Below are 57,671 nucleotides of genomic sequence, written 5' to 3' on the forward strand. Positions count from 1 at the left end.
CCACACTTCCACATTAGGAGAATTTTTTTTACTTGGGAAGACCAAATCCTGGAAAGTGCTTGAACTTTTTCGTTCCCTTTAATTCCTAACGTTTCATGTTAGATTTTACGCATGGCTAGTGACAGAGATGACCTTATTTATCTCGAATCGGCCCTAGGGTACTCGTTTTGAGCGAAATAGCGTCATGTGGGTCCGTTAGGCTGGGAAATACCCGGGAAATGGGCGAGTAACGTCGCTGGAGTCCGTTAGAGCAGTGTCCCACAGATTAGAAAGAGCCGAATTACTCGGTGCTTCTGCTCATGAAAGAAGGGGAAGGGTACTCGTAGTAGAACTGAAGAGGGAATGGGTATGGGGTGGAACCCCATACCCATCCCTCCCCTTGCACTTAGCGTATGGGTTTACATGATAAAGAACCTTGTCAGTGGCGAGGTTTTTCTAATTTTTGGCGGGACAATTTGATTTGTCATTTGTTACAATAAATAGCGATAGTTTTATGACAGGGCCGTACAGAGGCTAGGGGTTGCTGCCTTCCTCTGGGGCGGAGAGGATGAACGGGTGTGAAGCGAAAAAACCATTGGGTACTTTTTGCCCTCCTTCTTCTGGCATTGATCAACTTGTCCCCCAGCAAGGAAACGGCGCTGGTCCGTTCCGAGGATCGCGGCGACGAGCCGCCGGCCAGTGTTCCGCAAACCGAGGTTCCGCAGGAAACGGGCCACATCCGAGTAGCGGTGCAAATGAACGAGTCCGATTTTCGCCAGCTTGAGCAAATGAACCGGACGTTTATGGACAGCCATAAGGTCCAGGTAGAGATGACGAACGTCGCATCGGAAGAAGCCCACGCTTCGTTTCAAAATTTGTTGAAGCTGGGCGAGTCGCCTGACGTTCTGCTGCTGGACAATGCTTGGGTGCGTCAATTCGCGGCGGACGGATATTTGCTGCCAACGGAAATCTACTATTCGGGGGTTTTGTCGGGAGAAGTATTAAGCGCATCCCTCGTTCCGAATGAATGGAACGGTTACGTGTGGGGAGTACCGGCGGATGCCGACCCTTATGTATATGTATTCTCCAATGCGGTGCTGAAAGATATGGGGGTGAAGACACCCCCGGATTCGCCGGACGCATGGAATGCTTTGCTTGCGCCCGGATCTGAAAAAAGACGGCTTCCCCAGCATTTGCTGGGTATGGACGGAAGCGACCCTTATGCTTCCCTGACACTGCTTTGGCAGCTTGGCGGTGGCGCCCGGGAGAACGTACAAGCTTCCCCTTTTACACTTAACGGCGAAATGCGAACCGTGCTAAAGCGGCTGGAGCAGCTTCGGCCTCTTTTGATATCGTCGAATTCGCCGCAGGCGGGTGATCAGGACATATGGAGCAAATTGCAGCGCGGCGAGCTTGCGATGATATTAACAACGGCTTCAGAGGCCGCAAATCATCGGCAAGCAGGAACAACCGCTATGTTTCCCAAGGAGCAGCGGGACCGGTTTACGACCTGGATCGCCGGGCGGAGTTTCGTGGTTTCTTCTCATTCCCAAAACGCAGATGCCGCAGGGGAGTGGATCGAAGCCATGACCTCCTCCGACAGTCAAAGACAATGGTTTGAAGCAACGGGGCATCTCCCGGTATCGCGTGCGATCTACGATGAGGCCGTGAAATACAAGCTGCCGGATTGGATCTCATCGTTTGCGGCATCGGGAGCGATGTCCGCAATGCCGGCCGGGAGCGGCCTTCCGGCCAAGCTGGAGGAGTTTTCCCGTCTCATGGAACATTATTTGAACGGCAAGGTGAGTGCAGGGGCTTTTGCGGACAAGCTTGGCCGGATCGGCCAATAATCAAAACGACAACTTCAGTTTGACGACTAAAATTCCCTGGGCAATCATCACCTCGGTGGCTTCTACAAATGGAACGATTTTTTTGGGATAAAAGCCAAGATCAAAATCGCGCTCGAGCTCGGCCCGGGTCGTGTCGGGCAGCTCCAAGCCGTTGAACAGCAACCGGTCAACGTGGAAAGTGATGGAGTTTTCCGGCTCATGCTCTACTGTGTAATGTCCTACCACTTTAAGCTTAAGCTGCTCCTGGCTGCCCTGCACGGTGATTTGGTTCTCAAGGAAGGTGAAGCTAATGTCTTTCAGCAGTTCATTTTTGCGATGCAGAAATTCGTTAAGCTCTTCCTGCCGGACCGTTAGGCTATAACCGCCTTTTTCAGCAGCCAGGCTGTCCTCGTATTGATTCAAAAAGTCGGGAAACTCGGACATCACCCCGGACAGCGTTGCGAAATATTTTCTCAGCTCAAAGAGTCCGACGTTTTCCCAATAGGCCATCAATTCCTCAATCATCGCTTTCAATTTTTCCGGATCCGCGCTAAGGCTGAGGGATTTGTCTACTTGCTGCTGCAGGGCAGTGACGCGCTCCCGTTGAAGCTGAAGTTCCGCCTTCATCTGCGCAAGATCGTCCGACACGGCTTCCAGCTCCTGTTTCGTATGCACCAAATCGGCATATTCGGATTTGTACCTGCCCAGAACGATGCGGTCGCGCTCCAAGATCAATTGATAATAATCCAGCACGGTAAAAAAATCTTTTAAACTGCCCACCGACAGCAAGGCCGCAAACAGATTCTCCCGCTCCCCCATATAATAAGCGCGGATGCGTGCTCCCGCCTGTTCCCGGCTGCTCCGGATTTGTTCGTTTTTCTCGGCCAGTTGACCGGCCAGTTGACGGATCGCCGTTTTCGTCTCTTGCTGCCGGGCTTCAACGCGGGCGATTTCTCTATCGATCTCCTTGATGGACAAGCTTTGTTCCAATATTTGCTGTTCCTCTTCCGTAAACGGCTCGGCCCATACCGGCGGCGGAAGGAGGGAAGCGAAGATGAAAAGCAGCAGCAAGATCAAGGAAGGATAATGTTTGTTCAAAAAAGATCCTCTCCCGTGAGTAGTTGTACTATATATATGTTACCAAGCGAGGAAATAGCAGGGATCATGAAAAAAGGCGGCTCGACCCGAGGTCGAACCGCCTTTTGCAATGCTTTTTTATTCGGATTATAGTGGCAAACCCATTTTGAAAACCGTCCAATAGCTGAAACCTGTAAAGGCGACGATCATATATCCCCAGAACAGCAGGATATACGTTCTTTCCGTAAACTTCAGGTAACCGAAAAGAACAAAAAAGGCCGTTTGCAGGAAAAACAGCAACGCCATTTCGGTCATACCGCCGGCAAAGGCCATGAGTCCAATGGCAAGGGTAAAGAAACCAAGAACACGGAACATGCGTGCCACGAAAAATCCCCCTTTCATATGTATCAACGAACGTCTCATTTCTCTAATTATTATACCCGTTAGCCCGGTAAGTGTAAACGAAAAGTCAACAATTAGCCTGGATTTGCATGGCAAGTATGATGAATATTATGGAAAACGCTTAACTTTTGCAATGTTTTTCTTCGCGTTTATTCATGAGGTATGGAGAACCCGGATTTTGGAAATACATTTTAGTATCAAATAGATTCTATGAACTCTATGAGAGGCATAGAAATGGAGTAAGAAGCTTTTTACTTATTCGCCTGCCGGTATGCCGGCGGAAAACGGATTAAGACTAGGATGTCGTTAGGAGGTTTTTATAGCATGACAGCAGTGAGACAAGACGCATGGAGTGCGGAAGATGATTTGATTTTGGCCGAGGTGACTCTTCGCCATATTCGAGAGGGCAGCACACAGCTTACCGCATTCGAGGAGGTTGGGGAACGGATCGGCAGAACGGCGGCCGCTTGCGGGTTCCGCTGGAACAGCTGCGTCCGTAAGAAATATGAAGCGGCGATCAGCATAGCTAAAGCCCAACGGCAAAAACGGAATTATATGAAAAAGCAAACATCACTCTCGGTGGGTTCCGGCATCGCTTCCCTCGCTTCGGTGGAGACGGAGGACGGTTACCGAAGTGAAGGCGTGACGGAAGAAACGATTTCCATCGACGCGGTCATCCGCTTTTTGCGTGGCTGGAAAAACACGGTGCAGGAATCGAACCGGCATGTAAAAGCGCTGGAAAAGGAATTGCGGGAAAAGGAAGAGGAAATGGCGGTGCTGAAAGAGGAGAACGAACGCCTCTCGGCGCAGGTCAATGAAGTGCAGACCGACTACAGAGCGGTTAATGATGACTACAAGGCTTTAATCCAAATCATGGACCGGGCCCGTCGCCTTGCCTTTCTGAACGAAGAGGATGAAGAAAGCAAATCGCGATTTAAGATGGACGCGAACGGGAATTTGGAGCGTATCGAGTAGGGAGCCGTAAAACGCAAAAATCCCGCCTGGGCGGGGCTCGAAAAACTTTGCTGTATGTGAATCGTTCGATCTTACGATAGTTTACGTTGAGGATACTTGAACTATGGCCGGTGTGTTAAAAGGCAGCCATGTGAAATGTTCTTACGATCGCTGTTGTTCGCGGATTTCTTGATTCTATAGATTCCAACGAGGAAGAAATCCGCTCGCAAAGGCGACCAAGCATATGCTTCCGATGCAGCTTTCTTACAGAAAGCTTTTAGTTTCTTCAGAATCATTTCACACTTTGCCTATGACACACTATCTTTAGTTCAAACCGTATTATTATACGTAAGATCAATGCTTCCGATTCAGGAAGTTGCTAGAAGTCCCGCCGTTATGGCGGGATTTTTGTGTTTTGGGGGAAGGGTTTGGTATAAAATGAAGAGGAGTAATTATAGAAGGTACGCGATAAGACGGCGAAAGGAAGTTAGTTGGGGTGAAGATAGATATTGTTGGGGCGGGGGCGCTTGGGTTGCTGTTTGGCGGGAAACTGGCTGCGGCGGGAGAACGGGTGCGGTTTTGGACAAGGACAGCCGAGCAGGCGGCGCTGCTACGAAAGGAAGGAATCGAGCTTACGGAGCCTGACGGGACGGTGCATATTATAGAAGGAAAACGGTTTGCGGCGGGTACGCTTGATCAGACTGCCGGAACAGATTGGGCGGAGGAACCGGATTGGCTGCTGTTGATGACGAAGCAGGGGCACATTACCGAAGCTTTATTGTCTGCTTGCGGCCGTCTTGCCGGAAAACATACCAACATCGTTTGTTTTCAAAATGGCGCAGGGCATTTGGAACGGATTCGGCAAATGATCCCGGGGCAGGCGCTGTATGCGGCGATCACCACGGAGGGAGCAAAGCGAGCGGACGGCCGCCGTATAACCCGGGCCGGTTTTGGTGAAACGCGTGTCGGGGTCGATCAAACGATGGATTTTCTCGAATTTTCGGGAGAAAGTTTGGCAAAAATGCTCCGAAAGGCAGGATTTGACGCCTTTTTGTCGAATGACATCGGGAGAGAATTGTTCAGGAAGCTGCTCATCAATGCGGTTATCAATCCGTTAACGGCGATTTGGCGGATTCCGAACGGCCAATTGCTGGAATCGGAGGCGCGGCAAACGGTGATGCGGCAGCTGTGTGATGAAGGAGAACGCATTTTTCAGGCAAACGGGATCGCGTACGACGCGGATATCTATGCGCAAATCCTGGGAGTTTGCCGCACTACCGCCGGCAACACCTCATCGATGCTGAAGGATGTCCTTTCGGGCAAGCCGACGGAAATCGATTTTATTAACGGCCGCCTGGTGGAAATGGCGCGAGCCAAGCAGGTTTCCGCCCCTGGACATGAACTGGTCTGGCAGCTGATCAGGGCGATGCAACCTGACATGCATATAAAAATATAGTTACTAACTTTTTGTGTGAGCTTTTCTTTTTCCAACATAAAGGAGGTGGGTTTTTGAGTGTTTTGGCCACTTTTCTTATCGTATTTGCCATGATTCCGGTCATTCCGTTTCTGCTTGTTTATTTCATCTATTACTATGGGGGGAAACGCGAGAAAAAAGCCGCCATTATGCTGGCGATGGACGTCACGACGCTGTTTCTGATCTTGGGGGCGGCCGCCTTGTTCAACAATGTGTTTCACTCCACGTTTGGCTTTTACTTGATCGTTCTTATTCTGCTCGTTGCCAGCGGATTGATCGGCGGGGCGCAGACACGCCTGAAAGGCAAGGTGGATGTGCGTCGGCTGCTGCGCGCGGTATGGCGCTTGGCGTTTGCGGGGACAGGGGTGGCTTACATTCTTTTATTTTTGATCAGTTTTATTACATATATTTTTACCGCCTAAACTATACTATACAAACCACAAATCACCAAATAACGAATAAAACAATGACACTCAAGGTTAATTGTTAAGAAAGAGCAATTGTCAATATGGGATAACGGACGATTTTGTTACATGAGCGGACCGTTTTTGGCGAAAAACGCGGAATTACCGAAATTTTATGTTGGATTTTTTTGACCGCTGGTTGTATAATCTAAAAACATATACCACAATATTTTAAGGGGGATATCGCTAGATGAAGAAGAGTAAGAGTCTACTCCTGCTTCTGACGCTCGTTCTCGCCGTAGGCACTTTGCTTTCCGCATGCGGATCAAACGGCGGCAGCAACGGTGCTGCTAACGGAGGCAACAATACGGCATCCAACAGCGGCGACAGCGGCGAAGAAAAATTGGCTGCGGATCAAACGCTGAAAATCAACCTGAGCGCGGAACCGCCTACATTCGATCCGGCTCAAGCCCAAGACAGCCAATCCAATACGGTGCTTAAGACGATGTATGAAGGTCTTACGCGTCAAGATGATTCCGGCCAATCCGTTCCGGGCGTAGCCGAAAAATGGGATATTGACGGAACGAAGTATACTTTCCATCTTCGCAAAGACGCAAAATGGAGCAACGGCGACCCTGTAACGGCAAACGATTTCGTGTTTGCGTGGGAGCGCGTGCTGAGCCCGAAAACATCTCCGGCTGCACCTTACGCTTATCAATTGTACTACTTGAAAAACGGTAAAGAATATAATGAGGGAAAAGTTACCGACTTCAGCCAAGTTGGCGTAAAAGCGGTTGACGATTACACCCTGGAAGTCGAATTGACGGCGCCAACGCCTTACTTCCTTGGCCTGACTTCTTTCTACACTTTTTATCCGGTTCACCAATCGGTCAAGGATGACCCGAAATGGGCGGTTGACCAAAGCAAAATGATCGTAAACGGTGCGTTTACGCTGACCAACTGGGTGAAAGGGCAAACGATTGAAGTTACGAAAAACGAAAACTATTGGGATAAGGACAACATTAAGCTCAGCAAAATCACCATGTCTTTGGTAAACAGCAGTACGACTGAGTTGGCTAGTTACCAAAACGGCGAGCTGGATCGCGCCGGGCATCCTAACGGCGAAATCCCAACCGACCAAATTCCGATTCTCAGAGATCAGTTGAAAGATGAACTTGAAATCAAAGGTATTGCAAGTACGTATTACTACGAATTTAACGTAACGGCCGAACCGTTCGATAATGTAAATATCCGTAAAGCCTTTGCTATGGCTATCGACCGTCAAGCGATCGTCGATAACGTAACCCTTGGCGGACAGCTTCCGGCGTTCGGTTACGTTCCTCCGGGCATCAAAGGCAAAACATTTGAAGTCGAATACCGCAACGAGCACAAAGACGACTATTTCACGGAAAACGTGGAAGAAGCGAAGAAACTGCTTGAGCAAGGCATGAAGGAAAAAGGTTATACGAAACTTCCTGAAATCACGTTGATTTACAACTCCAGCGATGCGCATAAGAAAGTAGCGCTTGCTGTAGCCGACATGTGGAAGAAAAATCTTGGTGTTGACGTGAAGACACAAAACCAAGAATGGGCCGTATTTATTGAAAATCGCCAAAACCTGAATTACCAAGTGGCTCGCGCTGGTTGGACCGCCGATTACAACGATCCGATGACGTTTTTGGATATGTGGGTAACTGACGGCGGCAACAACGACACCGGTTTCTCCAACGAGGAATACGATAAGCTGATTGCCGAAGCGAAAGCTACCGATGATGAGGCTAAACGTGATGAAGCTTTCGCAAAAGCCGAAAAAATCTTCATTCAAGACAACATGGTCGTGATGCCGCTTTACTACTACACGAACGTTGCGGCCGAGAAGCCATACCTGAAGGGCGTAGTCCTTGACTTTAGCGGTGCTGTAGACTATACCCGCGCGTACCTGCTCGAACATTAATCCGTAGAGGGCAGACCCATGCAAGAACGAAGCGAATAGCAACTTCGGGATATATATGTGGACTACTTCATATATATCCCGATTTTTTGTGTGCGGGGTTCTTCCAAGCATTTCGTTCTAATACAAATATATGTAATAGACAAGCTAGGTCTTTTCGCCTAAAATCGATATATGTCGAAATATAAAAAAAGGAGGTGTAAACGGGCATGATACGTTACGTAGCGAATAAGTTTTTTTACATGTTGGTTTCGCTGTTTATTCTAATCACTGCCACCTTTTTTCTCATGAAGGCCATTCCGGGTGATCCGCTCACTTCGGAGAAACAGGTGCCTCCCGCAATAAAGGAGCGCCTTTATGAACAGCTTGGACTCGACAAGCCCGTTTATGAGCAGTATTTAAAATATTTGGGGAACGTTGCGCACGGAGATTTGGGCATTTCCATGAAGATGATTAACCAGGATGTGTCCAAAATCATCGGGCAAACGTTTTCGGCGTCCTTGAAGCTGGGAGTCGTTGCGATTATCGTTGCCGTAATCGTTGGGGTGCTGCTTGGTATGCTGGCAGCGTTGTATCATCGCAAATTGATCGACAATGCGGCTATGGTGCTGGCGGTGTTAGGGATCGCGGTGCCGAGCTTTGTGGTTGCTTCTTTGCTGCAGTATGTATTTGCCTCCAAACTGCACTGGCTTCCTACAATGGGCTTTAAGGGTCCGCTGTATTACGTGCTTCCTGTAGCGGCGTTAACCGCGCAGCCGATCGCTTTTATCGCGCGCCTGACACGTTCAAGCATGCTGGAAGTACTGCATGCCGACTATATCAAGACGGCCAAAGCGAAAGGTTTGGGCTGGATGGCGATTTTGTTCCGCCACGTTATCCGCAACGGAATTATGCCGGTCATTACTTATCTTGGGCCAATGACGGCCGACATCGTAACCGGCTCGGTCGTCATCGAGCAAATCTTTGGGATTGGCGGGATCGGCAAACAGTTCGTGCAAGCGATCAGCACCCGTGACTATCCGCTGATTATGGGGATTACGATCTTTTATGGGGTATTGCTGATGGTGGCGCGTTTTATAACGGATATCGCTTACGTATTCGTAGATCCGCGAATCAAGCTAAGCGGAAGGAAGGAGGGCTAAAGGATGGATGCGAATTCCGTAAAAGTGATGCCGGCTCCGGCGGATCTGACTCCCGAGGATTTTCGGAAAATCGGAACGGACGAGAAAGAAGCCGAGGTCATTCAGCGCGAGAGTATTTCCGCATGGCGGGATGCCTGGTATCGTTTGCGCAGCAACAAGATGGCTATGACAGCGCTTGTCGTCCTTGTTATAATCTCGCTTGCCGCTATCGTCGCCCCATGGATCGTCGAAAAAATCAATGGTTTAAACTATTATTCCAACGATCTGATGAGCACCAACAAAGGACCGTCCGCTCAGCACTGGTTCGGGACCGACGACCTCGGACGCGATATGTTCGTCCGTACTTGGATGGGCGCGCGCATTTCTCTAATCGTAGGTTTGGCTGCTGCATGTATCGACTTGTTTATCGGTGTTATTTATGGCGGAATCATGGGCTTCTTTGGCGGCCGTGTTGATGAAATTATGAATAAGTTTTCCGAGATTTTGTACGCTATTCCGTACCTGCTGGTTACGATTTTGCTGCTGGTCGTGCTCGAGCCAAGCTTGGGAACGATCATATTGGCTTTAACGATCACGGGCTGGATCAACATGTCGTGGATTGTCCGCGGCGAGATTATGCAGCTCAAAAGCCGCGAGTTCGTGTTGGCTTCCCGTTCGATGGGCGCAGGCTCGGGACGTTTGCTGTTCCGCCATCTGCTGCCGAATGCGGTTGGACCGATCATCGTCACGGTGACGTTGTCCGTGCCAAAAGCGATTTTTGCCGAAGCGTTCTTAAGCTTCCTTGGTCTCGGTGTGCAGGCTCCGATCGCATCGCTTGGTTCGATGATAAATGATGCTTTGACAGGATGGCTGTACTACCCGTGGCGCATGCTGTTCCCGGCCATATTGATCAGCTTGATCATGCTGGCATTTAACATTTTCGGCGACGGCCTTCGTGACGCGCTGGATCCTAAACTGAAGAAATAGGAGGTGGAATGATGGAGCCGATTCTACAAGTCAAAGATTTGCATGTGTCCTTTCAAGTCAGAGGCGGAGAAGTCAAAGCCGTTCGCGGCATGAACTTTGAAGTGGGGAAAGGGGAAACGGTTGCGATAGTCGGTGAATCCGGCAGCGGTAAAAGCGTAACGGCCCAAACGATCATGCGTCTGATTCCGTCCCCTCCGTCAATCATTAAGCAAGGTGAAATTATTTTTCAAGGCGAAAACCTGTTGACCAAAAGCAATAAACAAATGGAAGCCATTCGCGGTAAAGATATCGGCATGATTTTCCAGGACCCGATGACCTCTTTGAATCCTACCATTAAAGTAGGGCGGCAAATTACCGAAGTGTTAATCAAACATCAGAAAATGTCAGCGGGCGAAGCGAAAGAACGTGCCATTGAAATGCTGAAGCTAGTCGGCATTAAAAATGCGGAAGCCCGCTTTAACCAATACCCTCACGAGTTTTCCGGGGGCATGCGGCAGCGCGCCATGATCGCTATTGCTCTTGCATGCCGTCCGGCGCTGCTGATCGCGGACGAACCGACGACAGCGCTTGACGTTACGATTCAGGCACAAATTATGGACGTCATGAAAGAGATGCAGGAACATCTCGGCACTTCCATCATTTTGATTACCCACGATCTTGGCGTCGTTGCCGGCATGTGCGATCGCGTCATCGTCATGTATGCCGGTGAGGTTGTAGAAACCGGAACGAAGTGGGAAATCTTTAAAAACCCGCAGCATCCTTACACGAAAGGTTTGCTGCGCTCGATGCCGCGGTTGGATCAGAAGAAAGGGGAGCCTCTTATTCCTATTATCGGCACTCCGCCCGATTTGATTAAACCGCCGGTTGGCTGTCCGTTTGCGGCACGCTGTGAACATGCGATGAAGATCTGCGAGCGTATCGATCCGGGTGCGACCGTATTCAGCGATACGCACATGGCCCGCTGCTGGGATCTTCATCCGATGGCCAAGGAGGGACAGTCGTCATGAGTATTGGGAAGACATTGATCGAAGTCGAAGGACTCAAAAAATATTTTAACGTCGGCGGCGGCAATGTGCTGAAAGCCGTCAACGACATCAGCTTCTCGATTGCCGAAGGCGAAACGCTGGGCCTCGTTGGCGAGTCGGGCTGCGGCAAATCGACCGCGGGACGCACGATCCTTCGCTTGTACGAGCCGACGGGCGGCAGCATTCGTTTTAACGGAACCGATATTACGAAACTGCATCCGCGGAAAATGAAGGCGATGCGTCGCGATATGCAGATGATTTTCCAAGATCCGTACGCCTCGTTGAATCCGCGGTTTACGGTTACGGATATCATCGGTGAAGCGCTGGACATCCACGGTATGGCCGGATCGCGGGCGGAACGCAAAAAACGCGTGGAAGAGCTGCTTGATATGGTCGGCTTGAATCCCGATCATGCGACGCGTTATCCGCATGAATTTTCCGGCGGACAACGGCAGCGGATCGGGATTGCCCGCGCGCTGGCGGTAAATCCGAAGTTCATTATCTGCGACGAACCGATATCGGCGCTCGACGTGTCCATTCAGGCGCAGGTGGTCAACCTGCTTAAAGAACTGCAGGACCGCCTCGGTTTAACGTATTTGTTTATCGCCCACGACCTGTCGATGGTTAAGCATATCAGCGATCGTGTAGCCGTAATGTATCTGGGCCGGATCGTTGAGCTAGCGGAAAGCGAAGAGCTTTACGCCAACCCGCAGCATCCGTATACCAAAACGCTGCTGTCCGCGATTCCGATTCCGGACCCGGAGATCGAAGCAAACAAGAAGCGGATTCATTTGGAGGATACGGGCAACGGTCCGATTACTTCCAAGGACGGTAAAACCGACGGCGGTTTGTTCGATTTGGACAACTCGGAGCTGGTTGAAGTGTCCAAAGGCCATTTTGTGGCGATGCCGAAAAAAGGCTAGGCTGTTTTGAGGTAAACTCCCTCTGCACGGTTAAACCGGCAGCGGGAGTTTTTTGCCGTTCGCGGCTTACGGAAAGTGAGAAATTTAACAAAAGTAAGGTTAGCTTTGACGGGTACGCGGAGTATCCGGTACAATCAAGGAAGGTTGGTATGGAAGAACAGGAGGACATTAACCTGATGAATATAGTACAAGAACTTCTGGCACCTGCCGGGCCGCTGGCGGAAGCGTATGCCCATCGTTTTGGAGCGGTCGCCGCTCTTTACGAATATGATCCGGCGCTGGATGATAGCTGGCACAGACGGCTAAAATGGCTGGATGAAACGGAGCATCAACGGATAAACCGGACGACCTTGGTAAACCGGCTGCGCGAATACAATCGCCTGCATAACCCGGATCCCGCGGTGGAGCAGGCGCTGGACCGGCTAACGCAGCCGGGGACCGCGGTCATCGTCGGCGGGCAGCAAAGCGGCTTGTTTACCGGGCCGCTGCTGGTGATTTACAAGGCGATCACGATTATTAAAGCGGCCCAAACCGCCGCCGCCAAACTGAATCGGGCGGTCGTGCCGGTATTTTGGATTGCCGGGGAGGATCACGATTGGGATGAAGTGAATCATACTTACATTTTGTCTTCGGACCTGCAGGTCAAGCGCATTCGCATCTTGCGCGATCCGGACAACCGTCTGCCGGTCAGCTTTAGCCAGGTTCAAAAAGAAGAATGGGAGCAGGCGGCGGATGAGCTGGAGCAACTGCTTCCGGGCAGCGAGTTTAAGTCCGGCTTGAAGGAGTTGTTCAAACGTTCCGCTGCGGAATCGGCGAGTCTGTCTGAATGTTTCGCCAAGCTGATGGGGGCCTGGTTTGGCAAATACGGCCTTGTGCTGCTGGATTCCGCCGATCGTGAGCTGCGCAAACTGGAGACCCCGGTGTTTGAAGCGATCATCCGGCAAAACGACGAACTGGAGTCGGCTTACTTCGAAAGCTTGCGCGATTTGGCTGGGCTTGGATATGAACCGCAAGCCGAAGTAAGCGAAGGCGGAGCCAATCTGTTTTACATACATGAGCAGGAGCGGCTGCTGTTGTTCAAGCGGGAAGGCGGCTTCGCCGACCGGAAAGGCAAGGTTTCCTTCACCCGGGATGAACTGTTGGCCGAGCTTCGCGAGCATCCGGAGCGTTTCAGCAACAATGTGCTGACCCGGCCGCTGATGCAGGACAGCCTTTTTCCGGTTCTCGGCGCCGTGCTGGGTGCGGGGGAAATCTCCTACTGGGCGTTAACCCGCAAAGCGTTCGGCAAGCTGGGCTTGCAAATGCCGCTGCTGTTGGCGCGGGAGTCTTTTACCGTGGTAGAGGGTACATTGCAGAAGCATATGGAAAAATACGGCCTTAGCTGGAACGACGTCAAAGACATCGAGGTCCTGCGGCAAAAACGTGAAGCATGGCTGGCGAATCAGGACGCGCTCCATATCGATGCCCGTTTCGATGAAATCAAGTCGGGCTTTGGCGAAATGTACGATCCGCTGATCGAACAGCTCGCCGCCATCCAAAACGGGCTGCTGAAATTAGGGACCGCCAATCGCGATAAAATTTACGATCAGATCGACTATTTGCGCGGCAAGGCAAAGGATGCCCTGGAAAAAAGCAATGAAGCGGGATTGCGCCATTTTGAGCGGATCGAGCTATCGCTGTTTCCATTGCGGAAGCCGCAGGAACGGGTTTATAACATATTTTATTATATGAACCGGTTTGGCGTGGAATGGATTGACACTCTGATGGATATTCCTTATGACATCACGGGAACGCATCGAATTATTTATTTATAAAGGAGGCAGAACAAAATGAGTTCAGCAGCGATGCAAAACAGCATTATTACGGACTTGAAGCTTGCCCCGGAGGGGCATCTCAAAATCGATTGGGTGGAGGCCCACATGCCGGTACTGAACCGGATTCGCAAACAGTTTGAAGCGGAACAGCCTTTTAAAGGATTGAAAGTGACGATCTCGCTGCACCTTGAAGCGAAAACCGCTTATTTGGCGAAAGTGGTGCAAGCCGGCGGAGCCGAAGTGACGATCACCGGAAGCAATCCGCTGTCGACCCAGGATGATGTTTGCGCGGCGCTTGTGGAAGACGGGGTTACGGTATTTGCCAAATACAACCCGGAACCGGCGGAGTACAAGGCTCTCTTGATCAAGGCGTTGGAAACGAAACCCGATCTGATCATCGACGACGGCGGTGATCTGGTGACGATCCTGCATTCCGAACGGCCGGACTTGCTGGAAAATGTCCGCGGCGGCGCCGAGGAAACGACGACCGGCATTTTGCGCCTGAAAGCGATGGATAAGGAAGGAAAGCTTAAATTCCCAATGGTTGCAGTAAACGATGCGTACTGCAAATATTTGTTCGACAACCGCTATGGTACCGGGCAATCGGTATGGGACGGCATCAACCGCACGACGAATTTGGTCGTCGCAGGCAAAACCGTCGTCGTCGTCGGCTACGGCTGGTGCGGCAAAGGCGTGGCGATGCGGGCTAAGGGGCTTGGCGCAAACGTCATCGTCACCGAAGTTGATGCGATCAAAGCCGTCGAAGCCTATATGGACGGGTTCCGTGTAATGCCGATGCGGGAAGCCGCCAAACTCGGCGATTTCTTTGTGACGGTAACCGGCAACCGTGACGTCATTCGCGGCGAGCATTATGATGTGATGAAAGACGGCGCGATTTTGTCGAATGCCGGCCATTTCGACGTAGAAGTGAACAAACCTGAACTGCAGGAACGTTCCGTCTCGGTGCGGACCGTACGCCGCAATATCGAGGAATATCAATTGAAGGACGGACGGAAAATGTATATCCTTGCCGAAGGCCGTCTCGTCAATCTTGCCGCTGGCGACGGACATCCGGCGGAAATCATGGACATGACGTTTGCGCTTCAGGCGTTGTCGCTGAAGTATGTCAATGACCGCTATAAAGAAATCGGCAGCACGGTCGTTAACGTGCCGTACGAACTTGATGAGCAAGTGGCCCGTTTCAAGCTGGAAAGCCTCGGCGTAGGCATCGACACGCTTTCCGCCGAGCAGCGCGCTTACCTCGACAGCTGGCAGGAGCATTAATCCGCCGGCTGCGGCGCGGCTGGGTCTTTCATTTTGGGCGAGCCGCCGGAGAGTGATCCTCCCGGCGGCTCGCTTTTTTGTATGCTTAAAGATACGGATATCGCTGTTTCAAGATGCCTGCCCCGGATGCTGATTGGATATTATCCAATAGAAAAGCTTGAATTGCGGGTAAATAGACGAGTTGATTGGAAAAAATCCAATAGATCAGCTTTGATCAGCTTGATTTTTCGATTTTCGGCTGATTCTATTGGAAAAAGTCCAATCTGGCCTCCTATGTTGGAAGTGAATTTCCAATTCAATTGGATATATCCAATGAGCCGCTAAACGCTTTGAACAGGCCTCTAAACAATCAGATAAGGTGCTGAACAATCGAACCAAGTCCCTTTTCCAAAAGGCTATGCGGAAAAGGGACTTCTGCTATTTCCCCCAAGACGGGTGTGGCCCGTAACGGTGAAAAGTTTGGAGTTGGAGAATCGGCAGCAACCGATAGCAACAGCGCTCGAAGCCCAACATTTTCACAGTTATGCCGATACCTCCGCCTCCCCCTTGATAAAAAATTTCCGCCCGTAAGCAGGATTTTTCCGCTAAATGCAGAATAGGTACTTAACATGTGGGGCAAAGTGGTGTAAAGTGGGGGAAAGAGGTAGGGAGTGAGACACCAATGTTTATGGGGGAATTCCAACATAGCATTGACGACAAAGGCCGGATTATTATCCCGGCTAAGTTTCGTGATCTCCTCGGAAGCGCTTTTGTTGTTACCCGCGGCTTGGACCAGTGTCTTTTCGTTTATCCGATGCAGGAATGGGAAGTGCTGGAGCAGAAGCTGAAAGCTTTGCCGCTCATGAAGTCGGACGCGCGTGCGTTTACCCGCTTTTTTTTCTCCGGAGCTACGGAATGCGAGTGGGATAAACAGGGAAGGGTAAACTTGCCAAGCAATTTAAGGCAGTATGCGAAGCTGGAGAAGGATTGCGTTGTTCTGGGCGTATCGAATCGGGTTGAGATTTGGAGCCGGGATACTTGGGAGCAATACTTCCAGCAGTCGGAGGATACGTTTAACGAAATCGCCGAGAAGCTGGTCGACTTCAATTTCGACCTGTAGAGGTGGTTAAAAAGTCGGCTTTTGATCACGGTAGAGGTAGTCAAAAAGCCGGTTTTCGAAGATGTAACCAGGTTTATTTAAAATCGAGTTCTAGTCTGGAGGGGCGTTAGTCGTGTTTCATCACATCACGGTGCTTAAAGAAGAAGCGACAGAAGGGCTGCGCATCAAGCCGGACGGCATTTACGTAGATTGTACGCTGGGAGGCGGCGGCCACAGCTCGGTCATTTTGTCCCGGCTTGGCGAAGGCGGTAGACTAATCGCTTTTGATCAGGACGACTGGGCGCTGGACAATGCCAAAGAACGTTTGGCCTCTTATGCGGACAAGTTAACTTTGGTGAAAAGCAATTTTCGCCATCTGGAACAAAAGCTGTTGGAGCAGGGCGGTCTTCCTCGGCAGAACGGGGTTCCGCAAGTGGACGGCGTGTTGTTTGATCTGGGCGTTTCGTCTCCACAGTTCGACGAGGGAGAACGCGGCTTCAGCTACAACGCCGATGCTCCGCTCGATATGCGCATGGATCAAACGGCGCGGCTCACGGCGCGGGATATCGTTAACGAATGGCCGGAGCGGGAAATTGCCCGCATTTTGTTCCAGTATGGAGAAGAGAAGTTCTCCAGACGCATCGCCAAGGTCATAGTGGAGAGGCGCGATCAGGAGCCGGTGGAAACGACCGGTCAACTGGTCGAACTGATCAAGGAAGGAATCCCGGCGGCGGCCCGGCGAACGGGCGGGCACCCCGCCAAACGCAGTTTTCAGGCGCTGCGGATCGCCGTAAACGACGAGCTAGGCGCGTTTGAAGAAGGACTGCATGCCGCGATTCGTTGTTTGGCGCCGGGCGGCAGAGTTTCGGTCATCACCTTTCATTCGTTGGAAGACCGCATCTGCAAGCAGATTTTTGCCGGTTATGTGGAGAAATGCACCTGTCCTCCCGACTTTCCGATGTGCGTGTGCGGGGGGAAGGGATCGCTGAAGCTAATAAACCGGAAACCGGTGGTTCCGTCGGAGAAGGAACTGGCCGAAAATTCGCGGGCGCGGTCGGCAAAATTGCGCGTGGCGGAGAAATTGCAAACCTTAGTGGAGGAATCGTAAATGGCTTATTCGCGGGGGAACTTGGCAGTAAAAGAAAAGTCAGCAGAACGTAAGTATCCGTCACAGCGCTATCGCGAAACGACGAAGGTCGTCACTCGCCGCTCAACGCTTCCGGTGCGCGAGAAACTGCTGTATATGATGACGATTATTTTTTGCGTGGCGGTGATGGCTGGTCTCTTATGGCAAAATGTTACACTTTACAGCATCAAGCGGCAAATGTTTAATTTGAATACGGATATTCAAGCGATGAGCGCCGAGATCGAGCAATTGTCGATCAAAAAAGAAAAGCTGGAGGAACAAGTTCCGGAGGAAGCGGCCAAACTTGGTTATGTTGAGCCGGAAGAAGAAGGGTTCCATGTCCAGGTTCCGCCGGGGGCATCATCGGTGGCAACTCCGGGTGACAGTGCGGAGACTGACGGCTCATCGGAAGAGACGGACCATGCGGACGGCCTGGCGGCAATCCGAAAATAATCCAACTTTAAAGAGGTTTGGCCATGACCAAAAGAATAAAATTGCGAACATTGCTGATAGGGGGATGCGTCACCCTCTTTTTTGCTGTATTGATAGGGAGAGTGTTTTGGCTGCAGATCGTCCAAGAGGATTTTTGGCAGAAGCGTGCCGAAGCGCTTTGGTCCACCAAAAAGGATCTGCCCGCCACCCGTGGAACGATCACGGACCGTAAAGGCGACGTATTGGCCATGGACGCTCCCGCCTATACGGTAGTGGTCAATCCTAGGATCATTCATGACAAAGGTTTAGAAAATGAAGTGGTCGAGGGGCTCAGCCGGATTCTCGGCAAAGACGGGCAGGAGATACGCGACCTCCTCAACGCGAAGATGAAAGACGGCAAATATTACGCCCAGCGGGAAGTGCGCAACGAAGGTTTGAAAATTGACCAGGAGCTCAGCGATCAAGTGGTAGCTTTCAGAAACAAGCTGCTGCAAGAGCATGAGAAATTGGAAGACACCGGCATTTATTTGATGAAGGAACAAAAACGCTATTATCCCCAAAAGAGCCTGGCCGCTCATATCTTGGGCTATACCGACCGCGACGGCAATGCGGTGTCCGGCCTGGAGGCTTATTACGACGAGAAGCTAAAGGGAGAAGACGGTTATATCGAGTATAAACGCGACGGCAGGGGGATTGAAATCCCGAAAGCCAGCGAAATTTACCAGCCGGCGAAAAACGGGCAGAACCTGCAGCTAACGATCGATGATACGATCCAGTATTATATCGAACAAGCGATGAAGGAAGCGTATGCTGAACTGCAGCCGATCAGCATGAGCGTCATCGCCGTCGATCCGAAAACGATGGAAATTCTCGGAATGGCAAACATGCCTACATACGACCCCAATGAATATTGGGCCGATGTCGATCAGAAAAACTTTTACAACCACGCGATCAAATCGGTGTACGAACCGGGATCGACGTTTAAAATCGTGACCTTGGCCGGAGCTGTTCAGGAAGGGGTTTTTAACCCGAATGCCACGTATATGTCGGGTAGTATTCGTGTTCCGGGGCGAACGATCCACGATTTAAAACGATCCGGCTGGGGGCCGATCAGTTACTTGGAGGGTGTGAAGCGTTCCAGTAACGTTGGTTTTGTCAAACTGGGTTATGAGATGCTGGGTCCCGAACGGCTGAAAAGCTACGTCGACAATTTCGGATTCGGGCAGAAGACGGGCATTGAGCTGCCGGGCGAAGCCAAAGGGATCGTTGATCCCGTGCAGCAGGCCGACTTCGCGGCGATGTCCTACGGGCACGGCAAGCTGCTCGTTACGCCGCTGCAGCAGATCGTTGCGGTGGCGGCGGTGGCGAACGGCGGCAAGCTGATGGAGCCGCATATCGTCAAATCCATCACTGATCCGCAAACCGGCAAAACGGAGGAGATCAAACCGAAAGTTATCCGCCAGGTGATCGCGCCGGAAACCGCAAAGGAAGTTGGCGGATATTTGGAGCAAGTCGTTTCCGACCATATAATTGGGACCGGCCGCCACGCTTACATCGAGGGTTACCGGATCGCCGGGAAAACGGGAACGGCTGTAAAAGTCGTGAACGGCGAATATAACTATTCCAAGCAGGTCGTTTCTTTTATCGGCTATGCGCCAGTGGATGATCCGAAGATCGCCGTCATCGTTTTGATTGACGAACCGAAGGATTCCGAGTTGGGCGGCGGAACGGCGGCGGCCCCGGTGTTCAAAAAAATCGTAAACCAAACGCTCCAGTATATGGGCGTGCCTAAAACGATTGATACCAACGCCGAGAAAACGAATCATGCCGAAAGCGGGCCGAAGGTTCCCGACCTTAAGGGAATGGGCGTGCAAAAAGCCAAAGACACTCTCGTTGCCGCAGGGATCTCCTATGCGACCTTGGGAAGCGGCACGGGAATTATCTCCCAATACCCCAAAGCGGGAAGCATCCTGAAAACGGGCCAATTCGTTTATTTGCTGACCGAAGAAGGGGCGAACATGAAAATTCCGAACTTGAATGGAGAATCGCTGCGGGATGCGATGGAGCTGCTATCGGTTCTTCAGGTGCCAGTCACCGCAAAGGGGGAAGGATACGTCGCCTCGCAAAAAGTGATCGAAGAGAACGGGGCGCGAAGAGTCGAATTGACGCTTGAGCCGCCGGTCACGGAGGAGGAAACAAAGGGGGAAGCGGCGGACGGCAGTGAGACGGCGGACGGTGAAGCGTCCGGCGAGTCAGTGGCTGGCGCGGACAAAAGCGGCGCTGACGGACAGTCCGGCAGCGGGGACCCAAGCGGTTAAGGTTTCGCCGGGGGCTTCGCTGCCGGCCTAAGTCCGGCTCGGAAATAAGGCAATTGGAGAGGTCTTGCGATGATCAAAAGAATTAGACTGCGAACATTGCTGATAGGGGGATGCGTCACCCTCTTTTTTGCTGTATGACGTCTCCGAGAACTCGCCATAGCTTGTTCTAACCCCTGGTTGTCCTGAATATCCTTGATATGAAAACATTCAAACGTCAGGATGGGATAGGGGGGCAACCAGTGAAAGTTTCCAAATTTACCGTCAGACGAAGACTGTTCTGGCTGTTGATGGTGTTGTGTTTGTTATTTGCGGCCCTTGCCGTGCGCCTTGCCTATGTGCAGATCGGAAAAGGCGCGGAGTTGTCGGCCAAAGCGGAGGACTCCTGGCGCCGGAACATCCCTTATTCGGCAAAACGGGGAGAAATCAGCGACCGGAACGGCAACGTGCTGGCTTACAATATCACGACGCCGACGGTCATGGCCATTCCGGTGCAAATCAAACATCCGGAGCAGACGGCCAAAAGCCTGGCGCCTCTGGTCGGCATGAGCGAGGACGAGATCTTGAAGTCGATCACCAAGAAACAATCCATAGTCAGGCTGCAACCCGGCGGACGCAAAATTACGATGGAAAAAGCGCAGGAAATTCGTGATTTGGCTCTTCCGGGTATTGTTGTTGCCGAAGACAACAAAAGGTATTATCCTTATGGAGGACTTGCCGCCCATATCTTAGGTTTTACCGGCAGCTACAACCAGGGGCTGACCGGAGTGGAAAGCAAATACGAAAGCCTGCTGAGCGGCATGAACGGCAGCGTGTCCTATTTGTCCGACGCCGGCGGCCGATTGATGCCGGGATCGTCGGAGAAATACGTGGAGCCGAAAGACGGGCTGAACCTGACGCTGACGATCGACAAATCGATCCAAAGCATCATCGAGCGCGAGCTGGATCAGGCGATGGACCGGCTGCAGGCCGATTCGGCGCTGACCATCGCAATGAATCCGAAGACGGGCGAAATTTTGGGCATGGCGGCAAGACCGGGTTTTGAGCCCGCGCAATATCAGGAATACGATTCGGCGGTATATAACCGGAACCTTCCGATCTGGATGACGTACGAACCGGGTTCCACGTTCAAGATCATCACCTTGGCCGCCGCGCTCCAAGAGAAAAAGGTCGATCTGCTGGGAGAGCGGTTTTTTGATCCGGGATATGCCAAGGTTGGCGGGGCCACGCTCCGCTGCTGGAAGAGGGGCGGGCACGGCAGCCAGACGTTCCTCCAGGTGGTGGAGAATTCCTGCAACCCCGGGTTCGTAGCACTCGGGCAGCGACTGGGCAAAGAAACGCTGTTCCAGTACATCAAAAATTTCGGCTTCGGCAGCAAAACCGGCATCGACTTGAACGGCGAGGAAAACGGAATCCTGTTCAAGCTGTCCCGGGTCGGCCCAGTGGAGCTGGCGACGACCTCGTTCGGCCAAGGGGTGTCGGTGACGCCGATTCAGCAGATCACCGCGGTTTCGGCCGCGATCAACGGCGGTAAGCTGTATAAGCCTTACGTTGCCAAGGCGTGGACGAATCCCGACACGGGCGAGGTCGTCTCGGAATCGACACCGCAGTTGGTGCGCCAGGTCATTTCGGAAGAGACGTCCAAGCAGGTTCGAACCGCACTGGAAAGCGTCGTCGCCAAAGGCACGGGCGGCAACGCCTTCATCGATGGTTACCGCGTAGGCGGAAAGACCGGGACGGCGCAAAAGGTCGTAAACGGGCGATATTCTGCAAACGAGCACATCGTTTCTTTTATCGGCTTCGCTCCGGCGGACGATCCGCAACTCGTCGTTTATACGGCGGTCGACAATCCGCAAGGGGTTCAATTCGGCGGCGTGGTAGCCGCCCCGATCGTGCGGAATATTATGGAGGATGCGCTGGAATACATGCAAGTTCCGCCTCGCCAAAAACAGGTCACCAAGAAATACAAATACGGCGAGACGCCGATCGTCACAGTTCCCGATCTGGTCGGACATACGGCGCAGGAAATCTATGAGAACCTCAACATGAATTTCAACCTGGCGAAATCCGGGGCGGGCAATGTGGTGATTAACCAGGCGCCGAAACCCGGGGCCCGGGTCGAAAAGGGTTCGACAATCCGCATTTATATGGGCAGCGAGGCGGATGCGGAACAACTGCATAATCATAATGAGTAATTTTCCTGAACTTTGCAGTTTTTGGTGATAATATAGAGTGAGTGTTCACGAACGTTGTTGAAATACGGAGGGGTAGTTATGCTTCTTAAGGAATTGGCAACTTATTTGATAGCTTCACAAATACGAGGCGACGGGGAGCGGGCGTGCGAAGGCATGGCCATCGACTCGCGGAAGGTTCAGCCCGGCGATTTGTTTATATGCCTCCCCGGGCATACGGTCGACGGGCATGACTTTGCCCCGCAAGCCGCGGAAAAAGGAGCGGCGGCGCTCGTTGTGGAGCGTTGGCTTGACGATTGTGAGCTGCCTCAGCTTAAAGTGAAGGACAGCCGTTTGGCGATGGCGGTTTTGGGCAACGTGTTTTTCGGGTTTCCCAGCCGGCGTCTCAAGGTCGTAGGCGTTACCGGAACGAATGGCAAAACGACGACGACTTATCTGATCGAGCGCATTTTTGAGGATCAAGGTCTCGCCACCGGGCTCATCGGCACGATTCAGCGCAAATTTGCCGGCCGGACGCATCCGATGTCCGGCACAACGCCGGAATCGCTCGAACTGCAGCGGTATTTGCACGAAATGGCCGAAGGCGGCGCGGATTACTGCGTGATGGAGGTGTCCTCCCATGCGCTGGAACAGGGCCGCGTTAAAGGAACTTTTTTCCGGACGGCCATCTTTACGAACTTGACCCAGGACCATTTGGATTATCATAGTACGATGGAAGAATACCGCGGGGCCAAGGGGCTGTTCTTCTCCCGCCTGGGCAACGCCTATCCGGCCGATCCAAACGAACGAAGCTACGCGGTCCTTAATGCGGATGACCCGGCAAGCTTCTATTTCGCCAAGCAAACCGCTGCGGAAACGATCACGTACGGGGTGGAGAACGAGGCCGATGTCCGCGCCTCGGACATTTCCGTAACCGCGAAAGGCACTTCGTTCCATGTTGACACTTTCCAAGGCAGCGCCGATATTTCGCTGCGCATGGTCGGCAAGTTCAACGTGTACAACGCGCTTGCCGCGATCGCGGCCGCTTTGCTCGAAGGGATCCCGCTCGAACGGATCAAGACCAGCCTGGAAGCGGTCAAAGGTGTGGAAGGACGGGTCGAGGCGGTCGATGAGGGCCAATCCTTCGCCGTTATCGTCGATTACGCCCATACTCCCGACGGGCTGGAGAATGTGCTGCGGACCGTAAACGAGTTTGCCCAAGGCCGCGTTATCTGCGTCTTCGGCTGCGGCGGCGACCGCGACCGTACGAAGCGTCCGATCATGGGGCGAATCGCCGCGAAATACGCCCAGCACGTCATCGTGACCTCCGACAACCCGCGCACCGAAAATCCCGATGCTATACTAGTCGACATCGAGCAGGGATTGATCGGCGACGGAGTGGATCGCAGCCGTTACGAGCTGATCGTAGACCGCCGCGAGGCCATTCAAAAGGCTATTGAAATGGCAAGCCGTGAAGATGTAGTATTGATTGCGGGGAAAGGTCATGAAACCTATCAGTTGATCGGAACCGCGGTGCTCGATTTTGATGATCGAATCGTAGCAAAAGAAGCGATAAGGGGTTTAGCGAAGTGATAATTAGAAAACTGGCGGATATAGCCGCGATGTGCGGCGGACAAGTGCGGGAGGCAGCCGATTCGGGCATTACGGTGCACGGTGCGGTTACCGATTCCCGGCAAATCGTAAAGGACTGTTTGTTTATTCCGTTATCCGGGGAAAGGTTTGACGGGCACGATTTTGCCGCCGGCTGTCTGGGCGCGGGAGCGGCCGCAACCCTGTGGGAGCGGTCCAAAGGAACGCCTCCCGGGCCGGCCGTCCTGGTGGACGATTGCTTGGAGGCGCTGCAAACGCTGGCCAAGTCCTACTTGGCCCAGACGGGCGCCAAGGTAGTCGGCATTACGGGCAGCAACGGGAAAACGACGACCAAAGACCTCGTTTACGCGCTTTTGTCCACCACGTATAAAGTGCATAAAACCAAAGGGAATTTTAACAACCACATCGGGCTGCCGCTGACGATCCTGGCGATGCCCGAGGATGCGGAGATCGCCGTCCTGGAGATGGGCATGAGCGGCCGCCGCGAAATCGAGCTGCTGTCCAAACTGGCCGAGCCCGAGACGGCGGTCATTACCAACATCGGTGAAGCGCATCTGCTGCAGCTCGGCTCGCGGGAGGAAATCGCGCGGGCCAAACTGGAGATCCTCGCGGGAATGAAGCCCGGGGGATTGCTCGTTTACAATGGGGACGAACCTTTGATTCCCCAGGTGCTCGCGGAGGCGGACATGCCGAAGCCGGACCGGCTGCAGACGGCCACGTTTGGCCTGGGCCAGGGCAATGACGAATACCCGACCGGGATGATGTTCATGGAGGATCGCACCCTGTTCACTTCGCACGCGAACGGCGGCGGACCGCTGGAGCTGCCTCTGCTGGGCGAGCACAACGTGGTGAACGCTTTGGCCGCGCTTGCGGTCGCCCGCCGCTATGGGGTCAGCGAAGCCGCGATTCGGGACGGGCTGAGCCATGCCGAACTAACCGGAATGCGGATCGAGCGCATCATCGGCGCAAGCGGCGTGACGATCTTGAACGATGCGTACAATGCCAGCCCCACGGCGATGAAAGCGGCGATCGGAGTGCTGGAAAAGATGAAAGGCTTCCGTCAAAAAATCGCTGTGCTCGGGGATATGCTCGAGCTTGGAGCCACTGAGGAGGAATACCACCGCGAGCTCGGCGCCGCTTTGACGCCGGGCCAAGTGGATCGGCTTTTTACTTACGGAACTCTGGGCCTAAAAATCGCCGAAGGCGCGTCCGAACATTTGGAACCTGCGCGCATTCACGCATATACTGATAAAACTGAGCTCATCCGCGAATTGATTTCGCTGCTCCATCCGAAGGACGTCGTGCTGGTCAAGGCTTCCCGGGGCATGAAGCTGGAGGAAGTCGTAGACGCGGTTAGACATAGCAATCTAAAGCACTAAACACCGGCGAGAGGGGGTGAAATCCCATGGATTTTGGACTAATTCTGTTAACGATCGGCGTATCCTTCATTTTGGCCGTCATTTCGGCGCCGCTGATCATTCCGCTGCTGAGACGGCTTAAATTCGGTCAGCAAATACGCGGGGAAGGACCGCAAAGCCATCAGAAAAAGGCGGGTACGCCAACGATGGGCGGCGTGATTATTTTGCTTGCCTTTACGTTGTCTTTTCTTAAATTTTCAGTCATCAACACCGATTTCTACGTGCTGCTGATCGCTACGCTCGGCTTTGGGCTGATCGGTTTTCTCGATGACTACATCAAAATCGTATTTAAACGGTCTTTGGGATTGACGCCCAGACAAAAATTGTTCGGACAGCTGCTGTTCGCCGGTATCATGTGTGCTTTGCTCATTTCGGAGGGGCACAGCACGGCGATCGGGATACCGGGCACCGGCTGGTCTTTTGACCTCGGCGGTTGGTTCTATTATCCTTTTATTGTCGTCATGATGCTGGCAATCAGCAACGCGGTGAACTTCACCGACGGTCTGGACGGACTTTTGTCCGGCGTGAGCGCGATCGCGTTCGGCGCGTACGCGGTGATCGCGATGCAGGCGACTTCGATCCCTTCTGCGGTCTGCGCGGCAGCGATGATCGGGGCGGTGCTTGGCTTCCTCGTGTTCAACGCGCATCCGGCCAAGGTGTTTATGGGCGATACCGGATCGTTGGGGCTCGGCGGGGCGATCGGCGCGATCGCCATCATTACGAAAAGCGAGCTGCTTTTCCTGGTGATCGGCGGCATCTTCGTCATCGAAATGCTGTCCGTCGTCATTCAGGTGACCTCTTTTAAAACGAGGGGAAAACGAATTTTCAAAATGAGCCCGATTCACCACCATTTTGAGCTGTCAGGCTGGTCGGAATGGCGGGTTGTGGTGACGTTTTGGGCGGCCGGTCTTATCCTGGCGGGCATTGGACTTTACTTAAGCAAGGGGTTGTAATCATGAAGCATCCAGAAGAATACCGGGGACGCCAGGTGGTCGTGATCGGTTTAGCGAGAAGCGGCGTTCAGGTCGCGAAAACCCTGCATCATTTTGGAGCCGTCGTTACGGTTAATGACAAAAAGGAGAGAGAACTGTGTCCCGAAGCATCCGAACTGGAGGCTTTGGGAATTTCTGTTGTATGCGGCGGACATCCGGACGGACTTGTCCATCCCGGCGTCGAACTGGTCGTCAAAAACCCCGGCATCCCGTACTCGGCCCCGCCTGTGGCCAAAGCGCTGGAGCTGGGCATCGACGTCGTGACCGAGGTGGAAGTTGCCTACCGGATCAGCGTGGCGCCGATCATCGGGATTACGGGTTCCAACGGGAAGACGACGACGACGACATGGGTCGGCAAAATGCTGGAAACCGCCGGGCTTCACCCGCTCGTGGCCGGCAATATCGGCACCCCGCTGTGTGAAGCGGCGGAGACGGCGAGTGCCGATAACTGGCTCGTAGCCGAGCTTAGCAGCTTTCAACTCAAAGGGACGCAGGCGTTCCGCCCCAAGGTTGCTTGCCTGCTTAATGTGGCGGAGACCCACCTGGACTACCACGGTACGATGGATGACTATGTGGCCTCCAAAGCCAAACTGTTCGCCAACCAGGAGGCAGCGGATACGGCTGTCGTCAATTGGGACGACCCTACATGCCGTGAGTTGGTGCCCTATATCCGGGCAAAACTGCTCCCTTTCTCGATGACAGAGGAGTTGAAGACGGAGGGGGTGTACATCCAGCCGGCCTATGTTCCGGACGTGGAGGACGGATTTGATCGCAGCGTCATGTACCGGGGGGCGGACGGCGAGGTACGGAAAATTGTCGATGTGCGCGACATCGCCCTGCCCGGACGCTTCAACGTGGAGAACGCTTTGGCGGCGGTTGCCATCGCTCTAGCCGCGGGCGCGGCGCCGGAGGCTCTTGTGGGGCCATTGCGTACGTTCCGCGGCGTGGAGCATCGTTTGGAATACGTCGCGGAGAAGCGCGGCGTGGTTTATTACAACAATTCCAAAGCGACGAACGCGAAGGCGACGATCATGGCGCTGGGCGCCTTAACGGCTCCGATCGTGCTGATCGCCGGCGGGCTGGACCGGGGCTCCGATTACATGGAGTTGGTGCCCGTCTTTAAACAAAAGGTAAAGGCGCTCGTTGCCCTGGGGCAAACGAAGGAAAAAATCGCCAAAGCCGGAGAACTCGCGGGTCTATCCGACATCGTGGTGGTCGATAATGGTGACAGTGCCGCGGAAACGCTGCGGACCGCGCTGAAGGAGGCGGCGGCTTTGGCCGCATCCGGGGATGCTGTGCTGCTCTCTCCGGCATGCGCCAGCTGGGATATGTTCTCTTCCTACGAAGAGCGTGGACGCATTTTTAAAGAGGCGGTGCATACCCTTTAAGTAGGGGGGTGGAAAAGCCCCTACTTTCTGTCAAGAGGTGGCATCCACGATGAGCAAGAGCCGTACGGCGCCGGATTTTTGGCTTATGGCCAGCATCCTCGGACTGCTGGCGATCGGAATTGTGATGGTGTACAGCGCGGGTTCGGTACTCGCTTTTCATGATTACGGCGATTCTTTCTACTTTGTGAAGCGTCAGCTATTGTTCGCCGTACTCGGACTGGTCGCGATGTTTTTGATGATGAATTTCGATTACCGGCTGTTGCGCAAATATGCGAAGGTGGGGCTGGTCATTTGCTTTGCCCTGCTCGTGATCGTGCTGATCCCCGGCATCGGGGTCGTCCGCGGGGGAGCGCGCAGCTGGCTGGGTATCAGCTCGTTTGGCATTCAGCCGTCCGAGTTCATGAAGCTGGGCATGATTTTGTTCCTATCCTATTTCCTTAGCCAGGAAGATTACAAGATTACGAATTTCACCAAGGGACTGCTGCCGCCGCTTGGCGTGATCGGGCTGGCGTTTGGTCTGATTATGCTGCAGCCCGATTTGGGGACAGGCACGGTCATGCTTGGCGCCTCGCTGCTGATCGTCTTTACGGCCGGGGCGCGAATTCTGCATCTGGCCGGACTTGCGGGCCTTGGGGCGCTCGGATTCGTAGGCCTGATTCTGGCGGCGCCTTACCGCTTGCAACGGATTACCGCGTTCCTTGATCCCTGGTCCGATCCGCTCGGCGCGGGATACCAGATCATCCAGTCTTTGTACGCGATTGGTCCCGGCGGGCTTGCCGGGCTGGGGCTGGGGATGAGCCGGCAGAAATACAGCTATGTGCCCGAGCCGCAAACGGATTTTATTTTTTCCATTTTGGCGGAGGAGCTTGGCTTTATCGGCGGACTGCTCGTCCTGCTGCTGTTCCTTATTTTGGTGTGGCGCGGCATGAGGGTCGCGATGACGATCGACGACACGTTCGGCAGCCTGCTGGCCGTCGGCATCGTCGGGATGGTCGCCGTCCAGGTCGTGATCAATATCGGCGTCGTGATCGGCCTGATGCCCGTCACCGGGATTACGCTGCCGCTTATCAGCTACGGCGGATCTTCGCTGACGCTTATGTTGACCGCGTTAGGCATTTTACTTAATTTATCCCGTTATGCGAGGTGAGAATATGCGCGTCGTACTGAGCGGCGGCGGAACCGGGGGGCACATCTACCCCGCGCTGGCCGTCGCAAGCCAATGCGCTGCGGAATTTCCCGATTCCGAATTTTTATATATCGGCGGCCAGAGAGGGCTGGAAAGCTCGCTGGTTCCGAAGCAAAACATTCCGTTTAAAGCGATCGACATCACCGGCTTTCGCCGCAAGCTGTCGGTCGAAAATATAAAGACCGTCATGCGTTTTCTCAAAGGAGTGCGCGCTTCCAAAAAACTGCTGCGGGAATTCAACCCCGACGTCGTCATCGGGACGGGCGGTTATGTATGCGGGCCGGTCGTTTACGCTGCCGCCAAGCTGGGCATTCCGAGCATCATCCATGAGCAAAACGCCATCCCGGGGCTGACCAACCGTTTTTTAAGCAAATACGTGTCGACCGTGGCGGTGAGCTTTGAAGGCTCGGAGTCCGCGTTCCCGGGAGCCGGGAATGTCATATATAGCGGCAATCCGCGGGCCACGACCGTTCATGCCGCCGACAAGGCCAAGGGCTTTGCCTCGCTGGGGCTTGCCGCCAGCAGCTCGGTCGTGCTCGTCGTCGGCGGCAGCCGGGGGGCCAAAGCGATCAACGAAGCGATGATCGGCATGGCGCCGCTGCTTGCGGGAGCGCCGCATCTGCAGTTCGTTTACGTCACCGGGGAGGCTTACCATGCAGCGACGCTCGAAGCCATCCGCGGCAAACTGGGCGGGCTTCCGGACCATTTGCAGGTGCTTCCTTACGTTCACAACATGCCGGAGGTGCTGGCCGCGACTTCCCTGATCGTGGGACGAGCAGGCGCCTCCTCTTTGGCGGAAATCACCGCGCTTGGGATTCCGGCGATTCTGATTCCGTCGCCCAACGTGACGAACAATCATCAGGAGAAAAACGCCAGGACCTTGGAGCGGGCCGGAGCCGCCGAAGTCATTTTGGAGCCGGAGTTGAGCGGGCAAAGCCTGTTCGGCTCGGTTCAACGGATCATGAACGACCTGTCCGTCCACGCCTCGATGTCGGTGGCTTCCCGCCGCCTCGGCAAACCGGACTCTGCCCATTTGCTGGTGGAGGAAATGCGGCGTCTTGTCCAAAGCCGCGGAAATCGCCGCTAAAGCGGGGGAAATACGGGACCGGAACTGGACCTGGGCGATTGTCACACTCTCCGTGAGGAGGGCATAAGATACTCTATAAATCGTGACAATCCAAGCGGAGCGAAAAGGACAACGGTTAGCATGAATTGCTCCGACGGACCCGGGCAGCCGGCTTCGTTTACGACGGCATGAATCTGATTTGCCGGCGGGCGTCAAGGCCGGGGTGTTTTCCGCCTACAAGTCAAGGAGGGATTTTACGATGCAGCATTGGATATCGAATTTGACCCGGCAGGGAGTCGGAACGGTATTGCCGAACGAGCCGATGTCAAAATATACAACATGGAAAATCGGGGGTCCCGCTGACGCGATGGTCGTACCTGAAAATCCCGGGCAGCTGTCCAGGCTGGTCCGGCTGCTTCATGAGAAGCAGGTGGCTTGGATGGTGGTCGGCAAAGGCTCAAACATGCTTGTTTCCGATCAAGGAATTCGCGGATGCGTGATCCGATTGGGCTCCGGTTTCGAGCAGATCGAATTTGACGGAAGCAAGGCCTATGCCGGAGGAGGCGCCTCGTTCGTCAGACTCAGCATCATGGCGGGCAAGCAGGGGCTGACCGGCCTGGAGTTTGCCGGAGGCATCCCCGGAACGGTGGGGGGAGCCGTATATATGAACGCCGGCGCTCACGGGTCCGATGTGTCACGTATATTTAAATCCGCTGACATTGTTCTGGAGACGGGTGAATTGGTCACTTACACCGCAGAGGATATGAAATTTGACTATCGGCATTCCGTCCTGCACGAACAGCGCGGCATTGTGGCCAAAGCTGAATTTGCGCTGGCTGCCGGCGACCGGCTGGAAGTCGCCGCCGCCATGGCGGCCTACAAGGACCGCCGCCGCAAAACGCAGCCGCTTCAGCAGCCGTGCGCCGGCAGCGTCTTCCGCAATCCGCCGGGAGACCATTCGGCCAGACTGATCGAGGCGGCCGGACTTAAAGGCTTAAGGGTCGGAGGAGCCGAAGTATCCACGCTGCACGCCAATTTCATCGTCAATACCGGGCAAGCGACAGCAGAGGACGTTCTAGCGCTCATGGAGCAAATCAAGGCAGCCGTCGCCGGCAAGTTCGGCGTTACGCTGGTCCCGGAGGTTTTTTTCGTGGGCGAACGGTAAACTCGGAGGTGATACATTGGACAAATTGGTGATCGAAGGCGGGAGACCCCTATCAGGAACCATTCGTATCCATGGAGCAAAAAATGCCGCACTGCCGATTCTGGCCGCTAGTTTGCTGTCCGAAGGCAAGGTGCAACTTCGAAATGTCCCCCGTCTGCTCGATATTGATGTCATGCTGGGCATACTCGGCCGTCTTGGCTGCAAAGCCGTCCATTTAGGGGATACGGTTACGGTCGACACGGGAAGTGCGGATTCAAGCCATGTGCCGGAGGATTTGATGAAGCAGATGCGGTCGTCGATTTTTTTGATGGGGCCGCTGCTCGCCAGGTTCGGGGAAGTTTGCATTTACCAGCCGGGCGGGTGCGCGATCGGCGAACGGAAAATCGATTTGCACTTGAAAGGGCTGGAGGCCTTGGGAGCGCAAATCGAGGAAAGCGAACAGCAAATACGGTGCAGGGCCAGCAAGCTGGTCGGCAGCGATATTCACCTTGACTTTCCCAGCGTCGGAGCGACGGAAAACATTATGATGGCGGCCGCGCTGGCGGAAGGAACGACGGTGATCACCAATGCCGCCCGGGAGCCGGAAATTCAGGATTTGCAAAATTTCCTGAACGCCATGGGGGCGGACATCATCGGCGCCGGAACGGACACGATCAGGATTCGCGGTGTAACACGGCTGTATCCTTGCGATTACGAGGTCATCCCCGACCGCATCGTTGCCGGAACCGCGCTGATTGCCGTAGCCGCTACGCGCGGAAGCGTAACGTTGACCCACTGCAATCCGGGGCACCTGGTGTCGCTGCTTCAGGTGCTGCGGCGGGCAGGTGTTCAAATCGGAGCTGCCGATGATATAATAACGATTAGCAGTGCAGGCCGTCCGCGGGCGGTGGAACGGATCGTAACTTCGCCGTATCCTTCCTTTCCGACCGATCTGCAGTCGCAAATCATGGTACTGCTTGCCTTGGCGGACGGACTCAGCGTGATGAAGGAGACCGTGTTCGAGGGCAGATTCAAGCATGTGGACGAATTGGTGCGGATGGGCGCCGACATTTCGGTCGATTTGAATCTCGCTTTCATTCGCGGGGTGCCCAGATTGTACGGAGCTACCGTGGAAGCCACGGACCTGCGGGCCGGAGCCGCGCTGGTCATCGCGGGGCTTGCGGCGCAAGGCAAAACGGTGGTGGAGCAGGTTCATCATATCGATCGCGGCTACGACCGGATCGAAACGTTGTTCCAGCGTCTCGGGGGCTTGATCCATCGCGAGTCCCCCGTACTGAAGCAGCTTGATTTAGCCTGAGGTTTGGCCTTATATCCCCTCCGGCCGGAGGGGATCAAGGCTCTTGGACGGTATTCTATTATTATTTATTCAGAAAGTTGCGGAGAAATGATATGCCAAAAGCGAATGTACCTGCCCTGAAAGAACCGGAAAAACCGAAAAAGAAAAGCGGCCGAAAAGTGAAAGTAATCCTCGTTTTGCTGTTCCTCTCTTTGCTCTGCGTGCTTTTTTTTCGCTCGTCTTTAAGCAAGGTTTCGGCGATTGCGTTTCACGGCAATACGTATTCGACGGAGAGTGAACTGTTAGAGGCCGCCGGGCTGGAAGTCGGAGATCCGTTTTTTGCCGTCAGTTCGGGCAACGTTCAGCACAAATTGGAAAGCATTCCTTCCGTGGAGCATGCGGACGTGAACAAAAAATTCCCGGGTACCATCGAAATCGAGATCAAAGAATTTCCGCTTGCGGCCTATGAGCTTACCGGCGATGGGAAGTTGAACGGACTGTTGGCGAACGGCACCAAAATTCCGCTGCAAAACGGCTCTATGCCGGTGGACAAGCCTATTTTGACCGGGTGGAAAGAGGATGATCCCAATCTGGTTAAACTCTGCAAAACGTTGGCGGAAATCCCCAGCGAGCTGACCGCCGATATTTCCGAGATTGTTCCTTCGCCGACTTTGTCTTATCCGGACCGGATCAAAATGTATACGCGCTCCGAATTTGAAGTGATTTCGGCGATCTCGCTGCTGCCCAAAAAGGCGGAGTATTTGAACGAGATTTTACAAAATCAGGATCCCGGACAGCTGAAAATGCTGGATGCCGATTCCTACGTGCCATACCCCCTGCCGGAAGGCGAAGAGGAAGGCCAAAATGACACTACTCATCAGTGAAAAACAATGTTAAAATACATTTTATGGGCTAGTTTCCTATCTCCCTCTTTTTTCTTTTGATTTTTGCGTCTCGCGGCAGGGTAGAATTTACGGTTTTCAGGTCCTATTGCCCGATAAGATGTAAAACTTGGAAGTCAAAAAATTTGTAGAAAAAAGAGGGAAAGGTTAAACCGCGTTGAATATGTAGAGAGTGCATCTAACAGGGTAAGTATATTTTGAATGGGAAATAGGAGGTGCCAGGGCTTGAGCAACAATGACATCATTGTTAGTTTGGACATCGGTACATCCAAAGTTCGTGCTATTATTGGGGAAATTGGCAATGGAACCTTTAATATTATTGGAGTTGGATCTGCCGACTCGGAAGGAATTCGAAAAGGCGCGATTGTAGATATTGATCAGACGGTCCAATCGATCCGCAACGCCGTGGATCATGCGGAACGGATGGTAGGTATTCAAATATCGGAAGTATATGTCGGCATTTCGGGCAACCACATCGGACTCCAAACGAGCCACGGAGTAGTAGCCGTACAAAATGAAGACCGGGAAATCGGCGAGGACGATATCGACCGCGTGTTGAAAGCGGCCGAAGTCATTGCCCTTCCGCCGGAACGCGAAATTATCGATGTTGTGGCCAAGCAGTATGTGGTGGACGGGCTTGAGGGCATTCAGGATCCCCGCGGCATGATCGGGGTTCGTCTGGAAGTGGAAGCGACGATCATAACGGGAGCGAAGACCGCAATTCACAATTTGCTCCGTTGCGTGGAGAAATCCGGGCTGAAGGTCCGGGATTTGGTATTGTTGTCGCTGGGTGCAGGGCAGCTCGCCTTGTCCAAGGACGAGAAAACGATGGGTTCGGTGCTGGTGGATATCGGCGCCGGTTCCACCACGATCGCTGTGTTTGAAGGCGGCACGATCGTGTCCACATCCACGCTTCCGATTGGGGGAGAATTTATAACGAACGACATTGCTTACGGTCTCCGCACGTTGACCGATCATGCGGAGAAAGCGAAGCTGAAATACGGCTGCGCCTCGATCGAGGATGCTGGGCCGGACGTAACCTTTAAGGTAACGCGGATCGGCAGCAATGTGGACAAGGAATTTACGCAGGAAGACCTGGCTGCCATCGCGGAGCCTCGCGTTCAGGAGATCTTCCAGCTGATCCGCCAGGAAGTCAAGCGGCTCGGCTACAGCGAGCAGCCTGGAGGCTACATTTTGACGGGAGGAACCGTATCGATGGCGGGGCTGCTTAAGATCGCGCAGCAGGAGCTGGCTGCTTCCGTCAGAATCGCCGTCCCGGATTATATCGGGGTCCGCGATCCCGGATTTACCGGGGGCGTAGGCATTTTGTATAAGGTCATCAAGAACATTCGCGTTCGGAGCGCCGGACCGAAGAAGACGGCCGGCCGGAGCAAACCCGCTTCGCCGGCGCAGGAGCCGGCTCGCAAGTCGGGCGGCCTGATGGAGCGTCTTAAAAATCTGTTCAGTGAATTTATATAGCAAATTCAAGGATGAAGAACGGGCCATCCATGCACATTGAGGGGGAGATGGAATAGTATGTTGGAATTTGATTTCGAAATGGAGAGCTTGGCTCAAATCAAGGTCATCGGGGTAGGCGGCGGCGGAAGCAACGCGGTCAACCGGATGATCGAAAACGGCGTGCAAGGCGTCGAGTTCATTACGGTAAATACGGACGCTCAAGCGCTTCATTTGGCCAAGTCCGAACATAAATTACAGATCGGGGATAAGTTGACGCGCGGACTGGGCGCCGGCGCCAATCCGGAGGTCGGCAAGAAAGCGGCCGAAGAATCCCGCGAACTGATCGCAAATACGTTAAAAGGCGCGGATATGGTGTTTGTCACGGCCGGCATGGGCGGCGGCACCGGCACCGGAGCGGCTCCGGTCATTGCCGAAATCGCCAGAGAATGCGGCGCGCTGACCGTCGGCGTCGTTACCCGCCCATTTACGTTTGAAGGCCGCAAGCGTTCTTCCCAGGCGGAGCTTGGCATCGAAGGTTTGAAAGAAAAAGTAGACACGCTGATCGTCATTCCAAACGACCGCCTGTTGGAAATCGTCGACAAGAAGACGCCGATGCTGGAAGCGTTCCGTGAAGCGGACAACGTGCTGCGCCAAGCGGTGCAAGGCATTTCCGACTTGATCGCCGTACCGGGCCTGATCAACCTCGACTTTGCCGACGTGAAGACGATCATGACCGAACGCGGCTCCGCGCTAATGGGCATCGGCCTCGCTACCGGCGAGAACCGTGCTGCGGAGGCCGCCCGCAAGGCGATTATGAGCCCGCTCTTGGAAACGTCCATCGAAGGCGCGCGCGGCGTCATCATGAATATTACGGGCGGAGCCAACCTGTCCCTGTATGAAGTCAACGAGGCTGCGGAAATCGTGATCGCCGCTTCCGATCCGGAAGTGAACATGATTTTTGGTGCGATCATCGATGAGGACATGAAGGAAGAAATCAAAGTCACGGTCATCGCGACAGGGTTCGAGAATAAACCTGCGGTGCAGCCAGCCCGTAAACCGGCAGCTGCTCCGGGCGTATCCGAGCCGCAGGACACGCGTCCGGCTTCGAACCTGCGACCGTTCGGTAATCAACCGAGCGGAGATCAGCTCGACATTCCGACGTTTCTCCGTAACCGTTCGCGGAACAATAACGACTAAGCAAGGGTAGTACGTCTCCCCGAAGACCTTGTCCCCATGTAGGGACAGGGTCTTTTTTTACATACTGGATTTATTAAGTTTCATGGCGTGGTAGAGGACGATTCGTAGGTAGAGAGGTGAGGAGAAGAGGGAACTGGAGGCTAAAGGACTCCAGAGACGTTATTTGCGGAAAAACGAAGGTGCGCAAAATGCAACGACACAGAAGACCTTATTTAACTCAAATCGGCCTGGATGAACGGGTTTAGAGCGAAATAGGGCCGCCTGTGTCCGTTAGGCTGGGAAATACCCGGGAAATGGGCGGATAAGGTCGCTGGTGTCCGTTAGAGCAGCACCCACAGATTGAGCGCTAATTGAGTAAATCTATGGTCCGGATCTTCATTTTACGCATCATGCACGTGCAAGTCCCTTAGGTCGACAAAAATAGTGGGTTTCTGCTTTCAATTTTAGACAGACTTTATAAGCTATTCTCTTTATACTGATAAGCATCTCCCCAGGCAGGTGAATGCCGTTGGTTGTTTATATCGATCTCCTATTTGCGATGAACCTATTGATCGATGCAAGTTTGCTGCTCGTTACGGCATGGATGCGGAAGCGGAAGATCAAAATATGGCGGATCGCCGTTTCGGCTGGCGTTGGAGCCATGTATGTCGTCATGATGTTTTTGCCGGAGCTTGAGTTTTTGTATACGTTTCTGGTCAAGTTCCTGTTTTCTGTCGTGATGTTATGGATCGCCTTCGGCTTTGGCAGTTTACAAAACTATCTGCGGAACATGGGGGCTTTTTACATCGTTAATTTTGCGGCGGCGGGCGGCATCCTGGGCGTGCATTATTTGCTCCAAGACTATGGCGACCTATGGAACGGAATATGGTTTTCGGCCTCCGGAGGGATGGGGTTTTCGCTAAAGGTAGGAGCCTTGTTTACGCTTGTCCTGTTTTTTGCCGTGTTATGGTGGTTTAAGCGGGTTATCGCGGCGCGTCATCGGCAAGAGCGAATCTCCTCTTTTGTCGGAGAGGTCCGGGTTCGTATTGAAGATTCCGAGATTCGCTGCGCGGGCCTGGTCGATACGGGCAACCAATTGTCCGATCCGCTCAGCCGATTGCCTGTTATGGTGATGGAGGCGTCGCTTTGGGAGGAACTGCTTCCTCCATCTTTTCGCGGCAAGCTTGCTAAGGAGCGGGCGGACAACCTCATCATGGAATGGACGGAAGCCGGGGCTTTTCCCTGGCCGGATCGGTTGCGTCTTGTGCCGTATCGCGGAATCAATAAGGGGACGCAATTTATGCTTGCGCTTAAGCCGGACGAAGTCAGCATAACTTTGGAAGGGCAGAATTTTCATTCTACCCGGGTGCTTATCGGATTGGACGGAGGACGTTTATCCTCGGAAGGGGCCTATCGGGCCATTGTGCATCCTGCGTTAGTAGAAGGTACGGAAGCGGAGCATCATCATCCGCAGGACATTTCCTCCGGGCTCGCACCCGCCTCGCGGACATAAGCGGACGGCCCGGACTTCACCAGTAAAAACGGGAACATGTATGGGAGGAAAGAAATCATGCGTGCAAAATGGAAGTTGTTGCTGCAGCTTCAGTACTATCGGCTTTTGTTTATATTCGGACTAAAGAGCGAAGAAATCTATTATATAGGCGGAAGCGAGGCGCTCCCGCCTCCATTGACGCGCGAAGAGGAGGAGTATTTGCTCCAGCGGCTGCCAAGCGGCGACTCCGCCATCCGGGCGATGCTGATCGAACGCAATTTGCGGCTCGTCGTGTACATCGCCAGAAAGTTTGAAAACACCGGCATCAATATCGAAGACCTGGTTTCGATCGGAGCCATCGGCCTGATTAAAGCGGTCAACACCTTTGATCCGGAGAAAAAGATTAAACTCGCCACGTACGCTTCACGCTGCATCGAAAACGAAATCCTGATGTATTTGCGCCGCAACAGCAAGATCCGTACCGAGGTTTCCTTCGATGAGCCGCTGAATATCGATTGGGACGGCAATGAGCTGCTGCTGTCCGATGTGCTGGGGACGGAAAACGATACGATTTACCGGAATATCGAAGAGCAGGTGGATCGAAAGCTGCTGCATAAAGCGCTCGACAAGCTGAGCGAACGAGAGCGAATGATCATGGAGCTGCGGTTCGGGCTGGTGGACGGCGACGAGAAAACGCAAAAGGATGTAGCCGATCTGCTCGGGATTTCCCAGTCCTACATTTCCCGTCTCGAAAAAAGGATCATCAAGCGATTACGCAAGGAATTCAATAAGATGGTATAGCTGGCCAGCTTTTAGGGTGGTTCATACAAGGAATAAAAATGCAGCCCAAGGAGATAATGATCATTAGTTTACTCCTTGGGAGGTAAGACACGATGACCCGAAACAAAGTCGAAATTTGCGGTGTCGATACCGCAAAATTGCCCGTTCTAACCAATGCGGAAATGCGTGAGTTGTTCCACTCATTGCAGCAGGATCACGTAAGATCAGCCAGAGAAAAGTTAGTGAATGGCAATCTGAGACTCGTGCTGAGCGTCATCCAGCGATTCAACAATCGGGGGGAGTATGTGGACGACCTGTTTCAGGTGGGCTGCATTGGACTCATGAAAGCCATCGATAATTTCGATTTATCGCAAAACGTCAAGTTTTCCACCTACGCGGTGCCGATGATCATCGGGGAAATCCGCCGGTACTTGCGTGACAACAACCCGATCCGCGTATCCCGCAGCCTCAGAGATATTGCCTACAAAGCGCTGCAAATGCGGGACAACCTGACCAACCAAAATTCGCGGGAACCCACAATTTTCGAAATCTCGGAAGCGCTTGGTTTGCCGAAGGAAGATGTCGTGTTTGCCCTGGACGCGATCCAGGACCCGGTATCGCTGTTTGAGCCGATTTATCATGACGGAGGAGACCCGATTTACGTCATGGATCAAATCAGCGACGATAAAAACAAGGATGTGTCATGGATTGAAGAGATTGCTTTGCGCGAAGCGATGCAGCGGCTCGGACGCCGCGAGAAAATGATCCTGTCCATGCGTTTTTTTGAAGGTAAGACGCAAATGGAGGTGGCCGATGAGATCGGCATCTCCCAAGCCCAGGTATCCCGGCTTGAGAAATCCGCCATTTTACAAATGCAGAAACATGTGAAGTCGTAAATGAACAGGTCCCTTAAGGGGCCTTTTTTTATGGAACTGCGAGTTAGACTGGCTGACGATCGCTGTGAACAACTCCATATCTTCCTAGTGTCAAGCTTCTGTAAACTTATATAAGTTGAACCGTTCAAACATTTATTCGACTTTTACAGCATGGAGATTAACGCGGATGAAGACAGACGGAGGGGGACGCATGAAATACTGCATCGGCGAGTTTTCTTCGCTTCTGGGTATTACGAGGGATACGCTGCGGCTGTACGAAAAGCATGACATCGTTCGGCCGGTGAAAGACCATAACAACAGCTACCGGTATTTTAACGATTTGGATGCCAGGGATTTGTTGATGAGCCGCTGGTACCGCAGCTTGCAAATTCCTTTGCAGGACGTGGCAGGACTGATCAAGCATTCTTCGATAGACGCCATCTTGGACAAGCTGGAGGACAGCCGGCAGCAGCTTGAGGCGGATATCCGCAAAAGCACGATGCTGCTGAACAAACTCGGCGATCTGAACCGGGAGCTCCAATCGATCGAAGCGTCCCTTTACCGGTGCAGCCTCAAACAGCAGCCCGGTTTATACCGCTTAAAGCAAACCGACAAAAACAGCCTGCTTAAAAACCGCGGATTGGAAAAAGCGGTTAACGCTTTGATGGAAATGCTCCCGTATACGTTTTATTGCTTCCGCATCGAACGGGAGACCGTCCTGGCGCACAATACGGATAACTTGGAGTACAGTTGGGGAATCACGGTATCGGAGGACGATGCCGGGGAGCTTGGCTTAGAAATTCAGGATCATTTGGAATTTATCCCTGCGTCCAGTTGCGTTTCGGCGGTCATTGTATCCGCGGACGGAGACCATTTTACGAAAAACGCGCTGCAATTTATGTTGGACTATGTGGACGAACTGGGCTATTCGATTTGCGGCGACGTGATCGGGAAGCTGTTGCTGACGGAAAACCGGGAGGGGAAAAAACGTTCATTTCTGGAGGTCAATATTCCGGTCTTGCTATAGGGAGCTTTTCCGAAAGGGGAGTTGACCTTGGTCCCGCACCAAGGTTTAGACTTTTCTTATGAAGCTGGCCGATTACGGAATTTTGTATTTACATGTGAAAACAATCACATTTTTGCGGCTTCGAATTATGGGGTAGGGGGAGTAGCTCATGAGCGCCAAAAAACGCTTCAATTCATGGTTTGTGTTTTCCGTATGTCTTGCATTGGTGGTTTCCATGCTAAGCGGATGCGAGTCCGCGGGAAATTCTCGGGAATCCGGCCCATCGTCCGCGCCGGAACAAACTTCGTTTAAGGCCGGGACATATACGGGGGAAGCCGAGGGGAAAGACGGAACGGTCAAAGTCGAAGTCACAATGGAGCAGCCGGATCAAATCAAGGATATTCAAATCGTAAGCCAAACCGAAACGGAGGGGCTGGGCGATGCCGCGCTCGAGAAAATCAAAGAGCAGATCCTGCAAAACCAAACGTTGGCGGTGGACGCCGTCAGCGGCGCCAGCAAGTCGAGCGAAGCGATGTTGACCGCCGTGGAAAAGGCCGTGCAACAGGCGGGCGGGAATTTAACGGCTCTGAAATCGGGCGGCGTGGCGAAAGCCGGCGAAGGAAAAACGGAAAAGCTGCAGGCTGACGTTGTTGTCGTCGGCGCGGGCGCTTCCGGCGTGTCGGCCGCTGTTACGGCAGCGGATAAAGGGGCCAAGGTCATCATCGTGGAAAAAACCGCCGTCATCGGCGGCGCCAGCAATTTGTCGTGGGCGGGCAAGTTTTACAATTCGTCCGCCGCGGTTGAAAACGGGGTAAAGGTGAATGTCGAGAAAGAAATCGCCGACTGGATCGTGAACAACCACTGGCGTGTGGATGCCGCGGCGATCCGCCAGTATATCACCAAGTCCGGCGATACTTACGACTGGCTGAAAAGCAAAGGTTATGTCACGACGTTCCTGAACTTTGCCGGGGAACAGCTTCATGTGCTTCCGGCTTACGATACGCGGGAACAAACGCTGCGTAAGATGCTAGCCGCATCCGTTGAGAAAAACGGCGGCCAGGTCATTACCGAAACGACCGCCAAAGAGCTGTTGACCGATGCGAGCGGTGCAGTTGTCGGCGTGAAAGCCGAGAAGGCCGACGGCACGACCCTGGAGATTTCCGCCAAAAGCGTGGTCATGGCGACGGGCGGGTACGCGGGCAACAAGGAAATGGTCAAGGAAGCTTTTGGGTTCGAAGGCGTAAATGGCGGCCTCGGCCAAAACATCGGGGAAGGGCTGGAAATGTCCTGGGCGGCTGGTGCCAAGGTTCCGGACAACTTCGGCGGGCAAATGCTGCATCAAACGCTGGCGAGAGCGACGAGCGGCCTGAAAAAGCAATATTCCTCGTTTGAAGCCAGCTATCCGCTAATGCTGAGCTATCTTCCGACACTGATGAACGTGGGGCCTTCCGGGGCGAGATTCAGGGACGAGGCGGCCACTTTGACATCGGTGGCCGCAGCGAATACGAGCGCCTTTAACGGACCTTACCATCTGGTCATCGTTTCGAAATCGCAGCTTGACGCTCTGGAGGCCAAAGGGATGAACGGCCTCAAAGCTCCGGGACTTCCGGGGATGCCGCCGGAATTTTACGCCGACTTTACCGCTCAGTTCAAGCTTGATACGCCATGGAAAAACGCGGAGCAAGTATTTGAATCCATGGTGAAAAACGGCGACGGTTATAAAGGCGATACGATTGAGGAATTGGCTCAAAATGCCGGGATGGACGCCGAGGTGTTCAAGGAGGCATTCGAGAATTATACGCAAGCGACAAAAAACGGCGTAGACACGGAGTTCGGCAAAGCGAAACAATTCCTGGTTCCGATGGGCGAGGGACCTTATTACGCGATCATCGCCGAAATCAACAATCTCGGTTCGGTTGGCGGCCTGCTCGTCAATACCAAGTTTCAGGTTCTAAATAATGAACGGGTACCGATCAAAGGCCTTTATGCGGTGGGGCTCGAATCCGAAGGCGTGCTGTTTAACGACACTTATGTCGGCAACGGCGTAGGCATCGGCTACTCGTTTACCTCGGGGCGTCTCGGCGGCGAAAACGCCGCGGCCGGCGCCCTCGCAAAATAAGCTTTGCAATCCAAGGGACCTTTCCGGGCGGATCGCCGCGATCATCGGGAAGGTCCCTTTTCCCGTTCGCAGAAGCGCATCAGCGGAAAAGCTGGATCATATAGTAAAGGGACGGAAAGTATTAGGCGGACGGGGGCGGTAAACGATGGATAATGTGGTGAGAGCGAGTATGAAAATATCCGATTTCCAGACTAAGGATGTCATTAATGTAGTGGACGGAAAAAGGCTGGGGCATATCAGCGACCTGGAGCTGGATTTGCGGCAGGGCGTGATCGAGGCGATCGTCGTGCCGGTAAATACGAAATTCATGGGATTGTTTGGTGGCGGCAGCGATTTGATCATTCCCTGGAAAAATATCGTGAAAATCGGCTCCGACGTCGTGCTTGTCAAGATGGAAGAGCTGCGGGAGTCAAGGGTGCAATCTTCTTATGATACAACCGTGTACATCGACCGGGACGGCCGGACGGAACGGCGCGGCTGATCCGCGAAAGGCAGAGCGAATTATGGTACACTTTAAGAAAGCAAGATCAAAGGGAGATGGATGATGGAACCGTTTATAAGAAATGCTATAGATCAGCAGCCGGAGCGTTTTGAGCTGGAGGCTTGGCGCGGGCTGATGCCGGGCCTAAGCGCCGGCTTTACCGGACGCGGCGGGGGCGTTAGCAAACCTCCCTATGACAGCTTGAATTTGGCGTACCATGTCGGAGACGATCCGCAGGACGTATTGGAAAACCGGCGGCGCCTGGCCCGGGCGCTCGGGTTTCCGCCGGAGAACTGGACATGCGGCGAACAGGTGCACGGATCGCAAATCGCCATCGTTCGGCAGGAGGACCGCGGCAAAGGGCAATTGGACCGGAGCAGCGCGTTTCAGGCCACGGACGGGCTGCTGACCAACGTGCCGGATGTCCTGCTGGCTTCCTTTTATGCCGATTGCGTTCCGCTCTATTTTGCCGATCCGGTCACTAAAACCGTCGGATTGGCCCATGCCGGCTGGAAGGGTACCGTCCAACTCATCGCCGGGAAGATGATCGAAACGATGGAGCGTGCATTCGGCAGCCGCCGCTCCGACATTCGGACGGCGATCGGCCCGAGTATCGGGGGATGCTGTTACGAAGTGGACGAAGCGGTGATGGGCAAAGTCAGGGAGGCGCTGCCCGGCGCGGAACCGGATATGCAAGGGGCTGTGATTACGGCGCCGTCCAAGAACGAAGGCAAAACAATGCTGAACTTGAAAGAAATGAATCGAATTATTATGATTAAAGCAGGAATATTGCCGACTCATATCGAATGTACAACGTGGTGTACAAGCTGCCGTCCGGAATGGTTTTACTCGTACCGCAAGCATAACGGGGTGACGGGGAGGATGGCGAGCTGGATTGGCATGAAAGAGAGGTGATCCTTTCTTTGTCGCTGAAAGAACGGATAGAATTGGTGGAAGAACGCATTCAAGCGGCCTGCAAGCGGAGCGGAAGAAACCGCGATGACGTAAATATTGTCGCCGTCACCAAATACGTGTCGGCGGACATGACCCGTTCCGTATTGGAGGAAGGGATACTTCATATCGGCGAAAATCGCCCCCAAGTGGCAGTGCCTAAATGGGAAGCGCTTGGCGGACAAGGGATATGGCATTTTATCGGCCATTTGCAAAGCAACAAAGTGAAGGACGTCGTCGGGAGATTTCAATACGTTCATTCACTGGACCGGCTGTCGTTAGCCAAGGAATTGGAAAAGCGGGCGGCGGCGTTGGATCAGACCGTTTTCGCGTTCTTGCAGGTCAATGTTTCCGGCGAAGCCTCCAAGCAGGGAGTAGCGCCGGAGGAAGCGGCCGCCTTGCTGCGGGAGACAGCTGACCTGACTCATGTTAAAATCATCGGCCTCATGACGATGGCGCCGATTGTGGACGATCCGGAATGGGTCAGACCGGTTTTCCGCAAGCTCAGGGAGCTGCGGGACGAGCTGAACGCGCGGGGCGGGCTCTGGGGACCGCTGACGGAACTGTCGATGGGGATGTCGGGAGATTTTGAGGTGGCGATCGAAGAAGGGGCGACATGGGTGCGCCTCGGTACTCTTTTAGTAGGGAAAGGGGAAGAGACGTAATGGGAGTCATGAACCGGTTCATGAATTTTCTGGGACTTCAAGAGGAAGAAGAAATCGTGGAGCGGGAAAAATTTCCCGCCCAGGAAGATGAAATTGAAACCCCAAGCTTTGAATCCCGTAAAAATCAAAGAGGAAGCAACGTGGTCAGCATTCACTCCCAGAAAAACGTAAAAGTGATTCTTTACGAACCTCGTTCCTACGACGAGGCCCAGGAAATCGCCGACCATCTGCGCTCTCACCGGTCGGTGGTGGTTAATTTGCAGCGGGTCCGGAATGACCAAGCCTTGCGCATTATCGACTTTTTAAGCGGGACGATTTACGCGCTTAGCGGAAGCATCTCCAAAATCGGCAGCAATATTTTCCTGTGCACGCCGGATACGGTTGAGATTCAAGGGTCCATCACGGAAATACTGGCCGAGGATTCCGATTACAACAGAATGAGGTGATGACAGCTTGGTAGGAACTTTGTTGGATGTAGTTGACGTAATATATAGGATTTATTATTGGATGATAATAATCTATATATTTATGTCGTGGGTTCCAAATGTGCGCGAAAGTTTTATTGGTGAATTTCTCGGGAAATTGGTTGAGCCTTATTTGGCCCCGTTTCGTCGGATAGTACCGCCCCTGGGGATGATTGATTTTTCCCCGATTGTTGCCTTATTGGCACTTTGGCTAGCTTCCTTCGGACTAAAATCCCTTTTGATTTTTATCTTCGGGTAATTTGGATATGCTGGCAGATATATATGAACATTTCAGGCCGGAGGAGCGCCCTTTTGCCGACCGGGCCTCAGAATGGGTAACGAATGCCGGGGAATACCACGAGGTCAAGCGAAGCGACTTCCTGGATCCGCGGCAGTGTTTTATTTTGGAAACCTTGGCCAACCGCCACCCGGATGTGCAAATCCGGTTCGACGGCGGGCACGAAGATGCGGAGCGCCGGCGGGCGCTCGTTGCCCCGGATTACCGGGATCTTAGCCAGGAGCCGATGGGACTGAAAGTGCTCAGCATTACTTCGGGTGACCAAAAATTCATTTCGCTGCAGCATGGAGACTATTTAGGCGCTATTTTGGGACTTGGACTCAAGCGGGATAAAATCGGCGACATTCATGTGCGTGAGGACGGCTGTCACGTCGTGGTTGCCGAAGAGATCGCCCCGTTCCTCGATTTAAATCTTCATCAGGTGCATCGGGTTGGCGTGATCACGGATATTTTGGAGCCAAGTGAGCTGAAAACGGCGGAAAAAGAGCTTGAACCGATGGAGCTGACGGTGGCTTCGTTAAGGCTGGACGGAATTGTGAGCGATGTATTCCATTTAAGCCGCGGCAAAGCGCTGATTCCGATCAAAGCGGGCCGCTGCCGGGTCAACTGGCGGACGGAGGAGGACCCCTCCAAGCCGCTTAAGGCAGGCGACATCGTGGCGTTGCAAGGGTTCGGCCGTTTTAAAGTGCTTGAAGCGGAAGGGCTTACGAAAAAAGGCCGGCATCGTGTCAAAATCGGCAAATTTGTGTGAAGGTTTTGCAGGAGATGGCGGATTCTTGTCGAATTAATAATCTTCGAAACTGTTCTGTAAAGTGCAAGTTCAAAAAGCCGTGTCAAAAGATCATTTTTTGAACAACCTCTAAATATCGTGAATATCTAACGCCTTCCCGCTTGTTTGGGAAGTTTTGAAATTTGAGGAGGTGGGGATCATGCCATTAACGCCGCTGGATATACATAACAAGGAGTTCTCCAGACGTATTCGCGGTTATGACGAGGATGAAGTTAACGAATTTCTTGACCAGGTGATCAAAGATTACGAAATCGTGATCCGGGAGAATAAGGAGCTTCATAATCAGCTGCTTACTATGCAGGAGAAATTGGATCACTTTGCCAATATTGAAGAAACGCTGAGCAAAACGATCATCGTCGCCCAGGAAGCGGCGGATGAAGTAAAGAACAATGCGAAAAAGGAAGCACAGCTGATCGTGAAGGAAGCGGAGAAAAACGCCGACCGGATCGTCAACGAATCGCTGGCCAAATCGCGTAAGATCGCCATGGAGGTCGAGGAGCTGAAAAAGCAGGCTTCGATCTACCGGGCCAGATTCCGTACGCTTGTGGAAGCGCAGCTTGATCTGCTCAGCAGCGACAGCTGGGATGCGCTGGAAACGCGTGAGCGCGAGCGCACCGTGGATAAAGGGCAAGAGGTTCAGGAATTGTATTAGAACATTGACATGTGGCTGGCAAGTGCGTTATAACTATAGACATATTGAATTTGCAATTGAATCGATTGGATTCGATGAAGGGAACCAGTACGCTGCGATTTTGTTCCCCAGAGAGTTGGCGGTCCGCTGAAAGTCAACGTTCAAAGCGCAGAGGAATATCCTCCCGGAGAAGCAAAGCTGAATTCTTTGAAATGAGTATTCAAAAAGTCGGGTTTTCAGCACCGAGAAGGTTGGATGAAGCTAGGGACTGAGTAGCGGAGCGTACGTTTTGGGTACGTGAGCAACTGAAATGTTTCCGTAGGAAACATGCTTCGGAAGCATATGCTTGGCCCGGCTGAATTCAAGATTCGATGCCGAATAAGCAATCTGTTTGACTTCGTGATCAAAAGCCGTCTTTTTGAATTTCCTTGAAGGGAAGAGTAAGTTTTGCCGGTTGTCGGCCGTTACACCGACCCCATATGAAGCGTATGGGATCAAGTTGTCATGCTCTTTTCGCGGCGGCGTATCGTTTGGCGGAAGACGCATGAAACAAGGGTGGTAACGCGAGCTAGGTCTCGTCCCTTAGGGACGGGGCTTTTTTTGTTTGGTTCAACCTAAAGATCAGTGCTTGACGAAAGGGTGCCGCAAGGTAAGTTGATCCGGTGCTATTTTAACGGTTGCCATGGAGCTTATTTGGCTGAAAAGCCAGGGTTTCTGTTCCTAACGGTTGTCAGCGCGCTTATTTATGCGAAAAAGCCTATTTTCCCAAGAAAAACTGGAAATAAGCTCTCTGGCAACCGTTACAGCTGGCAGCTCCCCGTTTTGGTGGAAATAGCGGCCCTCACAACCGTTAAAATTCCCCCTCCCACTTCCTGGTCGCATCGGCCAAGCGCTGATTTTGGCTTTGAGCCTCATGTTTTCCCATGAAGATCAACGAAAGGATGTTTGAAAGCCATGAAAAAAGTGGATGTCAAGGAAAACGCCCGTGCGCGCGACCTGCGCATTCTGGACAAATGGAAGCAGGAGAATACGTTCAAGCGCAGCATCGAAAACCGGGCGGGACGCCCGAACTATGTGTTTTTTGAAGGACCGCCAACGGCCAATGGCATGCCGCACATCGGTCACGTGCTCGGGCGCGTAATCAAGGATTTCGTCGGCCGCTACCAGACGATGAAAGGCTACCGCGTTGTCCGCAAGGCGGGCTGGGACACGCACGGCTTGCCGGTCGAGCTTGGCGTGGAGAAGGAGCTGGGCATTTCCGGCAAACAGGAGATCGAAAAATACGGCATCGAAGAATTCATCAAAAAATGTAAAGATAGCGTATTCGGCTATGAAAAACAGTGGCGCGAGTTTACCGAAGCGATCGCCTATTGGGTTGACCTCGACGATCCGTACGTCACCCTGAACAACAGCTACATCGAAAGCGTCTGGAACATCCTCGCGACGATCCACGACAAAGGGCTGCTGTACAAGGGGCATCGCGTCAGTCCGTATTGCCCTTGCTGCCAGACATCGCTGAGCTCCCACGAAGTGGCCCAAGGCTACGAGGACGTCAAGGACCTGAGCGCCACGGCCAAATTCAAGCTGGACGGCACCGGCGAATATGTGCTGGCCTGGACGACCACGCCTTGGACGCTGCCAGCGCACGTCGCTCTGGCGATGAATCCGGATATGGAATACGCCCGGGTGCAGCAGGAAGACGGCGTTTATATCGTGGCCAAGAACCTCGTGGAAAAAGTAATGAAAGGCGATTTCACTGTACTGTCGACGCACAAAGGCGCGGAATTCATCGGAAAAACGTATACCCCGCCGTTTAACTACATCAAAGCCGATAAAATCAACGTGATCGTCGGCGCTTCGTTCGTAACCGATGCCAGCGGTACGGGGATCGTACACATGGCTCCGGCCCACGGCGAAGACGACTACCGCACATGCCGCGAGAACGGCATCAGCTTCGTCAGCGTAGTCAACGGCCAAGGCCGGTACACGGACGCCGTCAGCGATTTTGCCGGCCGTTTCGTGAAGGACTGTGATCTCGATATCGTCAAAACGCTGTCGGAAAAAGGCCTCTTGTACAGCAAAGAAAAATACGAGCACAGCTATCCGTTCTGCTGGCGCTGCAAATCGCCGCTGCTCTATTACGCGATGGAGAGCTGGTTTATCGAAACGACGGCCGTGAAAGATAGGCTGATTGCCAACAACAATTCAGTCGAGTGGTATCCGGGCCATGTACGCGAAGGCCGGTTCGGAAAATTCCTCGAGGATCTCGTCGATTGGAACATCAGCCGCAACCGGTATTGGGGAACTCCGCTTAACGTATGGGTGTGCCCGGACTGCGGCGGGCAGTTTGCACCGCACAGTCTGGCTGAACTGCGCGAGCATGCGGCCCACCCTGTCAGCGAGGACCTGGAGCTGCACAAGCCGTACGTGGACGCAGTTAAGGTGCGCTGCCCGCACTGCGAAGGCGGAGTTATGGAGCGGACGAGCGAAGTGATCGACGTCTGGTTCGACAGCGGTTCGATGCCGTTTGCCCAGCACCATTATCCGTTCGAAAACGAACAGACCTTTGCCGAGCAGTTCCCGGCGGACATGATTTGCGAAGGGATCGACCAGACACGCGGCTGGTTCTACAGCCTGCTGGCCGTATCCACGCTGTTTACGGGCAAAGCGCCGTATAAAGCGGTGATCGCCACCGGCCACGTGCTGGACGAAAACGGGCAAAAAATGTCCAAATCGAAAGGCAATGTCATCGACCCGTGGGACATCATTAATGAATTCGGTACCGACGCGTTCCGCTGGGCATTGCTGTCCGACAGCGCGCCTTGGAACAGCAAACGCTTCTCCAAAGGCATCGTCGCCGAAGCGAAATCGAAGGTGGTCGATACGCTCGTCAACACTCACGCCTTCTTGACACTGTACGCGGGCATCGACGGCTACAAGCCGGAGGAGCATTCATTCCGGCCATCGGCGAACAAGCTGGACCGCTGGATTTTGTCGCGGCTGAACAGCCTGATCCTCGTCGTCGACAAAGCCCTTCCGGTGAATGATTTCGTGAACGCCGCGCAGGCGATCGAAGGGTTTATCGACGAACTAAGCAACTGGTACATCCGCCGTTCGCGCGACCGTTTCTGGGGAAGCGGCCTTGGCGAAGACAAATTGTCGGCTTATCAAACGCTGACCGGCGTGCTGCTGACGTTATCCAGACTGATCGCACCGTTTGCGCCGATGCTGGCCGAAGACATTTTCACCAACCTTGGCGGCGGGGACAGCGTCCATCTGGCCGACTTCCCGCAAGCGGATGAAAGCCTGATCGACCTTGCGCTGGAGAAGGATATGGAAAGCGCGCGGCAAATCGTCGAGCTGGCCCGCAACGTGCGCAACGAGACGGGCATCAAAACGCGCCAGCCGTTGTCCAGCCTAATCGTGTCCATGGACCGCGATTTTGCCGTAGGCGACTACGAAGAGATCATCAAGGACGAGATCAACGTCAAGGCGATCGAAATCGAAACGAGCGACAGCGGGTTCGTCGACTTTACGCTGAAGCTGAACCTGAAAGTAGCCGGCAAGAAATACGGCAAAAACGTCGGTTTCCTGCAAGGCTATCTGAAAGGACTGTCCTCGGGCGAGACGCGGGCAATCGTAGACAGCGGCCAGTTCACCGTGACATCGCCAGAGGGCGAAGAGCTAAACGTCACCGCCGACGAGCTGTTGATCGAAAAGCAGGCCAAGCCGGGCTTTGCGTCGGCCTCCGGTTACGGGATTACCGTGGCGCTGAATACGGACATCACGCCGGAGCTTGAGCAGGAGGGTTGGGTTCGCGAGGTGGTGCGGGCGGTCCAGGATACCCGCAAGAAGCTGGATCTTCCGATCGAAAAAAGAGTGCATCTTACGCTAGACGTCGATGACGAGCTGAAAGCGGCGATTACAGCGTTTGAAAACGTGCTGCGCGAAAACGTGCTTATTACGGACGTCGCTTTCGCCAAGCTGGACGAATCGGCGGAAAAGGCCGACCTCGGAAACAAGTCAATCGGTATCTCCATTCAAGCGTAACGTCATCTACGAAAACGGAACTGAATGGACCGCACCAAGGACGGTCATAATAGAAGCAACCTAAAACAAACGAGCCCCGATGGTCTCCTTTCGTAAGTGAAAGGGGAGACGGGCTCGTTTGCACTTTAAATGCGAGTTCAAAGGATGGGGTACCGATGACGCGTCGTAAAACGGCCGCCGAGCCGGCGGACGAAGCACTTCCCAAGACTCCGGAAGAGCGGGTGAATGCCATGTACCGCCTGACTCTGAGCTGGACCAGAGAGTTGGAAAAATCGCGGATCACCGAATATACCCAGCTGTTAAACCGCCCCTGGCGCCTGATTTGGCTAAACATCTTATCCGGTACGGCGAGGGGCGTCGGCGTTGCGATCGGGTTTACTTTTTTTGCTGCAACGATCATTTACGTACTTAAAATTCTGGGCGCGTTGAATCTGCCGATCATCGGCGATTATATCGCGGACATTGTGCGGATCGTGCAAAGGCAGCTTGATCTTAATACGTATTAGGCCCGGTTCCGAGCGAATCTTCGCTTTCCAGATGTTTGGTCGCACTCATATGTTTACGGTACACGCCGTTGCGGTAAAAACAAACGTTTTTCCCGTAAATGTCGGTGGCGACAAACGATTCATAAGGCTCCACGAACCCGTCGAGCTCATTCGAGGCTTCAATTTCCATATCATTGTAATCGTCAACTTCCGATTCATCGGCAAACGCTGGGGTGTTGGAGGTGCCGAAGCTCTCCACGATCTGCCAGGCGTCTTCCCCGTCAAAACCGTTTTGGTCGTCCCGTTCATCCAGGCTGGTTCGCCCGAACGGCGGATACAAGAAAAGCTCTTCGATCGGGCGTTTGGCCGAAACGAAGGTTTGCGGGCTGTGCTCCTTGCAGTACGCCGTTTCTGGAATCGCGCTAAGGCGCTCAAAGCCGATCGGTTTCCCGCAGGTAGCGCAATAGCCGTAACTTCCATCCTCGATGCGCTCAAGCGCGTCTTCGACGCGGGCGAGCTGCAGCTCATGATGCTCCGCCAGGGCGAGATCCTTGCCCCGTTCGTATACCTCGGAGCCGAGGTCACCGGGATGGTTGTCGATCTGGCTAAGTTCATTGGTATTGTACCGCATCGATTCGTTCATTCCGTAATGGTCGTTTTCTTTAAGCCTTTCGCTGAGCGAGGCTTGCGCTTCTTTCAGTTTGGCGGAAAGTTCGGACAGTTGGGTTTTCGTCAGATTTGACATGGGTCTTCTCCTTTCTTTCCTGGTCCAGGAACCGATTGCTTCATGATCAAATGATGGCTTTTTGAACAGCTTCTCATAACGGTATTTTGCGCAGAACCAGGGCGAATTACCTAAGGAAAATCCTTTCGCGCATGGACGGGCCAATTCCGGCTGTGCTACAATATACAAGGCTTACAAGTGGATAATCCTGCCGGTCGTTGAACCGCTGGAAATGAAAAACGAGGTGACTACCGAGTGGTATACTTTTTGATTGCATTGATTGTTTTTCTAATTGACCAGGGCACCAAATATTTGATTGCAACCGGGTTGACGATCGGAGAACAAATTCCTGTTATCGGCAACTTTTTTCTCATTACTTCGCACCGCAACACTGGCGCGGCTTTCGGTATTTTAAAGGATCAGCGCTGGTTTTTTATCGCGGTGACGACGGTGGTCGTGATCGGGATCATCTGGTATTTGTTAAAAGTGAGAAAACTGCGGAACAAGTTGTTGCCTACGGCGCTGTCACTTGTACTCGGCGGGGCGTTCGGCAACTTCCTGGACCGGGCCGTCAGCGGTGAAGTCGTCGATTTTTTGCAGTTTAATTTCGGTTCTTACACGTTTCCAATTTTTAATGTGGCGGATTCCTGCATCGTGATTGGCGTCGCGCTGATCATTTTGGATTCGCTGCTGGAGATGCGCCGGGAGAAGCAGACGCCTCAGGCCAACCATGAGCAAGAGGAGAACGTATGAGTTTAGACAAGCTTTATGAAGAAACCGAGGACGGTACGCTTGAATGGACAATCGATTCCGCAGCTGCCAAGGAGCGGATCGACAAATATGTTAAAGGGCAGCTCTATGAGGACATTTCGCGGAGCCAAATTCAGCTATGGATTGAAGCGGGAAATTTGGTCGTCAACGATACCCCGGTTAAAGCGAACTATAAGCTGGCGGAGGGCGACCGCGTCGTGCTGACGATTCCCGAGCCGGAACCGGTGGAAATCGTTCCCGAGGATATACCGCTTGATATTTACTACGAGGACAGCGACGTTATCGTCGTTAACAAGGCGCGCGGCATGGTTGTGCATCCGGCGCCGGGCCATGCGGGCGGAACGCTCGTCAATGCGCTGATGTTTCACTGCAAGGATTTGTCGGGCATCAACGGAGAACTCCGTCCCGGGATCGTGCACCGCATCGATAAGGATACATCGGGGCTGATTATGGCGGCGAAAAACGATAAGGCTCACGCCTCGCTGGCGGCGCAGTTGAAAGAGCACTCGGTCACCCGCAAGTATTACGCCCTCGTGCACGGCAATGTCAGCCATGACCAGGGAACGGTGGACGCGCCGATCGGCCGCGACCCGCATGACCGCAAAATGTATACGGTAATCGACCGGAACAGCAAATCGGCAGTCACGCATTTTCAGGTGGTGGAGCGTTTCGGCGATTATACGCTGCTGGAACTTAAGCTGGAAACCGGACGTACCCATCAAATCCGCGTGCACATGAAGTTCATCGGCCACCCGCTTGTGGGAGATCCGCTGTACGGACGCAGCAAAGGCGTCAAAATGAACGGACAAGCGCTGCATGCGGCCGTTTTGGGCTTCGATCACCCGGCGGACGGCCGGTATTTGGAATTCAGCGCCCCGATTCCGTCCGACATGGAGGATGTGCTTTTGGCGCTGCGAAACCGTTGATAATTCCCGGGAAATGTTCGTCTCCAGGAGACAGCTTGATCAAAAAGTACAAACGATCAGGTAATTAATCCATTCTCTATTCCGTGGTCTTCCCTCATATTTAAAAAAGTAGATTTTTTTAAGTGCGTGTTCAAAAAGTCGGATTTTCAGGACCGAGAAGGTTGGATGAAGCCAGGGACTGAGTAGCGGAGCGTAGACAGATCTACGTGAGCAACGGAAGGCCCGGCTGAATTCAAGATTCGACGCCCGATCCACTCCCTGAACTGCTTCGTCATGGAAAGACGACTTTTTGAACAACCTCTTTAACGAATATGAAGGAGATGGACGGTAAATGAGTACGGTGTATGGACAAGAAACCTACATTCAGCAGATATTTGCGGACCGGATCGGCGGGGCAAACTACGGTAAAGATACCGCTATTTATAAATTCGAGAAAATCAAACGCGCCAAAGCGGCGGCCAAAAAAGATTTTCCCGATGTCGAGCTGATTGACATGGGCGTCGGTGAACCCGACGATATGGCCGATCCCGGGATTGTAGCGAAGCTGGCGGAAGAAGCGGCCAAACGCGAAAACCGCGGTTATGCGGACAACGGGATTGCGGAGTTCAAGGAAGCCGCGGCGAAATATTTACGCGATGTATTCGGCGTGGAAGGCATCGATCCGGTTACGGAGGTCGTGCATTCGATCGGCTCCAAGCCGGCGATCGCGATGCTGCCGTCCTGCTTTATCAACCCGGGGGACATTACGATTATGACCGTCCCGGGCTATCCGATCATCGGCACGCATACCAAGTATTTGGGCGGCGAAGTGTACACGGTGCCTTTGACGGAAGAAAACCACTTCCTGCCGGATCTTGAGGCGATTCCGGAAGAGGTGGCCCGCAAGGCGAAGCTGTTGTACTTGAACTACCCGAACAACCCTACCGGAGCCAGCGCAACGCCGGAATTTTTCGCCAAAGTGGTGGAATGGGCGAAGAAATACCATGTGGTCGTCGTGCATGACGCGCCTTACGCAGCCTTGACTTACGACGGGCTCAAACCGCTTAGCTTCCTGTCCGTGCCGGGTGCGAAGGACGTAGGCGTGGAACTGCACTCCTTGTCCAAGTCGTACAATATGACGGGCTGGAGAATCGGTTTTGTCGCCGGCAACCCGCTGGTCGTCAAAGCTTTCAGCGACGTGAAGGACAACAACGATTCCGGGCAGTTTATCGCCATCCAAAAAGCGGCGGCCTTTGGGTTGGCGCATCCGGAAATCACCGAAAAAATCGCCGCGAAATATTCGCGCCGCCACGAGCTGCTGGTAAACGCGCTGAATGAACTGGGCTTTAAAGCGAAGAAGCCGCAGGGCTCTTTCTTCCTGTACGTGCAGGCACCGCAGGGCGTGGAAGGCGGTCCGACTTTTGCGACGGCGGAAGACTTCTCGCAATTTTTGATCCGCGAGAAATTGATTTCGACGGTGCCTTGGGACGACGCCGGTCATTACATCCGTTTCTCGGTGACGTTTATCGCCGATGGTGAAGACGAAGAGCGCCGTGTGATCTCGGAAATCAAACGCCGGTTGGGTGATTTGAAGTTTATTTTTTAAATGAATTGAGTTTGTGCAGGGCTGGCCAAGAAATGTTCTTGGCCGGCCCTTTTTGAGATACAAGAATTTATTAACGGTACGGTAGAGGAAAACTGCGCAGGTAGAGAGGGAAGGAGAAGAGAATCTGAAGGCTAAGGGACACCAGGGCCGCTATTTGAGGAAAAACCGAAGATTGCAAAATGTAACGGACACAGATGACTCTATTTACCTCGAATCGGCCCAGTTGAACTCATTTAGAGCGAAATAGCGTCATGTGGGTCCGTTAGGCCGGGAAATACCCGGGAAATGGGCGGATAAGGTCGCTGGTGTCCGTTAGAGCAGCGTCCCAAGTTTAGAAAGAGCCGAAGTCCTTGGTGTTCTCTAATTGCATTTCGTACATTTATCCCCTTGTTTTTAGCCTCATTTTTCGAAAGATAGCGGAGTAATTGCAGGTTTTACACTTATTCAAGTGCTATGGCAATTTCCGGATAAGTAATTGTACATTTTGCAACTAGTCCATTCAACAGTGGACCAAGAAAGCTGGTATAGGAAGCAGGTACGCCCAGGGGGGCGATCGCTTTACCACAACTGCCGGCTCTGTCCATGAAGCCGCCTCGGAAACCAGGAAAAACTTTCTCCTTTTGATCCAATGTCAACTCCGGGTCGCGATAGCCGCTTTGCCAGTTACATCAACGCTTATTTGCCAATTTCATGCTGCGAAAGTTGAGTTATAAGTTCTCAGCGGAGCTGGCGGCGGAAAGTCCATCCCAAAAATCCGGTTGAATAAATATAAATACAAATGTATAATTATAAATACCGATATGCAGCCGTACTCCCGCTAAGGAAGATTCGGATGGTACCATCGTGTGCAAGGTGTGAATGGTTTCCAGGCGGATTGTCTTGACAGGCAAACCTCGTTCTGTCATAATTCATGTAAACCAATAGCACCTTTAATTCAGTCCCGTGAGGCTGGCAAGGTAACGTGAATGGGGAATTAGGGCCGACCTGTGCTCATTTTCATCAGGTCTGGGTATGCCCAAAACCCCGTGACAGTCATGGTTAAACTGTGGCTAAAAACTCCTTGCCTGGATCAGGCAAGGAGTTTTTTTATGCGCCGATCACGGAACGAACACGGGTGACCATCAATCGTCCTAAGGAGGTCAAAGCTGTGAGCATCGAAAGCCGTATCATAATGGATGAACAGGCGATTCGGAGGGCACTTACCAGAATTGCGCATGAGATTTTGGAGCGAAACAAAGGGATCGAAGGTTTGGTGCTGGCCGGCATCAAAACGCGCGGTGTATATCTCGCTAAGCGGCTGGCCGAGCGGCTGGAAAGCATCGAAGGATCAGCGATTCCGTGGGGTGAGCTTGACGTGACGTCCTACCGGGACGACAACACCGAAACGGTGCGGGGAGCTAAGCAAGCCACATTCCCGGTATCGATTCAAGGTAAAAAAATCATTTTGTTCGACGATGTTCTGTATACGGGCCGCACGATCCGGGCCGCGATGGACGCGATCATGGATTGCGGCCGGCCGGAGTCGATCCAACTGGCGGTTCTCGCCGACCGGGGCCATCGGGAGCTGCCGATCCGGGCCGATTATATCGGGAAAAACGTGCCCACATCGCGCATGGAAGAAATCGAAGTGCTGCTTCAAGAACATGACGGAAGCGATCTTGTCCGCATCCTGCATCAGCGGGAGGGGAACTGACATGACGCTAACGACGGCGGCGGTAAAGGAACGCAGCTTGCTGGGACTCAAAAACCTGAGCGCTGCGGAGATTTCCTCGATTCTGGACCGGGCGGCCTACTGGGACGCCAAAGCAGAGAAAGTGGTTCCGGTCCTGCAGGACCGATTCATAGCCAATATGTTTTTTGAAAACAGCACCCGGACCCGCTTTTCTTTCGAAATGGCGGAGAAAAGGCTGGGCGCACAGGTGCTTAACTTCGCGGCAGCGGTCTCCAGCGTGGAAAAAGGCGAGTCGATCTACGACACCGTCCGCACGCTGGAGTCGATGGGCATCGACGCCGGCGTTATCCGGCTCAAGCCGATCGGCATGCTCGAAGGGATTGCGGAAAAAATCGGGGTGCCGCTTGTTAATGCCGGCGACGGAAACAACGAGCACCCAACGCAGGCGCTGCTCGATCTTTATACGATGAAGGCCCACTTTGGGGAATTGAAGGGGCTCAAGGTGTCGATCATCGGCGATATCAAACATAGCCGGGTTGCCCGCTCCAACTTGTGGGCCTTGCAAAAATTCGGCGCGGAAGTGAAGCTGTGCGCGCCGGAAAATATGCAGGCTCCGGAGCTTGAAGCCTACGCTCCTTACGTATCGATGGAAGAAGCGCTTGGCGGCGACGTCGTCATGATGCTCCGGGTTCAGCTGGAGCGCCATGCGGACGGTATCTTGAAGTCGAACGCCGAATACCGTCTCCATTACGGTTTGACGGAGGAGAGAGCGGCCAAACTGCCGCCGCACGCGCTGATCATGCACCCGGCTCCGGTGAACCGGGGCGTGGAAATCGACGATGCGGTCGTGGAGCACCCGCAGTCGCGCATCTTTAAGCAAATGCAAAACGGCGTGCCGATCCGTATGGCTGTCCTGGAACGG

At 53.4% G+C, this 57,671-nt stretch carries 49 protein-coding genes (1 of these 49 running past the window's edge); 46 read left to right on the plus strand and 3 right to left on the minus strand.

Translation table 11 applies throughout. The annotated features are described in order from the left end of the window. The first annotated feature begins 557 nt into the window (after window positions 1–557). Entirely contained in the window at window positions 558–1,829 is a 1,272-nt protein-coding gene (locus tag ACLD72_RS19155; RefSeq protein ID WP_410997429.1) for an extracellular solute-binding protein, read from the plus strand. Here ACLD72_RS19155 and ACLD72_RS19160 read toward each other — a convergent pair whose 3' ends face one another. Together ACLD72_RS19160 and ACLD72_RS19165 are read right to left on the minus strand one after the other, a co-directional pair. Continuing rightward, complete coding sequence (locus ACLD72_RS19160) at window positions 1,830–2,906, minus strand: coiled-coil domain-containing protein (protein ID WP_410997431.1); 1,077 nt, start codon at window positions 2,904–2,906, stop codon at window positions 1,830–1,832. It lies immediately after the preceding gene. 126 nt (window positions 2,907–3,032) lie between these two features. Continuing rightward, complete coding sequence (locus tag ACLD72_RS19165) at window positions 3,033–3,269, minus strand: DUF2626 family protein (protein WP_036621366.1); 237 nt, start codon at window positions 3,267–3,269, stop codon at window positions 3,033–3,035. 342 nt (window positions 3,270–3,611) lie between these two features. Here ACLD72_RS19165 and ACLD72_RS19170 point away from each other — a divergent pair, with 342 nt between their 5' ends. The 40 genes from ACLD72_RS19170 (at window position 3,612) to ACLD72_RS19365 (ending at window position 51,092) form a co-directional block, all read left to right on the plus strand. Further along, complete coding sequence (locus ACLD72_RS19170; RefSeq protein WP_410997433.1) at window positions 3,612–4,262, plus strand: RsfA family transcriptional regulator; 651 nt, start codon at window positions 3,612–3,614, stop codon at window positions 4,260–4,262. A 475-nt stretch (window positions 4,263–4,737) separates the two neighbouring features. After that, on the plus strand, window positions 4,738–5,697 hold the full coding sequence (locus ACLD72_RS19175) for a ketopantoate reductase family protein (RefSeq protein ID WP_410997435.1): 960 nt from the start codon (window positions 4,738–4,740) through the stop codon (window positions 5,695–5,697). Between the two features lie 53 nt (window positions 5,698–5,750). Further along, window positions 5,751–6,137 carry a DUF3397 domain-containing protein gene (locus ACLD72_RS19180; RefSeq protein ID WP_410997437.1) on the plus strand — a complete coding sequence of 129 codons (387 nt, stop codon included), beginning with the start codon at window positions 5,751–5,753 and terminating at the stop codon, window positions 6,135–6,137. Window positions 6,138–6,369: 232 nt separating this feature from the next. Then, window positions 6,370–8,073, plus strand: coding sequence for a peptide ABC transporter substrate-binding protein (locus ACLD72_RS19185; protein WP_410997439.1), 1,704 nt, complete (start codon window positions 6,370–6,372; stop codon window positions 8,071–8,073). A 206-nt stretch (window positions 8,074–8,279) separates the two neighbouring features. Next, the gene (locus ACLD72_RS19190; RefSeq protein WP_251586998.1) at window positions 8,280–9,212 is read left to right on the plus strand and encodes an ABC transporter permease; all 933 of its coding nucleotides are present in this window, start codon (window positions 8,280–8,282) and stop codon (window positions 9,210–9,212) included. A gap of 3 nt (window positions 9,213–9,215) precedes the next feature. Continuing rightward, window positions 9,216–10,178, plus strand: coding sequence for an ABC transporter permease (locus ACLD72_RS19195; RefSeq protein WP_285889848.1), 963 nt, complete (start codon window positions 9,216–9,218; stop codon window positions 10,176–10,178). An 11-nt stretch (window positions 10,179–10,189) separates the two neighbouring features. Next, complete coding sequence (locus tag ACLD72_RS19200) at window positions 10,190–11,185, plus strand: ABC transporter ATP-binding protein (RefSeq protein ID WP_328270884.1); 996 nt, start codon at window positions 10,190–10,192, stop codon at window positions 11,183–11,185. Then, the gene (locus tag ACLD72_RS19205; protein ID WP_328270885.1) at window positions 11,182–12,126 is read left to right on the plus strand and encodes an ABC transporter ATP-binding protein; all 945 of its coding nucleotides are present in this window, start codon (window positions 11,182–11,184) and stop codon (window positions 12,124–12,126) included. Before ACLD72_RS19200 ends, ACLD72_RS19205 begins: the two co-directional genes overlap by 4 nt. A gap of 176 nt (window positions 12,127–12,302) precedes the next feature. Continuing rightward, window positions 12,303–13,940, plus strand: coding sequence for a bacillithiol biosynthesis cysteine-adding enzyme BshC (gene bshC / locus ACLD72_RS19210; protein WP_410997442.1), 1,638 nt, complete (start codon window positions 12,303–12,305; stop codon window positions 13,938–13,940). 15 nt (window positions 13,941–13,955) lie between these two features. Further along, window positions 13,956–15,224: an adenosylhomocysteinase gene (locus tag ACLD72_RS19215; RefSeq protein ID WP_251586990.1), complete on the plus strand. Its 1,269-nt coding sequence runs from the start codon at window positions 13,956–13,958 to the stop codon at window positions 15,222–15,224. A gap of 661 nt (window positions 15,225–15,885) precedes the next feature. Continuing rightward, window positions 15,886–16,323, plus strand: a complete 438-nt coding sequence (gene mraZ, locus ACLD72_RS19220; RefSeq protein WP_410997446.1) for a division/cell wall cluster transcriptional repressor MraZ — start codon at window positions 15,886–15,888, stop codon at window positions 16,321–16,323. Window positions 16,324–16,435: 112 nt separating this feature from the next. Further along, on the plus strand, window positions 16,436–17,410 hold the full coding sequence (rsmH, locus tag ACLD72_RS19225; RefSeq protein WP_410997448.1) for a 16S rRNA (cytosine(1402)-N(4))-methyltransferase RsmH: 975 nt from the start codon (window positions 16,436–16,438) through the stop codon (window positions 17,408–17,410). Further along, window positions 17,411–17,881 carry a hypothetical protein gene (locus ACLD72_RS19230; RefSeq protein ID WP_410997450.1) on the plus strand — a complete coding sequence of 157 codons (471 nt, stop codon included), beginning with the start codon at window positions 17,411–17,413 and terminating at the stop codon, window positions 17,879–17,881. 23 nt (window positions 17,882–17,904) lie between these two features. Beyond that, window positions 17,905–20,178 carry a penicillin-binding transpeptidase domain-containing protein gene (locus ACLD72_RS19235; RefSeq protein ID WP_410997452.1) on the plus strand — a complete coding sequence of 758 codons (2,274 nt, stop codon included), beginning with the start codon at window positions 17,905–17,907 and terminating at the stop codon, window positions 20,176–20,178. 239 nt (window positions 20,179–20,417) lie between these two features. Further along, window positions 20,418–22,370: a stage V sporulation protein D gene (locus ACLD72_RS19240; protein ID WP_410997454.1), complete on the plus strand. Its 1,953-nt coding sequence runs from the start codon at window positions 20,418–20,420 to the stop codon at window positions 22,368–22,370. Window positions 22,371–22,448: 78 nt separating this feature from the next. After that, the gene (locus ACLD72_RS19245; RefSeq protein WP_410997456.1) at window positions 22,449–23,939 is read left to right on the plus strand and encodes a UDP-N-acetylmuramoyl-L-alanyl-D-glutamate--2,6-diaminopimelate ligase; all 1,491 of its coding nucleotides are present in this window, start codon (window positions 22,449–22,451) and stop codon (window positions 23,937–23,939) included. Continuing rightward, entirely contained in the window at window positions 23,936–25,336 is a 1,401-nt protein-coding gene (locus ACLD72_RS19250; RefSeq protein WP_410997458.1) for a UDP-N-acetylmuramoyl-tripeptide--D-alanyl-D-alanine ligase, read from the plus strand. The genes ACLD72_RS19245 and ACLD72_RS19250 overlap by 4 nt, the downstream gene beginning before the upstream one ends. A gap of 26 nt (window positions 25,337–25,362) precedes the next feature. After that, a complete protein-coding gene (gene mraY, locus ACLD72_RS19255; protein WP_251586974.1) occupies window positions 25,363–26,328 on the plus strand; it encodes a phospho-N-acetylmuramoyl-pentapeptide-transferase in 966 nt (321 codons plus the stop codon). A gap of 2 nt (window positions 26,329–26,330) precedes the next feature. After that, window positions 26,331–27,755: a UDP-N-acetylmuramoyl-L-alanine--D-glutamate ligase gene (murD, locus tag ACLD72_RS19260; RefSeq protein WP_410997460.1), complete on the plus strand. Its 1,425-nt coding sequence runs from the start codon at window positions 26,331–26,333 to the stop codon at window positions 27,753–27,755. A 49-nt stretch (window positions 27,756–27,804) separates the two neighbouring features. After that, entirely contained in the window at window positions 27,805–28,902 is a 1,098-nt protein-coding gene (spoVE, locus tag ACLD72_RS19265; RefSeq protein WP_410997462.1) for a stage V sporulation protein E, read from the plus strand. A 4-nt stretch (window positions 28,903–28,906) separates the two neighbouring features. Further along, window positions 28,907–30,028, plus strand: a complete 1,122-nt coding sequence (murG, locus tag ACLD72_RS19270) for an undecaprenyldiphospho-muramoylpentapeptide beta-N-acetylglucosaminyltransferase (protein ID WP_410997463.1) — start codon at window positions 28,907–28,909, stop codon at window positions 30,026–30,028. Between the two features lie 238 nt (window positions 30,029–30,266). Continuing rightward, a complete protein-coding gene (murB, locus tag ACLD72_RS19275; protein ID WP_410997465.1) occupies window positions 30,267–31,172 on the plus strand; it encodes a UDP-N-acetylmuramate dehydrogenase in 906 nt (301 codons plus the stop codon). A 16-nt stretch (window positions 31,173–31,188) separates the two neighbouring features. Beyond that, window positions 31,189–32,469 (plus strand): UDP-N-acetylglucosamine 1-carboxyvinyltransferase, encoded by a 1,281-nt coding sequence (gene murA, locus ACLD72_RS19280; protein ID WP_410997467.1) that lies wholly within the window; start codon window positions 31,189–31,191, stop codon window positions 32,467–32,469. A gap of 92 nt (window positions 32,470–32,561) precedes the next feature. Next, window positions 32,562–33,332 carry a cell division protein FtsQ/DivIB gene (locus tag ACLD72_RS19285; protein ID WP_410997469.1) on the plus strand — a complete coding sequence of 257 codons (771 nt, stop codon included), beginning with the start codon at window positions 32,562–32,564 and terminating at the stop codon, window positions 33,330–33,332. A 243-nt stretch (window positions 33,333–33,575) separates the two neighbouring features. Then, window positions 33,576–34,829, plus strand: a complete 1,254-nt coding sequence (gene ftsA / locus ACLD72_RS19290) for a cell division protein FtsA (protein ID WP_410997470.1) — start codon at window positions 33,576–33,578, stop codon at window positions 34,827–34,829. Window positions 34,830–34,886: 57 nt separating this feature from the next. Continuing rightward, window positions 34,887–36,005, plus strand: a complete 1,119-nt coding sequence (ftsZ, locus tag ACLD72_RS19295; protein ID WP_251586957.1) for a cell division protein FtsZ — start codon at window positions 34,887–34,889, stop codon at window positions 36,003–36,005. A gap of 508 nt (window positions 36,006–36,513) precedes the next feature. Further along, the gene (gene spoIIGA, locus ACLD72_RS19300; RefSeq protein WP_410997472.1) at window positions 36,514–37,497 is read left to right on the plus strand and encodes a sigma-E processing peptidase SpoIIGA; all 984 of its coding nucleotides are present in this window, start codon (window positions 36,514–36,516) and stop codon (window positions 37,495–37,497) included. Window positions 37,498–37,554: 57 nt separating this feature from the next. Beyond that, complete coding sequence (gene sigE / locus ACLD72_RS19305; protein ID WP_128634433.1) at window positions 37,555–38,277, plus strand: RNA polymerase sporulation sigma factor SigE; 723 nt, start codon at window positions 37,555–37,557, stop codon at window positions 38,275–38,277. A 92-nt stretch (window positions 38,278–38,369) separates the two neighbouring features. After that, window positions 38,370–39,152, plus strand: coding sequence for an RNA polymerase sporulation sigma factor SigG (sigG, locus tag ACLD72_RS19310; RefSeq protein ID WP_036621413.1), 783 nt, complete (start codon window positions 38,370–38,372; stop codon window positions 39,150–39,152). Between the two features lie 166 nt (window positions 39,153–39,318). Beyond that, a complete protein-coding gene (locus tag ACLD72_RS19315; protein ID WP_410997473.1) occupies window positions 39,319–40,158 on the plus strand; it encodes a MerR family transcriptional regulator in 840 nt (279 codons plus the stop codon). Between the two features lie 148 nt (window positions 40,159–40,306). Beyond that, entirely contained in the window at window positions 40,307–42,256 is a 1,950-nt protein-coding gene (locus tag ACLD72_RS19320; RefSeq protein ID WP_410997475.1) for an FAD-binding protein, read from the plus strand. A gap of 145 nt (window positions 42,257–42,401) precedes the next feature. After that, on the plus strand, window positions 42,402–42,737 hold the full coding sequence (locus tag ACLD72_RS19325; RefSeq protein WP_410997477.1) for a YlmC/YmxH family sporulation protein: 336 nt from the start codon (window positions 42,402–42,404) through the stop codon (window positions 42,735–42,737). Window positions 42,738–42,800: 63 nt separating this feature from the next. Then, window positions 42,801–43,652: a peptidoglycan editing factor PgeF gene (gene pgeF, locus ACLD72_RS19330; RefSeq protein ID WP_410997832.1), complete on the plus strand. Its 852-nt coding sequence runs from the start codon at window positions 42,801–42,803 to the stop codon at window positions 43,650–43,652. Window positions 43,653–43,660: 8 nt separating this feature from the next. Then, on the plus strand, window positions 43,661–44,353 hold the full coding sequence (locus ACLD72_RS19335) for a YggS family pyridoxal phosphate-dependent enzyme (protein WP_410997479.1): 693 nt from the start codon (window positions 43,661–43,663) through the stop codon (window positions 44,351–44,353). Continuing rightward, on the plus strand, window positions 44,353–44,799 hold the full coding sequence (locus ACLD72_RS19340) for a cell division protein SepF (RefSeq protein WP_410997481.1): 447 nt from the start codon (window positions 44,353–44,355) through the stop codon (window positions 44,797–44,799). Before ACLD72_RS19335 ends, ACLD72_RS19340 begins: the two co-directional genes overlap by 1 nt. A gap of 7 nt (window positions 44,800–44,806) precedes the next feature. Continuing rightward, window positions 44,807–45,076: a YggT family protein gene (locus ACLD72_RS19345; protein WP_410997483.1), complete on the plus strand. Its 270-nt coding sequence runs from the start codon at window positions 44,807–44,809 to the stop codon at window positions 45,074–45,076. 7 nt (window positions 45,077–45,083) lie between these two features. Next, window positions 45,084–45,866 (plus strand): RNA-binding protein, encoded by a 783-nt coding sequence (locus tag ACLD72_RS19350; RefSeq protein WP_410997485.1) that lies wholly within the window; start codon window positions 45,084–45,086, stop codon window positions 45,864–45,866. 178 nt (window positions 45,867–46,044) lie between these two features. Next, window positions 46,045–46,557: a DivIVA domain-containing protein gene (locus ACLD72_RS19355; RefSeq protein WP_251586936.1), complete on the plus strand. Its 513-nt coding sequence runs from the start codon at window positions 46,045–46,047 to the stop codon at window positions 46,555–46,557. A 933-nt stretch (window positions 46,558–47,490) separates the two neighbouring features. Then, window positions 47,491–50,586, plus strand: coding sequence for an isoleucine--tRNA ligase (gene ileS, locus ACLD72_RS19360; protein ID WP_410997489.1), 3,096 nt, complete (start codon window positions 47,491–47,493; stop codon window positions 50,584–50,586). Window positions 50,587–50,741: 155 nt separating this feature from the next. Next, complete coding sequence (locus ACLD72_RS19365) at window positions 50,742–51,092, plus strand: DUF5665 domain-containing protein (RefSeq protein ID WP_410997491.1); 351 nt, start codon at window positions 50,742–50,744, stop codon at window positions 51,090–51,092. Here ACLD72_RS19365 and ACLD72_RS19370 read toward each other — a convergent pair. Further along, on the minus strand, window positions 51,079–51,816 hold the full coding sequence (locus tag ACLD72_RS19370) for a TraR/DksA C4-type zinc finger protein (RefSeq protein WP_410997492.1): 738 nt from the start codon (window positions 51,814–51,816) through the stop codon (window positions 51,079–51,081). The two genes, ACLD72_RS19365 and ACLD72_RS19370, sit on opposite strands and share 14 nt — an antisense overlap. Before the next feature lie 234 nt (window positions 51,817–52,050). Here ACLD72_RS19370 and lspA point away from each other — a divergent pair, with 234 nt between their 5' ends. From lspA to ACLD72_RS19395, 5 genes are all read left to right on the plus strand, one after another. Continuing rightward, the gene (gene lspA, locus ACLD72_RS19375; RefSeq protein WP_410997494.1) at window positions 52,051–52,548 is read left to right on the plus strand and encodes a signal peptidase II; all 498 of its coding nucleotides are present in this window, start codon (window positions 52,051–52,053) and stop codon (window positions 52,546–52,548) included. Continuing rightward, window positions 52,545–53,492 carry an RluA family pseudouridine synthase gene (locus ACLD72_RS19380; RefSeq protein ID WP_410997496.1) on the plus strand — a complete coding sequence of 316 codons (948 nt, stop codon included), beginning with the start codon at window positions 52,545–52,547 and terminating at the stop codon, window positions 53,490–53,492. Before lspA ends, ACLD72_RS19380 begins: the two co-directional genes overlap by 4 nt. A gap of 331 nt (window positions 53,493–53,823) precedes the next feature. Next, window positions 53,824–55,077: an LL-diaminopimelate aminotransferase gene (locus ACLD72_RS19385; protein WP_410997498.1), complete on the plus strand. Its 1,254-nt coding sequence runs from the start codon at window positions 53,824–53,826 to the stop codon at window positions 55,075–55,077. Between the two features lie 1,147 nt (window positions 55,078–56,224). Further along, window positions 56,225–56,770 carry a bifunctional pyr operon transcriptional regulator/uracil phosphoribosyltransferase PyrR gene (pyrR, locus tag ACLD72_RS19390; protein ID WP_410997502.1) on the plus strand — a complete coding sequence of 182 codons (546 nt, stop codon included), beginning with the start codon at window positions 56,225–56,227 and terminating at the stop codon, window positions 56,768–56,770. Window position 56,771: 1 nt separating this feature from the next. Continuing rightward, window positions 56,772–57,671 carry the 5' portion of an aspartate carbamoyltransferase catalytic subunit gene (locus ACLD72_RS19395; RefSeq protein WP_251586921.1) on the plus strand. The gene runs 12 nt beyond the window's last position, so only the first 900 of its 912 coding nucleotides appear in the window; its start codon is at window positions 56,772–56,774; its stop codon lies beyond the right edge, outside the window.

This window comes from Paenibacillus lacisediminis (assembly GCF_046567315.2).

Bases quoted from the DNA above. Each gene is read 5' to 3' on its own strand.
- ileS (WP_410997489.1), top strand. From the start codon at position 47,491: ATGAAAAAAGTGGATGTCAAGGAAAACGCCCGTGCGCGCGACCTGCGC.
- ACLD72_RS19340 (WP_410997481.1), top strand. From the start codon at position 44,353: ATGGGAGTCATGAACCGGTTCATGAATTTTCTGGGACTTCAAGAGGAA.
- murB (WP_410997465.1), top strand. From the start codon at position 30,267: ATGCAGCATTGGATATCGAATTTGACCCGGCAGGGAGTCGGAACGGTA.
- pgeF (WP_410997832.1), top strand. From the start codon at position 42,801: ATGGAACCGTTTATAAGAAATGCTATAGATCAGCAGCCGGAGCGTTTT.
- ACLD72_RS19245 (WP_410997456.1), top strand. From the start codon at position 22,449: ATGCTTCTTAAGGAATTGGCAACTTATTTGATAGCTTCACAAATACGA.
- ACLD72_RS19285 (WP_410997469.1), top strand. From the start codon at position 32,562: ATGCCAAAAGCGAATGTACCTGCCCTGAAAGAACCGGAAAAACCGAAA.
- ACLD72_RS19230 (WP_410997450.1), top strand. From the start codon at position 17,411: ATGGCTTATTCGCGGGGGAACTTGGCAGTAAAAGAAAAGTCAGCAGAA.
- sigG (WP_036621413.1), top strand. From the start codon at position 38,370: ATGACCCGAAACAAAGTCGAAATTTGCGGTGTCGATACCGCAAAATTG.
- ACLD72_RS19190 (WP_251586998.1), top strand. From the start codon at position 8,280: ATGATACGTTACGTAGCGAATAAGTTTTTTTACATGTTGGTTTCGCTG.
- ACLD72_RS19200 (WP_328270884.1), top strand. From the start codon at position 10,190: ATGGAGCCGATTCTACAAGTCAAAGATTTGCATGTGTCCTTTCAAGTC.
- ftsZ (WP_251586957.1), top strand. From the start codon at position 34,887: ATGTTGGAATTTGATTTCGAAATGGAGAGCTTGGCTCAAATCAAGGTC.
- ACLD72_RS19365 (WP_410997491.1), top strand. From the start codon at position 50,742: ATGACGCGTCGTAAAACGGCCGCCGAGCCGGCGGACGAAGCACTTCCC.
- ACLD72_RS19185 (WP_410997439.1), top strand. From the start codon at position 6,370: ATGAAGAAGAGTAAGAGTCTACTCCTGCTTCTGACGCTCGTTCTCGCC.
- ACLD72_RS19385 (WP_410997498.1), top strand. From the start codon at position 53,824: ATGAGTACGGTGTATGGACAAGAAACCTACATTCAGCAGATATTTGCG.
- ACLD72_RS19235 (WP_410997452.1), top strand. From the start codon at position 17,905: ATGACCAAAAGAATAAAATTGCGAACATTGCTGATAGGGGGATGCGTC.
- ACLD72_RS19315 (WP_410997473.1), top strand. From the start codon at position 39,319: ATGAAGACAGACGGAGGGGGACGCATGAAATACTGCATCGGCGAGTTT.
- sigE (WP_128634433.1), top strand. From the start codon at position 37,555: ATGCGTGCAAAATGGAAGTTGTTGCTGCAGCTTCAGTACTATCGGCTT.
- bshC (WP_410997442.1), top strand. From the start codon at position 12,303: ATGAATATAGTACAAGAACTTCTGGCACCTGCCGGGCCGCTGGCGGAA.
- spoVE (WP_410997462.1), top strand. From the start codon at position 27,805: ATGAGCAAGAGCCGTACGGCGCCGGATTTTTGGCTTATGGCCAGCATC.
- ACLD72_RS19205 (WP_328270885.1), top strand. From the start codon at position 11,182: ATGAGTATTGGGAAGACATTGATCGAAGTCGAAGGACTCAAAAAATAT.
- ACLD72_RS19380 (WP_410997496.1), top strand. From the start codon at position 52,545: ATGAGTTTAGACAAGCTTTATGAAGAAACCGAGGACGGTACGCTTGAA.
- ACLD72_RS19370 (WP_410997492.1), bottom strand. From the start codon at position 51,816: ATGTCAAATCTGACGAAAACCCAACTGTCCGAACTTTCCGCCAAACTG.
- ACLD72_RS19170 (WP_410997433.1), top strand. From the start codon at position 3,612: ATGACAGCAGTGAGACAAGACGCATGGAGTGCGGAAGATGATTTGATT.
- murD (WP_410997460.1), top strand. From the start codon at position 26,331: ATGAAGCATCCAGAAGAATACCGGGGACGCCAGGTGGTCGTGATCGGT.
- ACLD72_RS19355 (WP_251586936.1), top strand. From the start codon at position 46,045: ATGCCATTAACGCCGCTGGATATACATAACAAGGAGTTCTCCAGACGT.
- murG (WP_410997463.1), top strand. From the start codon at position 28,907: ATGCGCGTCGTACTGAGCGGCGGCGGAACCGGGGGGCACATCTACCCC.
- ACLD72_RS19350 (WP_410997485.1), top strand. From the start codon at position 45,084: ATGCTGGCAGATATATATGAACATTTCAGGCCGGAGGAGCGCCCTTTT.
- ACLD72_RS19215 (WP_251586990.1), top strand. From the start codon at position 13,956: ATGAGTTCAGCAGCGATGCAAAACAGCATTATTACGGACTTGAAGCTT.
- ACLD72_RS19195 (WP_285889848.1), top strand. From the start codon at position 9,216: ATGGATGCGAATTCCGTAAAAGTGATGCCGGCTCCGGCGGATCTGACT.
- mraZ (WP_410997446.1), top strand. From the start codon at position 15,886: ATGTTTATGGGGGAATTCCAACATAGCATTGACGACAAAGGCCGGATT.
- mraY (WP_251586974.1), top strand. From the start codon at position 25,363: ATGGATTTTGGACTAATTCTGTTAACGATCGGCGTATCCTTCATTTTG.
- ACLD72_RS19325 (WP_410997477.1), top strand. From the start codon at position 42,402: ATGGATAATGTGGTGAGAGCGAGTATGAAAATATCCGATTTCCAGACT.
- ACLD72_RS19320 (WP_410997475.1), top strand. From the start codon at position 40,307: ATGAGCGCCAAAAAACGCTTCAATTCATGGTTTGTGTTTTCCGTATGT.